The following is a 55053-nucleotide window of genomic DNA, read 5'->3' on the forward strand; positions in this document are numbered from 1 at the left end:
GGGTCGTTAGCTCAGTTGGTAGAGCAGTTGGCTTTTAACCAATTGGTCGTAGGTTCGAATCCTACACGACCCACCATGAATAAAGGGCATCTCGAAAGAGATGCCCTTTTTCTTTTGCTCAGATTTAACCCACCTCTTACCGCAACACGGGCCCTTGTGGGAGCAGCCTTGTGCTGCGAAAGGGCCGGTACGGCAAAAGATTTTCTCTGCGGGTAATGGCCTCTTCGCAGCACAAGGCTGCTCCTACAGGTCAGCGCATGGCCTGCAGGAGCGGGTGCCTGTCAGTGCAGCTTCAGGCGCGGCTCGGTACCCCGGCCAATCTTGCTACCCAGCATCATCAACGCCGTGCGGAAGAACCCGTACAACGCCATCTGGTGCATGCGGTACAGCGACACGTAGAACATCCGCGCCAGCCAGCCTTCCAGCTTTACGCTGCCCATCAGGTTACCCATCAGGTTGCCCACCGCCGAGAAGCGCGACAGCGACACCAGCGAGCCGTAGTCTTTGTACTCGTAAGTCGGCAGCGCCTTGTTCTCCAGCCGCGCCTTCAGGCTCTGCGCGAGCATCGACGCCTGTTGGTGCGCGGCCTGGGCCCGGGGCGGCACGTTGCGGTCGCTGCCCGGTTGCGGGCAGGCGGCGCAGTCGCCGAAGGCGAAGATGTTGTCGTCGCGGGTAGTCTGCAGGGTAGGGCGCACCACCAGTTGGTTGATACGGTTGGTTTCCAGGCCATCGATGTCTTTGAGGAAGCCAGGCGCACGGATACCGGCCGCCCACACTTTCAGGCTGGCCTGGATCACTTCGCCGTCCTTGGTCTTCAGGCCGTCCTCGGTCACTTCACTGACGGCAGCGTTGGTCAACACCTTCACCCCGAGCTTTTCCAGGGTCTTGTGCACCGGCACGCTGATGCGCTCTGGCAGCGCCGGCAGCACGCGCGGGCCTGCCTCGATGAGGGTGATGTGCATGTCCTTTGGCTGGATGCGGTCCAGGCCATAGGCCGCCAGTTCGTGGGCGGCATGGTGCAGTTCGGCCGCCAGCTCCACGCCGGTGGCACCGGCGCCGACGATGGCTACGCTGATCTGCTCGCTGGCCACGTCGCCGGCGTGGGCGCGCAGGTAGTGGTTGAGCAATTGCTGGTGGAAACGCTCGGCCTGCTTGCGCGTGTCGAGGAACAGGCAATGCTGCGCCGCGCCCAAGGTGCCGAAGTCGTTGGTATTGGAACCCACGGCAATGACCAGGGTGTCATAGCCCAGGGTGCGCGCAGGCAGCAGTTCGCGGCCCTCATCATCGAGGGTGGCGGCCAGTTGAATCTGCTTGCCCTCGCGGTCCAGGCCGCTCATACGCCCCAGCTGGAAGTTGAAGTGGTTCCACTTGGCCTGCGCCACGTAGTTGAGTTCGTCTTCCGAGGAGTTCAGCGAGCCGGCGGCCACTTCGTGCAGCAGTGGCTTCCAGATGTGCGTCAGGTTGGTGTCGACCAGGGTGATCTCGGCTTGCTTGCGCTTGCCCAGGCTTTTACCCAGGCGGGTCGCCAGTTCCAGGCCGCCGGCGCCACCGCCGACAATCACGATGCGATGAGTCATGGGGATATCTCATAAGGTTTACGGAATTCGTGGCCCGGGGGGCCGGCCGCAAACTGCACGAGGGGAGGGCGAGCGCGAGGCAGCTCATAGCACCAGTCCACTCAGCAGGCGGCTGATGAGACCCAACCCGATGGTCACGGCTACCACTAGCACAAGGAGCAGCCACGGCCGGAAAGGCCTGCGCTCGACTTGATGCTGGGGGGCTCGCAGATACTCATCGACACGACGCTGATCTTCCGGGTTCAGGCGGCTGGTCATGGTGGGCCTCGTCAGGTAGACGTCTGTGACTGCGCAAACGCTACAGCGTTCGTGCAGGCGCTTGAAACAAATGATAATGCTTTCTATCCCTGGCGCCGAGTGTACGCCATCGCAAACACTCGCTGCACTGGATCAAAGACTGATGCCCACGTCGAAGACAATGCTGCGGCCCAGGTTGCCGCGCAGGAAGTCTGGTGCATCGGGGTGGGCGAACAGCACCCGGGCAAAGGTCGGCCCCACCAGCGACAGCGAGCGCCAGCCCTGGCGCAGGTATTCGGTGGGCGGCGGGAAGTGGGTGTTCAGGTCGAGCACTTCGCGCTTGAGGCTGGCGAAGGCGATGATGTCCAGCTCGTTCAGCTCCAGCCCGCGTTCCCGGTAGTTGTGCGCCTTCTTGCGCAAGGTCGGCGCCAGGCGCCCCAGCAGCTCGGTGGCACTGATGCGCCGCGGGCGCGCTTCACGGCGCACCAGCTGTGCCAGGGAAAACGCACTGCGCCGGCGCTGCAGCTCTTCGCGCCACTCATCGTTCAGCCGACGCCCCTCGTCGAGCACAAAAAACACCTCGAAGGCCGCGTCGCGGAACAGCACATCGGGCGGCTCTTGCCCGGCCGGGGTGAAGTCTTCGCTGCGGTAGGGGATATTCAACCCCTGCAACAGTCGCTGGCACACCCAACGCTCCCGCTCCCACTTGCGGGCGTTGGAGAGAAAGGCGTTAGCTTGTTCGGCCTGGATGGTAAGCAGGCGCAGGTAGTCTGAGTCATCCATGCAGACAAGCTTAGCCGCTAATCGATGACGGTAAGATGCTGTTTAAGCGTGGGAATCAGCTCAATACTGGCCACTGCTGCACGAGCCCGACCAGGTGGACCAGGCCGAAGCCCAGGCAGATCAGCGAACTGACTACGATAAAACGCTGCGAACGCCCGGTGCCCGCCAGCAATCTTGGCCCCAGCACGCCGCGTAGCAGGTACACCAGGGTGATCAGGCAGAGGATTGGCAGCAGCAACGGCAGCCTGCCGATTGCCCCGGCCGCCGACAGCGCATAAGCCGACCAGGCCAGTAACACGCAGGCGATGGCGGCGGTGATCAGCCCCGGGTACCAGCGACCCTTTTCGGCTGCCACCGCCATACGCTCGCCAGCCCCGAACAAACGGTACCAAGGCGGGCCTACGGCGATGATGACGAGATGAAGTACGCCGATGATGGCGTTGAGTGCCGCTGCCAGCAGCAGGGCAGGGTTGAGTCCTTCCGGCATGACCAATGCTTCCTGCATCGAACGAGGCCGCCAGCCTACCGCAGCCGAAGGAAAGGGAGAATGGGTGTAGACTCGGTTTTATCCACATGGCTGCAATGGGTATTGTTCAGGTGATCAGCGCGCAGGTGTTGTCCGGTACCACGTTAAGCCTTGGCTGGCTGGGTTATGTGCCATTGCTGATCTGGGCGGTAAGCCGGGTTCGCTGGGTTGAACTGTTCACCGACCGGCGCCGCCAGCATTTGCTGTTTGGCACGGTGTTCTGCCTGTTTGCGCTGTGGTTGGTGAGGCGCGATTTCGATACCGGGGTGTCGTACCACTTCATTGGCATGACGGCGGTCACCCTGTTGCTGGACTGGCCGCTGGCGGTGCTGGGCGGGTTCATGGCCCAGCTCGGCTTGCTGGCGCTGGGGCGCCAGGACCTGGCGGCGCTGGGGGTGAATGGCTTGTTGCTGGTTGGCTTGCCGGTGCTGATTACCGAGGTGTGCGCGATACTGGTCGAGCGTGCACAGCCGCGAAACCTGTTCGTTTATATCTTCTGTTCGGGGTTCTTCCCGGCAGCACTGACCGTGCTGGTTTGCGTGCCCGCAGCGCTAGGCTTGTTGTGGCTGGACGGGCGTTTTGCCCTGCCGGAGTGGCTCAGCGACTTTGTCGGCTATCTGTGGCTGATGATGTTCCCCGAGGCGTTCATCAACGGCATGGTGATCAGTGCGCTGGTGGTGTTTTGCCCGGAGTGGCTGGAAACCTTCAACCGCACGCGGTACCTGCAGGCGCCCTGGAAGGAAGATGAGCCGTGAATGTATGGTGGCTGTGCCGGCCTCTTCGCGGGTAAACCCGCTCCCACAGGTACTGCACAGCACTCAGAGGTTGCACTCTCACTGTGGGAGCGGGCATGCCCGTGAACACGGGCGAAGCCCGTGCCATCCCCTGCGCCGCCTGCTTCGCGGGCTTGCCCGCTCCCACAGGTACCGCGCGGGTTGTGGGCCCACGTTGTATGTGTGGATCAGCTCAATGCCGCGGCTCCAGGTCTCCCGAATACAGCTCATCCTCGGACTCTTCTGCCCCCGGAATCTTGTGCTCTTCGGCCGCCCAGGCCCCCAGGTCGATCAGCTTGCAACGGTCCGAACAAAACGGCCGGAACGCACTTTTCTCGTTCCATTCCACAGGTGCGCCACAGGTCGGGCAATCGACGGTCAATGGCTGGCTCATGGCTGGCCTCCTTTCAAAGTCAGGTAAAAGTGGTGCAGGCGGTCAATCTGCTCATGCAGCGCGGCCAGGTCGCCGTCGTTGACCACCACATCATCGGCATGGCGCAGGCGTTCCTCACGGGCCAGTTGGGCCTGCAGAATCGCCTGCACCTGTTCGGCACTGGTGTTGTCCCGCGCCAAGGTACGCGCTATTTGCAGTTCCTGCGGCGCATCGATCACCAGCACGCGCTGGGTCTTGTGGTACTGCCCCGATTCGATCAGCAACGGCGACACATACACCGCATACGGCGACTGCGCCTTGGCCAGGTAGCTGAAAATCTCCTGCCCGATCAGCGGGTGCAGCAGTTGCTCCAGCCATTTACGCTGGGCCGGGTCGGCGAAGATCAGCTGGCGCAGGGCGGCGCGATCAAGCTGGCCGTCAGCCTGCAACACACCCGGGCCGAAGCGCTCGACGATGCTGGCCAGGGCCGGGCGGCCAGGTTCGACAACCCAGCGCGCCGCCTGGTCGGCATCGACCAGGTGCACGCCAAGTTCGACAAAACGCTCGGCAGCGGCGCTCTTGCCGCTACCAATGCCGCCGGTCAGGCCGAGAATCCAGGGGGTAAAGGCTGCAGTGGCCATCAGTATCCAAGCAGTTGCATGTAAGAGGCGTATATTTCATCACCCCAGAGCACAGCAATCCACCCCGCAATCGCCAGATAAGGGCCAAAGGGGATCGCCGTACCCAGCGCATGCCGGCGCAAACGCAGCAGGCACACGCCTACCAGCGCCCCCACCATCGACGACAGCAGCAGCGTCAACGGCAGCACCTGCCAGCCGCCCCAGGCCCCGATCAGCGCCATCAGCTTGAAGTCGCCATAGCCCATGCCTTCCTTGCCGGTGACCAGCTTGAACACCCAGTACACCGTCCACAGGCTAAGATACCCGGCCACCGCGCCCCACAACGCGTCAGCCAGTGGCACATACAGGCCGAAGGCGTTCACGATTAGCCCAAGCCACAGCATCGGCAGCACCAGCACATCCGGCAGCAATTGGTGGTCCGCATCGATCAGGCTCAGGGCCAGCAGGCACCAAGTGAGCGGCAGTGCCAGCAACGCCTCGGCCGAAGCGCCAAAGCGCCAAGCCACCACCAGCGACAGCAGCGCGCTGGCTATCTCGACCAGCGGGTAGCGCGGGCTGATACGGGCCTTGCAGGCTGAGCAACGCCCGCGCAAGGCCAGGTAGCTGAGTACCGGAATGTTCTCCCACGCGCGAATCTGATGCGCGCAATGCGGGCAGCGGGATGCCGGCAGGCACAGGTCGAAGCGTTCGTGTCGCGCAAGCGGCAGCCCCAATATTTCTTGCGCCTCACGCTGCCATTGTCGCCCCAGCATGATCGGCAGGCGATACACCAGCACGTTGAGAAAGCTGCCCACCAGCAGGCCGAGCACCGTGGCCAGGGTAAGGAAGTACGCCGGCTGCTCAGCCAGCAAAGTCCATAAAGTCATGTTCAGATCAGGCTACCCAACTGGAAGATTGGCAGGTACATCGCCACCACCAGGCCACCCACCAAAAGGCCCAGGATCAGCACGATGGCCGGCTCCAGCAGGCTGGTCAACTGGTCCAGCGCCTGGCTGACCTGTTCCTCGTAATGGCTGGCGGCTTTTTCCAGCATCTGGTCCAGCGTGCCACTGGACTCACCGATGGCCGTCAGCTGCACCAGCAACGGTGGAAACAGCGTCTCGCCTGCCATCGCCTGGTTCAGCCCTTGCCCATTGGCCATGCCCTGGCGTAGCCGCAACACCGCTTGCTCGTGCAGCTCGCCCCCGGTCACCCTGGCTACCGTGCCCAGCGCATCCAGCAACGGCACCCCGGCGCCGTACGACGTTGCCAGGCTACGCGCAAACCGCGCCAGCGCCGCCTCCCTCAGCAACTTGCCGAACACCGGCAAGCCCAGCACCCGCCCAGATATCCACAGGCGCGCTGGCGCATGCTGGCGGTACAGCTGGCGCACGGCCAAACCCAGCACCACCCCTATCACCAGCAACAGCGGCGCAAACCGGCTCAGCCCTGTGGACAAGTCGATCACCCACTGGGTAAATGCTGGCAACGCCGCGCCCATGCCCGAGAACATGCTTTCAAATTTCGGGATAACCTCCAGCAACAAGATCGCCGACACCCCCAGCCCGGTCAGCAACAGCAGCAGCGGATAGACCATCGCCTTGCGCACCTTCTTGTGCAACGCCCGGCGCTGTTCCAGCATGCCCGCCAGTTGCTCCAGCTGCCGGTCAAGCGTGCCCGACTGCTCACCCACACGCACCAGGTTGCAGTACAGCGGGTCAAACCACGCCGGGTGGCGCTGCAACGCATCTGCCAGCCCAAGGCCCGAGGCCACATCCTGTTTCAATCGATCCAGCAACGCCGCCTGTGCCGCATCGCAACCACTGCGCCCCATCACTTCGAATGCCTGCAGCAGCGGCACCCCGGCCTTGAGCAAGGTCGCCAACTGCCGGCTGAAACCCGCCGGGTCCGCCTTCGCCCGCCGCTTCGGCAAACTGAATGTCAGCCCGCTGGCCGGTCGCAAACTGGCAACCGTGATGCCCTGGCGAATCAGCCCGGCACGCACATAAGCCGGGCTGCGCCCAGGTGTTTGGCCGCTGACCGGTGTGCCGTTGGCGTCGGTGCCATGCCAGCGGTAAAGCAGTGAAGTCGAAGCCATGCAAAGGTCCTTTTTCTGCCCCAGCGACAAGCCTGGAAACAGCTTGCCGCGTCCATGCCAGGGCGCGCGTCCATGATGCTCACTAGAGTAGTTCAGCGAAGATGACGCCCAAGCGGGCAGGGGTGACAAAAGGTGTCTGTTCAGGCCTACTGCGCCGCTGCCGGTTGGGGCGCAACCCACCTCAATGTGTAAGCGAATCAAAAAGGAAAGATGTTCATGAAAGGGCAACGCGGTATCACCCTGATCGAACTGATGATCGTTGTCGCGATCATCGGCATTCTGGCGACCATCGCCTTACCGATGTACACCAACCACCAGGCACGCTCCAAGGCCGCGGCCGGGCTGCTGGAAATCAGCGCGCTAAAGACGGCGATGGACCTGCGGTTGAATGATGGGAAAGACGTAGCGGCCGTGGCCGAACTGGGTGGCCAGCCGGCAACGGCGCATTGTGCGATTACCGCTAGCGGCAAGGCCGCAGATGGCAGCGGCAGCATTGCCTGCACGCTGGTGGATGCGCCGGCAAACGTGCTGGGCAAGGCACTGACCCTGACGCGTTCCGCCAGCGGCTGGGCGTGCACCACCGACATCGAGGAAGACCTGGCGCCCAAGGGGTGCAAGGGGGCTTGAGGGCAGGGCAATAAACTAGCGGAAACAGGGGTTTGCGTTGCGGGTGTGAGCAGTGGTACGTTGCGCTACACGCCGGTGTAGCTCAGTCGGTAGAGCAGCGCACTCGTAACGCGAAGGTCGCAGGTTCGATTCCTGTCTCCGGCACCAGAATCAGTTGGCCTATGGCGACTTTTCGCTACCTGGCACCAATAGAAGCCCGCCTTGTGCGGGCTTTTTTGTTCCCGCTTTTTTCCCCACGGATCTGCGTGTTTTTGACTTTATGGTCCGCAGTTTTCCACTTAGGGTTGCGCGTATTTTTAGATAATGGTTAGCTGTCGATCAGGTTCTTGCCAGTGTTTACGGGGTTAGAGCCGAATTTTTTCTAGATAATGATTTTGCCGTTTAGAGATAATTTTGAGATGCCCTCGTTTTCTCACCACGACCTGCAGCTACTGAACCCATCCTTCGACTCGCCGCTGGTTGACGTTCTGGCCGAGCTCGAATTTCTGCGCAGGCTGAGGCTGGAAGGGGACACCCCACCTCAGGTGTTCTTTCAGTTGAAGGCGCTGTTCCACACGCTGGAGAGCCTGGGCTCTGCTCGAATCGAGGGCAACCACACCACACTGGCCGACTACATCGACAGCAAGGTCGAAGGGAAGGCCGAGAGCACCGATCAGTTGCTGGAAATTGCCAACATCGAGAAGGCGATGGATTACATCGAAGAAGTGATCAAGCCCGGTGCAGACCTGACAGAGCATACGATCCGAGAATTGCACGCGATGACCGTACTGGGGTTACGGCGTGAAGGCGATAGAACGCCAGGCGCCTACCGGGAAGGGGCGGTCAGGATCGCCCAGGCGGAGCATGTGCCTCCGGACGGTGTGCTGGTGGCGCAGTACATGCAGGAGTTGGTCAGTTTCATCAATCGCGACGATTCCCCTAAATACGCGCTGATGAAGGTCGCCCTGGCGCACCACCGTTTCGGTTGGATTCACCCATTCGGCAATGGAAATGGGCGGGTGGTAAGGCTGCTGACCTATGCGCTGTTGATGAAGTACGGCTTCAACGTGAACACGGGTGGTCGGGTACTCAACCCCACAGCGGTGTTCTGCAATGACCGGGACAAGTTCTACACCATGCTGGGGCTTGCCGATACTGGCACCACAGCAGGGCTGGAGGCATGGTGTACCTATGTGCTGCAGGGTATCCGCGACGAATTGGAGAAGGTGGACAAGCTCACCGACTATGGCTACCTCACGAAGTGCATTCTGCTGCCGGCGGTGAGTTTTGCACGCAGTCGGGAGTGGATTACCCCGACCGAGGAACAGATTCTGGTCAGCGTCATAAAGATGAAGGTCGTGAAATCGAGTGACATTGCTCAGGCACTCCCCGCGCTCACGGCTAACCAACGGACTTATCAGATCAAGAACCTGGTAGAGCAAGGCATGCTTCTGCCAATCAACCCAGGTTCGAGGCAATACACCCTTGGCTTTTCCAACAATTATCTGGTGCGTGGGGTCATCAAGGCACTGAGGGAGCAGGGGTTCATTCCAGAGCCACTCGACAGGCCTTGAATAATCGCAAGGTCGGCACTAATTCAGCTTGAATTTGTCTCATTTCGTGAACATTAAGGCCCGAATGTAAGCACGATGCTCGAATATCCCACGTCCTGTGTGTCGCGAAAGAGCCGCAAGGCGGCCCGGCAATTTCTTGTTCCACCGCTGAACTGTGCCCTGCAACACAGTTCCCTCTCTCCACGAAATCCTTTCAAGATACTTCGGAACAGCTTTACAAAGCATGCGCAGCCGGGCAGTCGAACAGGTATCGCTACCCGGAGCATTGCCCCGTACCTGTTTGAGCCAACTGTCTTGCTCAATTTCTAAAAGCTAGCGCGATCCCTGTGGGAGCGGGCAAGCCCGCGAATGGCTGCAAAGCAGCCCCAATTAAGCCAGAAAACGTTAACTGACTGGTGTTAGGGCTTGCCCGCGAACACGGCTGGAGACCGTGCCATGCACCGAGATACTGACCTGCCGTACGCACGTATAAAAACAGTGCCAATACAATTTTCGTCTGCGACCCTGTGGTACGAGCCCTGAAAGCCCCCGGCAATGATTTTTGGTGTACTCCCCAAGCCGTTAGCTGGCACGTTCACTACCCAGGTGATGAACGTACGCATTCAACAGCTATCCTATACCTCCTGCCTCAAGCAACATTTCCTGGCGATATGTTCAAACTCTCTCTATGTCAGCGGGCTCAACACGAACAGGGACGGCTGCTGTCCTCGACGGAGGGCAGCGCTGGGTCGACAGCAGCCGGTCGCGACCGACTGACCGCTTTCGACCCATTGCAGCCGTTTAGACCAAGCAGTGCATGCCACGGCCTACGCTGCTCACTGATCGGCCAAGCATAGATACTGATGCAACTGCTCTCCCAGAACCTCGAACGCCTGAGCGATCCTGTTAATTTTGCGCAGGTCGTTGTGCATTGCGATCCACACGTCTACCTCAAAGCCGAAATCGTGTGGCAGCACGTGTATGAGGTCGTGCGATTTTGCTATTTGCGTCGGGCAAAGTCCGAAGCCTAAGCCCGCTTTCAGAGCGGCCAGCTGAGCGAGGTGATGATCAGAGGCGATGGCGAAATGCTGGTCGGCATCGCACAGACCGGCTTCGACAAAACGACGCAAATCCGCTGAGCGTCTGTCCGGCCCGATCAGGGGCCGCTGGCGCAGCGACAGCAGGGAGGCTGGATTACCGTAGCGCTCCAGGCACCTGGCACTGGCATGGATGCCAATCCGCAAACTGCCGACACGCCGCACCGTGATATCAGCTTCGTTGGGCCGCATCAGCCGCACCGCAATATCCGATTGCAGCCTGGCGATGTCTTCAAGCGCGTCGCTTATGCTCAACTCAAGTTTGAGCCCGGCGTGTTCGTAATGGAAAGGGCGCAGCAGGCTAGGCAATACCTCGACGCCAAGCAACTCGCCACAGGTCAGCCGGACTGTACCGTGATCCATCGACGCTTCAGAGCTGGCCATGCGGTTGAAGGTTTGCGCAGCCAGATCCATGGCCTCCACATGCTCGATCAGGCGCTGCGCTCCGGCAGTAGGCGTCAGCCCTTGAGGTGTGCGGGTGAACAGACTCACACCGAGAGCGTGTTCAAGATGGTCAAGGCGCCGGCGCGCAGTGGCCTGGGCGATACCCAGCAACTTCGCCGCGCCGCTTAGGCTGCCAGAGCGCAACACGGCGAGAAATACACGCTGGCTTTCCCATTCAATACCGCTCATACATTCTTGGCCAACAGTTGCTCCTAAATTGATCTTCTGCTCGAGCCCGTGAATAGCGATCATTCGCCCACATATTTCCGGGCGTCATTGTAAGGAACCAACGCATGAGAATCACCGGTCAGTGCCGATGTGGGCAAGTCACCCTCGAGATCGTGGCGCAGCAATTGCCGCCGCTGTATGCCTGCCACTGTTTGAACTGCCAGCGCTGGAGCGGCAGTGCGTTTGGTCTGCACATGTTGAGCGCGGCTTCGGCTGTTCAGACGGTGGGCGAAACGGCGATCTTTGAGCATGAACACCAAGGTCAAACGTCTACCCAACATGCCTGCGGCACATGTCATACCCGGCTGTTCAACGAGACCACGGCAGCCCCCGGCATGCGTGTGGTACGCGCCGGCATCCTGGATGGCTCTGAACGTTTAAAGCCAGTTGCGCATATCTGGACACGACGCAAGCAGCCATGGCTGGTGCTGCCGGCGACTATCGCGCAATGGCAGGAGAGCCCGACGCCCGAAGCATTCGCCGCCGCACTAGGGTAATAGAGCTTGCTCCTTCATCAGTGAACGCGTGACTCGCCGCTTGGAAAACTCTCGGAGTTGACTACTTCCGCTTCGGGTCGATAGCTGCCATCCGCGAGAGGCGTCTGAGGCGGCTTTTATGCATCGGTGGCAAAGCCCTTTGGCGGCTCTGCATAATTCCACTAGGGCTTTTATCACGACGGTCTGCAACCTAGAGATTGCTTAAGGATAACTCTAGGGATAGAGATCTTAATCTGAGGAATAATAGCTATTAAATTCAAAGACTTCCGTAAAAATACGATTCCTGTCTCCGGCACCAGTAAACCGTTTCCAGCAGTCTATGACTGTCTATGAAACGCACCACAAAGCCCGCCAGGCGCGGGCTTTGTGGTTTCTGTCTGGCGCGTTTTGCCTTTGGTATTCCGGCCTCGACAGCGAAGCCTGAGGCATCCAGGAAGGGACGACTCCCTGTCCCATTCAAGAAAAGGAAATCACCATGTCCACACCTCGCTGGAATGAGTGGGCGATGGAGTGACGGTAGTCATTCAGGCCATTGTTTATATCCCACTGCTTTACATCATCCTGGTGCCATGGCTTTGTCTGGCGCTGGTCAAGTTTGGAAGGAATCTGTTCTTCCCAGGTTTTTTCCCAGCGATGGCCTCGACAGGCTGGCTGGTTGCTTCTGGGCTTATGAGCCTGGTAGTGCTGTTTGTGGTGGTTCGTAGCTTGCTCCGCTGATACGCGCGGATGGCTCGGCAGGCAGTTGCACCACGATGAGCGGGCTTCAGCGCAATCGATCGCTCAGGCTGAGCTTGATCCACCCAGTACCAATACCAGATCAGTATGGAAAGCCTGGTTACGAGCCCATGCTGATCTTGAACAGCTGATTGTCGGCTTCCCTCGAGCAACTGCCTTGCTCAAGATCTAAAAGCTTGCACGACTCATACTGTGTAGCAATTGTATTGCCCAGACTCCAAAGGCCTGCACAATCACTGTGAGAGCGGGCTTGTACCGCGAACAGGGGCGAAGCCCGTGCCATCCACCACCTGACCCAACGCAACTAAACATGGTCCTATAAGCACTTTTCCGCGCGCTGTGAATCCATAATCGGCAGTGTGGTGCCGGTTTTACCCGTTCTGAAGCTGATAATCAGCAAAGTAATGCCGGTTTCTGTATCTTCTAGAACGCTTCACGCCGGCCCCTATTGGGCATCTGCGCATCAAGGAGTCGTTGGCAGGCCTTCAGCCAAGTCGGAACTAGGCTTTCGCGCAAGCTGAGGTCGTGGACAGGACGAACGAACTTCTTGAGTACGCCGTGAATAATCTGGATAAGCGACTCGTGGAGTGGGGACTGCGATGAAAAAACTACAGCCTGAAGAGCGCGCCCAGCTCGTAGAGGATATCGTCAAGCGCAACGCGGCGGGGCTCGATCCCATTGGGGCATCCATCCGCCGTCTGCGGCTCGAAGTCACCGGGCTTGACCAAGAGACCTTCGCGGCCATGTGCAAGATTTCCACGAAAAGCCTGTATGAATTGGAAAGCGGGAAGTCGAATCCGAAGCTCAGCACGTTGGATGCCGTGCTGCGCCTCTTTGGCGTGCGGATGGGTATGGTGATGACTGCCAAAGACAAGCCCACTGCAACGCTCGTTGGCAACAATGTTGGCCAGTTGCAGGCGGGTGGGCCAATCGCTGTGGCCGCGCCGCTGGCTGGTTCCCACGTGGTGGCCGGACCGAAAAGAGGGAAAAGCCCTGCAGCAGTCAAAGCGAAGAAGGCAGTGTCGAGGCCGCCATCGCCACGGGCACGGAAAAGCTGTCAGGAAAAGTGAGATTGATGTGGGATGCAAATAAAGTCTCATCTCATTTTCCTATAAGGATTTGTCACCGACGCGAAGACAGCTGCTTCGGCGCCGTTCGTACATTATTCAGAGACTTTTCCTACAACTTCCATACTTGCCCCGCCAAGCAATGTGAGGCTAAATCTCTGCGTCACGGTAAATCCCGTGACCGGGCGTAGGAACCCGTTGGTAAACTTGGCGCATGCACTAGGCGCCCCTGCACCACAGCTGGCGCTTTTTTGTGTCTGCCGTGCTGTGTCATGGCGGCTGTGTGTGGGCAGGCCTCGGCCTGGCCGGGTTTCCAAGTTTCCCCGGTATTCCTACCCCGCACACAGCTGCCACCCAATCCCGTAGGAAGGATCGTGGCAGCTCCAACTAAAACTTGGAGCCTCATGCATGCTTACCTCAAGTCCAAGCAGGACCCTCGCATTCGTTCTCCTCCGTCGTTCTTCGACGGCCATCAGCTACTTCCCCCCCAGCCAATCCTACTCCGTCCCCGGTCATTCGGAGGTGCGGCCATGACTGACCAAGAACGCCTCTCCACCATCCAAAGCTACGCCTGGACCCTCGAGCTACTAGGCGAGGCCCTGGTCCAGCACGATGAAATGCTGGAATGCGAACACAACCCGCAATTGAGCTTTCGCAACACGGCCGGTATCCATCAGGCGATTCGGATCATCAGCCGGTTGGCCAGTGAGCAGTGTGGGAAGGTGATGGAGGGGAACGGCCATGAGTTGGAGGGTTAGAGGAGGTCGTTGATGAGTGGGGGCCAGATGTGGGGGTTGCAGCTGGCTCCTTCTGTTGAGGCCGATGGTGGGTTATTCCTGCCAGGCCGGGGTATGGGGCTGCTGCGCAGCCCATCGCAGGCAAGCCAGCTCCTACACGGACCGCATATGGCCTGGAGTGTGTGCGTTGCTTGTGGCGAGCAATTTTCTACGAAATACGCAGTTCATTCGTACCCTCGAAAACTTGCGAAAACAGCCACCCAGCAATAAAGACCCTCAGTCGCCGAATCAGCGACGCGACCTTGGCCGGTCGGAATCGAAAGGCGCATCAGCCCCCAGTCTTCATCGCAGGCGCTTTTTTTGTGCGGTCATTAGCGACTTCAATGTCAGCCAATCCCGCTTCGTCTCCGTCCAATCGGAGGCCCGCCATGGAGCAGAGTGGTCAGGCCCCGGCTGGTCAGGGTGGGGCTTTGCTGTTTGGCGCTTCCTGCGCAGTGCGCCGCCGGCTAGCTGTTGAGCAGGGCAGTTGCTCGTACGCCCGGTGTTTGGTGCGCAGGTATAGATCAGTCTGCATTGAGCCAGTCGACTTCCCGCTCCTGAATGACCAACCTCAGGTCACCTTGATGTGCAGCGGGGTAACAAGCCAGGAAGGCGCCGACCGGGTAGAGGTAATGAGATTCGACTGGGTGCCCGTCGGCGCTTGTAAGCTTGATATCACAATCAGGGCCTTCGCACTGCGTCAGGTCGAAAGGTTGACCGGTTTGGGCATCGACAATTTTCCATAGGGAAGGATCGCTGGCTTTTATGGGCTGGACATCTACCACGCCATTGGCATTGGTGAATACGCCTTCGCCCAGATGCTCGCCGCTGCGTAGGTAAAGCCGATAGCCGCCATCAAAATGGCGGAAATACAGCACCAGCGATTGCGCACTGGCACCCCTGTCAAAGGTAATCAGCCCGCTGTCCCTACCTAGGTGCCAGTCTTCGTCTGAGCAATTGAACATGCCAATGGCACGGCCGCCATCCATGACAGGCTTCAAATTGTTGATGGGACTGCTGAGGATAATTGGCCCTGTGCACATGCTGTCCAAGGTATTCAGGGGGCAGCCGGCAATTTGCAGGGTTGCGGTGAAAGAAAGTTTCTTGTGATCGGTCATGGTGCGTTTCCGGTTGGTGAGCAAGACGGACAGGCTAAGCTGACCTGAATGGCACACCCATCCGGAACTGGTTCCGCGCAGCGGCGGGAGCCGGGCTCTACTCGCGCATCGTGTGGGGCGCTGCTTCATGGATTAAGCCAGGCATCACCTTGGGTGGTCTTTTCGCTTCAGCGGTCAATACTTCCCTGTATACGCAGGCGTGTTCCTGGTGGCGCGCGCCGCTGGGAGGTGTCAGGTGAACAAGCTTACAATCGTGGGTGCCGGCCTGGTCGGCGAGGCGGCGGCGCAGATCATCGCCCGGGATGAGTTGTGCCGTGAACTGGTGTTGATGGATGTGCAGGGCGAGCTGGCGCAGGGCAAGGCGCTGGATGTGTGGCAGGCCGCTGTGGAGTCTGGTTCCGATACCCGGGTCTACGGTGGTGCCCAAGCCGAAATGCTCGACGGTTCCGAGCTGGTGGTGATTACCGCAGGCGTGCCGCGCAAGCCCGGGCAGTCGCGCCAGGATGTGCTGAGTATCAACCTGCCCATTCTCGATAGCATCATGGCCGACATCCAACACCATGCGCCGACAGCCACGGTGCTGGTGGTGTCCAACCCGGTCGATGTGCTGACTTATCGCGCCTGGAGCCTCAGCGGCCTTGGGCGCGACAAGGTATTTGGCCAGGCAGGGGTGCTGGATACCGCGCGCATGAAGTGTTTCATTGCCGAGCAGACCGGGTTTTCCGCTCGGGATATTACGGCGCTGGTGCTCGGCGGGCATGGCGACAGCATGGTGCCGCTGATGCGCTACTGCCAGATCGGCTCGGTGCCGCTGTCGCACTTCCTGTCCGATGACCAGATAGAGCGGATCGTGGAGCGCACGCGCAAGGGCGGCGGCGAGATTCTGGGCTTGAAGAAGCTGGGCAGCGCCTGCGATGCGCCGGGCGTGGCCATTGCGCAGATGGTGGATGCCATCGCCAATGGGCGAAACCGTATCTTGCCGGCTGTGGCGATCCTGGAGGGCGAGTACGGGCGCACGGATATTGCCATGGGTGTGCCCTGTGTATTGTCAGACCAAGGGCTGGCGCGGGTGATCGAGTTGCCACTGGATGCGCAGGAACAGGCGATGTTCGACCATTCTGCGGATCAGGTGGCGCGGGATATTGCCGAGATGAAGACGCTTTGAGCGATGGCCGTGAGGGGCTGCCTGGCAGCCCCTGCGCGGCAAATGCTGGCGCTACCGCTGGTAAGCCTTGCCGAAATGCCGCTCCAGCCGTGCCTGCACCAGCTCCAGCAGGATCGACAGCACCCAGTAGATCACCGCCGCCGTGGTCAGCATCTCCAGGTAACGATAGCTCGACCGCCCGTAGGATTGCGCAAGGAACATGACCTCCCACACGCCCATCACCGAAATCAGCGAGGAGTCCTTGAGCATCGAGATGAACTGGTTGGCCGTGGGCGGAATGATCACCCGCATGGCCTGGGGCAGGATGACGTGGCAGAAGATCTGCCGCGTACGCATGCCCAGGGCCAGCGCCGCTTCACGTTGCCCGCGCGCGACGCCGAGGATTCCGGCACGGAAGATCTCGCTCAGGTAGGCCCCATAGTTCAGCGACAACGCGATGATGCCGGCACTGATGGCGCCCGGGACCAGGCCCAGTTGCGGGAGGCCCAGGTAGATCAGCAAGATCTGGATCAGCAGCGGTGTGCCGCGGAAGAACGAGGTGTAGAAGCTGGCAACACCCACCAGCACGGCGCTGTTCGACAACCGCGCCAGCGCGGCGGCAAAGCCCAGCAGCACCGAGACCACCATTGAGCACAGGCACAGGAACAAGGTGAGCGCCGCGCCCTGGAGAAAGCCGTTAGGCCCCAGCTTGAAGCCGGCGAGGTTCGGAAACTTCTCCAGAATGATCGCGAACTTCAGGTCAAAGCTGAGGAAAAACGCCACAAACAGGCCGAACAGCGCCAGCCAGGTCAGCAGTAACCGGGTACGGAAGCTGAACAGGCCGGCGCCCGCCGGCTTGATCACGGGCTTGGGGGAGGGGGGGAAGCTGCTCATTTGCTGATATCGGCGCCAATCCATTTTTGCGACAGCTTGGCCAGGGTGCCATCAGCCTTCAGCTCGGCAAATACCTGGCGCACCTTGGCGTCCCACTCAGGGTCGCCTTTTTCGATGGCTACCGAGTTCGGCTCCTCATACAGCGGTGCGCCGGCCAGCTTGAAGCGCTTGTCCTGGCTCAGGCGCGGCTGCGCGGTCACCAGGTTGGTGAGGATGGCATCCAGGCGCACCCCAGCCCCCAAGCCCAGGTCCTGGAAGGCGACGTTGTCGGTGTCGTAGGGCGCTATCTGCACGAAGTCGAAGGGGTATTCGAGTTTCTTGTCTTCGTCGCCTTCAATGACCAGATTCTTGTTCAGGTAGCTCTCGTAGCTCGATGCACTGGTCAGGCCCACCTTGCGGCCCTCCAGGTCCTTGGCGCCGTGGATGCGCTCATCCTTGGCATTGACCACGATCACCGCCGGTGAGGCGTAGTACTCCACCGGGAAGTCGAACACTTCGGCGCGGGCCTTGCTCGGGGTCATCGAGCAGATGCAGATGTCGTAGCGGCCGCTCCAGCGGCCAGCGGCGATCACGTCCCAGGACGGGGTTTCCAGGCGCAGCTTGACGCCCAGCTTGTCAGCCACGGCCTTGGCCACGTCCACATCGAAACCGTCCAGCTGGTTCTGGTCGTTGAGGAAGGAGAACGGCGGGTAGCTTTCCATCAGCACGTTGACCAGTTCCTTGCGCGATTCAACCCGCTCCAGCGTGGCGCCAGCAAAGGCCTGGGAAGCAGTGGCGAGCAGCACGAGGCCCGCACCGAACACGGTAGAAAATCGCATGTACATACCTGATATGTTGGGCAAAGGAGTGATAGGGTATTTAATAGTTATAAACGTTCATGAACTAATGAATTTCATTCATAAGAACCTGCAGAGAAGTTATATGAAACAGCGAGCGATGGTCATTCTCGACGGCGGCATGGGCCGTGAACTGCAGCGCAGTGGGGCGCCATTCCGCCAGCCCGAATGGTCGGCACTGGCGCTGAGCGAGGCGCCGGAGGCGGTGGTTGGCGTGCACGCAGCGTTTATCGCCGCCGGTGCACAAGTCATCACCAGCAACAGTTATGCGGTAGTGCCCTTCCACATCGGCGAGGAGCGCTTTGCCAAGGAAGGGCAGCAACTGGCCAATATCGCCGGCCAGCTCGCGCGGCATGCGGCCGATACCGGCGCGCACCCGGTAAGGGTGGCAGGTTCCTTGCCACCGCTTTTCGGTTCTTACCGCCCGGACCTGTTCCAGCCTGAGCGCGTGGCCGAGGTATTGCTCCCGCTGCTCCAAGGCCTGGCCCCTCATGTGGACTTGTGGCTGGCAGAAACCCAAAGCTCGATTGCCGAAGTGCGGGCCATTCATCAGCACTTGCCTGAAGACGGCCGGCCGTTCTGGGTGTCGTTCACCTTGCAGGATGAAGAGGTGGACGCTGTGCCTCGGCTGCGCTCCGGCGAGCCGGTAGCCGATGCCATCGAGGCCGTGATCGGCCTGGGTGCTGCGGCGGTGCTGTTCAACTGCAGCCAGCCGGAAGTGATTGGTGCTGCAATCGATGTCGCCCGCGAGCTCACCCAGCAGCACAACGCCGACATCGCAATCGGTGCCTATGCCAACGCCTTCCCGCCACAGCCCAAGGAAGCCACCGCCAACGATGGCCTGGATGAGCTGCGCGAAGACCTCGATCCACCTGGTTACCTGGCCTGGGCCACCGACTGGCGTGAGCGCGGCGCCAGTCTGGTAGGCGGCTGCTGTGGTATCGGCCCGGAGCACATTGCCGAGCTCAAACGTAACCTGGGCTGATGTTTCAGCGCGGGTCTGGCAGGAAAGCGCAGCGGTAATTTTTGGGAAATGCCTGAACTGACGCTAAGGTTTGGGCATCTCTCATTCACCACGCGGCGAGGGTGGTCGAGTCTTGACCGCTCTCACCTGATGCGCAGCGCTGAACACCAGGAGTCATACTGCCTATGAATGCAGAGCAAAAACGCAGGAGCACCATCAACCCTCCCGTTTTCTTTACCAGTGCCATTCTGGTGCTGCTGTTGGTGCTGTACGCCACGGTTTTCCAGGAGCACGCTCAGCGTGTGTTCGAAGACGTGCAGCAATGGATCATCACCAACGCCAGCTGGTTCTACATCCTTACCGTGGCATTGGTACTGATCAGCGTGGTGTTCCTGGCGGTCAGCCGCTACGGCGATATCAAGCTGGGCCCGGACCACAGCGAGCCGGACTACCCCAACAAGAGCTGGTTCGCCATGCTGTTCTCGGCAGGCATGGGTATCGGCCTGATGTTCTTCGGCGTAGCCGAGCCTGTGATGCATTTCATCAACCCCCCGGTCGGTGAGCCAAATACCATCGCGGCAGCACGTGAAGCCATGAACATCACGTTCTTCCACTGGGGCCTGCATGCCTGGGCCATCTACGCCATCGTCGCGCTGATCCTGGCTTACTTCAGTTTCCGCAACGGGCTGCCATTGACGCTGCGTTCGGCGCTGTATCCTTTGATTGGCGAGCGCATCTACGGCCCGATCGGGCATGCTGTGGATATCTTTGCCATTCTGGGGACGGTATTTGGCGTGGACACTTCGCTTGGCTACGGCGTGCTGCAGATCAACAGCGGCCTGCACCAGCTGTTCGGTTTGCCCGTCAGCACCACTGTGCAAGTCGTTCTCATCGCCGCCACCTGTGCCCTTGCCACGCTGTCGGTGGCCAGCGGGCTGGATAAAGGCATTCGCATTCTCTCCGAGCTCAACCTTGGCCTGGCAGTGATATTGATGCTGTTCGTGCTGGTCGTTGGCCCGACCGTGTTCCTGCTGCAGGCCTATGTTCAGAACACCGGCGCGTACCTGTCCGATATCGTCAACAAGACATTCAACCTGTTCGCCTACGAACCCACCGACTGGATCGGTGGCTGGACCCTGCTGTACTGGGGCTGGTGGCTGTCCTGGTCGCCTTTCGTAGGGCTGTTTATCGCGCGTATTTCCCGTGGTCGCACCATTCGCGAATTCGTCTGCGGCGTGTTGTTCGTACCGGCAGGTTTCACCCTGCTGTGGATGACTGTGTTCGGCGACACCGCCATTCACATGATCCTGCACGGGGGGGTGAGGGAGCTGGCGGCGGTTGTCGATCAGGACAGTTCGCTTGCGTTATTCGCGTTTCTCGAACACTTCCCGTGGTCGACAACGGTATCGTTAGTGGCGGTGCTGATGGTGGTGGTGTTCTTTGTCACCTCCGCGGACTCCGGGGCGCTGGTGGTAGACATGCTTGCCTCCTCGGGCAAAGGCCAATCGCCGCTGTGGCAGCGGGTGTTCTGGTCGGTGACCATGGGCGCAGTTGCCATTGCCTTGTTGCTGGCCAACGGCCTGAAAGCGCTGCAGGCAGCCACCATCGCCAGTGCCTTGCCATTCGCGGTCATCCTGCTGGTGGCGATCTGGGGCCTGTTCAAGGCCTTGGGCCTGGATGCCACCCGTCGTGGCCTGCGCACCCAGTCGCTGCCAGGCCAGCGCCAGCACCGGCAGAATCACGGTGGCTGGCAACGGCGCCTGCGCAACATCGCCATGATGCCGCGCAGGGCCCACGTTACCCGCTTTATCAATGATGTGGTCAAGCCCGCCTGCGACGAAGTGGCCCAGGAGCTGCGCAAGCAAGGTTACGAGGTTACGGTTGAGGAACGCGACGATGGCCGGGTCACGCTCGAGCTTTCCCACGCGGGCGAGGGCCGCTTCAAATATGAAGTTCGGCCGCGTGCGTACAATACCCCTAGCTTCGTCCTTCGCGAATCTGACGATAACAACGATGCTCGCAAGTATTTCCGCGCCGAGGTGTATCTGCGTGAGGGCGGGCAGGACTACGACGTGATGGGCTGGAGCCGCGAAGATGTGATTGGCGACATCCTGGACCAGTACGAGCGCCACCTGCACTACCTGCACGTGGTCAGTTGAGCCCCTTACGTGCGGGTCAGGCGAGGTATGGCCCGCACGTAACCCAGCTCGCACACCAGCTCCACCAGCGTCTGCGTGATCACGGCAGCTGCTGCCAGGGTGCGCAAATGCTCGGGTAAGGCCAGTGCCAGCGGCAACACCACCAGCGAATTGCGGGTCGATGCGCTGAACATCACCGAACGCGCCTCGGTGGCTGGCAGGCGCAGCAGACGGGCCGAAACGAACCCGAGCGCTGGCGCCAGCAGCATGAAACCGATGTACACCGGGATCACCGGCAGCAAGCGGTCGAAATCGCGTAGCACCACGGCAATTTGCGAAGCGATCACAACCATCAGTACCAAGGCCATCGCCGGTACGGGTAACCACGCCCAGGCGTCATTCCAGGTTGCGACTTTACGCGAGTGGCGGGCACCGGCGCTGGTCAGCACCGCAAGGGCCATTGGCATCACGATCAGTAGCACGAAGGCTTCCACGAACGGGGTGATGGAGATGGCCACCTGGCTGCTGTCGCCCAGCATCAATGCCAGATACACCGGCAGCAGCACCAGTTGCACCAGCAGCAGCACGGGGGTGGCGGCCAAAGTCAGGCGCGAGTCGCCTTTGCCGATGTGGGTGAACACCACCACGTAGTCGATGCAGGGTGTGAGCAGTACCAGCAGGGCGCCGATGAGCAACGCCGGGTGTTCGACCAGCCCGCGGGTGATGCCCCAGACCAGTAGCGGCACCAGGATGAAGTTGGCGAGCAGCAGGGCAGCGATGAACCGGCGGTTGCCCAGGCCCTGGCGCAGGTCGAGAAAAGGGATCTGCAGGAACATTGCGTACATCAGCACGGCGATGGCGGGGGTGACCAGTGCCTCCAGGTGGCGGGCGCTGTCACTGGCCAGCAAGCCGAAGGCGATGGCGGCAAACACTGCGGCGAAGTAGATCAGGGTCTGATGGGTTTCGAGTTGTTCTCTGGTCAAGAGGAGGCCTGTGCTCAAAAGCTAAAGAGCACAGGGTAATCGTTGGCGGCATTGGGTGCTCGCCTGAATCATTGCTCTTGCGGCCTTGGCCCCCCAGCTACCTATATCTCATCCGGGTCGCTCAACCATGCGGCGTTACGCTCCAGAATGTTGAGGGTCAGGCGCATCCTCTCATCGCGCTTGGCAAATACATAGGTGTGCGCAGCGTCGAAACGCTTGTGGCGATGCAGGCACATACCGGAGGCACGCTCACGTAACACGCAGTGGAAGGCGTTCACAGGAATGTCCGAGAGTATCAGCGCGCCGTTAGGGCCGAGCAGCTCGAAGCAGGCGGGGGCGAGAGTTTGGGTTGGGTAGGCACCGATTTCCCCATGCCTGCCTCGGCTGATGCCTTTGCCGAAATGGTTGCCAGGCGTTCTTACATACAAGTAGTAATCTTCTTCGGAGTGGCGAAAGTACAGCGTCGGAGGGGGCGGCGCGTTTTCAACGGGCAGGTGGCCTAACAGGTGCGAGTCATCCCGCTCGCTGAACCTGCCACTGAAAACACCACCACCGCTACCTGCGAGCAGGATTCTGGCTGGCTGCCCCAGCAGCACATCCAGGAAGTTCAGGTGCGCACCTGGGGCACTGAGCTGGGCGATGAATGATTGTTGCCGGTGGCTATACATGGTGATGACCCTTGCTGTGGAAAGAGGCGATCTTAAGAGTCGCCTCCCACACCGCCGCAGCGGGTGATCGTTCCCTGATGTGAAAGCCCCGGCACTGTTTGCGCATGTGGGGCAAGCGACTCAGCGTCGCGCCCAGTCCACTCCGCGCTCGGTAATGTTCAGCCGTAAGCTGGTGGCAGGCTTGGAACGCAGGGTGATCAGATAGCCCCCTTCGCCATTGGCAATCAAATGGGTGGCCAAGCTTTGCCCGGACGCAGCGCACGCCAGGTTGATGATGGAAAAGTCGACAGCCATGCCTGCAAGGTCGAGGGGGTGCTGGGTGTGGGGATTGCGCATCTGCCACGGGGTCGGGTCGCTGCCCTCAATAGGGCTGACCATGGCAACGCCATATTTGCTTTTGAACACGCCTTGGCCGTCATGCTCGCCGCCCCTGATGTACAGGCGGTAGCCTTCAGGGGTGTGACGGAAGTAGAACAGCACGGGCGCCACGTCGCCTGTGACGTGAAAATCGACATGCCCTGCTTCTCGGGCATCGTCCCAAGCGTCATCGGGTGTGCTTAGCACGCCCAGTGCATGGGTCACGTCCATCAACCCCAGGTTAGTGTCGGGGTGGGCAACCCTGATGGTGCCTTCGGTGGCTTCGCTCAGGATGGTCAGGGGGTGACCGTTGACTAACAAGGTAGCGGTGAAGGACAGCGCTTGATGATCAGCCATTGCGGGCTCCAGGTGGGCGTAGTAAGGAGACCGCAGGCTAGGGCAGCCTCAGCGGGATGCCCATTTGGCCCTGTTTCCGATAGACATGAAAAAGCCCGGCACAGAGGCCGGGCTTTTCACATCAGGCTAATGCCAATCAGTTGCCGTACACCGGCAGCTTCTTGCAGATGGCCTTGACCTTCTCACGTACGGCGTCGATCACCGCTTCGTTGTTCAGGTCAGCCAGGATGTCGCAGATCCAGCCAGCCAGTTCCTTGCACTCGGCTTCCTTGAAACCACGGGTGGTGACGGCTGGGGTGCCGAAACGCAGGCCCGAGGTGACGAACGGCGAACGTGGGTCGTTCGGTACCGAGTTCTTGTTGACGGTGATGAAGGCTTTGCCCAAGGCGGCGTCAGCGTCCTTGCCGGAGATTTCCTGCTTGATCAGCGACAGCAGGAACAGGTGGTTCTGGGTGCCACCGGACACCACGTCGAAACCACGCTCGATGAACACGCTGGCCATGGCCTGGGCGTTTTTCACGACCTGTTGCTGGTAAGCCTTGAACTCAGGCTGCAGGGCTTCCTTGAAGCAGATGGCCTTGGCGGCGATCACGTGCTCCAGCGGGCCGCCTTGGGCGCCCGGGAATACAGCCGAGTTCAGCTTCTTCTCGATGTCGGCGTTGGCACGGGCCAGGATCAGGCCGCCACGTGGACCGCGCAGGGTCTTGTGGGTGGTGGTGGTGACCACGTCGGCGAACGGAACAGGGTTCGGGTACACGCCAGCGGCAACCAGGCCGGCAACGTGGGCCATGTCGACGAACAGGTAGGCACCGACCTTGTCGGCGATGGCGCGGAAGCGGGCGAAGTCCAGAACCTGCGAGTAGGCCGAGAAGCCGGCAACGATCATTTTCGGCTTGTGCTCGACCGCCAGGCGCTCGACTTCGTCGTAGTCGATCAGCCCGTTGCCGTCGATGCCGTACTGGATGGCGTTGTACAGCTTGCCCGACGAGCTTACCGAAGCACCGTGGGTCAGGTGGCCACCGTGGGCCAGGCTCATGCCCAGAATGGTGTCACCGGCCGACAGCAGGGCCAGGTAGACAGCTGCGTTGGCCTGGGAACCAGCGTGCGGCTGGACGTTGGCGTAATCGGCGCCGAACAGTTCCTTGGCACGGTCGATGGCCAGTTGCTCGACGATGTCGACGTACTCGCAACCACCGTAGTAACGCTTGCCTGGGTAGCCTTCGGCGTACTTGTTGGTCAGGACCGAGCCCTGAGCTTCCATGACTGCCGGGCTGGTGTAGTTTTCCGAAGCGATCAGCTCGATATGCTCTTCCTGGCGCAGGGCTTCTTGCTGCATGGCTTCGAAGAGCTCGGCGTCGTACTTGGCAATGGTCAAATCACGGCTGAACATGGCGGTCCTCAAGGATCGGGGTAGTTTGGGGGGGCATTCTAACCGATTGATTCGCGGCTGGCATATGAAGTGGCATCAAGTCGCGGACCAATGGGGCTCATGTTGCATCCCGCGCCGTGTCTGGGCTGGGCGGGCGTCCGAGTTGACTTTCAGGTCCGTTTTTTGGGGCGCATATGGCCCCATCGCCGGCAAGCCGGCCCCCACAGGATTGCGCTGGCCTTGAGGCTGATGCATCACTTGTGGGCGCTGGCTTGCCGGCGATGAGGCCAGTGCAGGTACCGCATCAATGGAACATGAACAGCGTTTCGTTGGAGAACTGCGCCTCGAACTGGTGTGTCGGCATCGGTCGGCCGAACAGGTAGCCCTGCACTTCGTCGCAGCCATGTTCGCGCAGGAACTCCAGCTGCTCGTGGGTTTCCACGCCCTCGGCGATTACCGCCAGGTTGAGGCTGTGGGCCATGGCGATGATCGCCCGGGCAATCTGCGCGTCCTGCTCGCCCTCGGGCAGGCCGTCGACGAAGGTGCGGTCGATCTTGAGCACGTCGATGGGGAACTGCTTGAGGTAGTTGAGCGATGAGTAGCCGGTGCCGAAGTCGTCCACCGCAATGCTCAGGCCCAGGTTTTTCAGGCTGGCAAGAATCTGCAGCGCCTCGCTCACCTCGCGCATCAGAATGCTTTCGGTCAGCTCCAGCTCCAGGCAGGCCGGCGGCAGGCCGCTTTCTTCAAGAATGTTGGCAATCCGCGTGCCCAGCTGGCCGTCGGAGAACTGCCGCGCCGAAATGTTCACCGACACTTTCGGCACCCGCACCTTGGCCTTGTGCCAGGCCTTGAGTTGGCGGCTAGCCTCGCGCAGGACCCAGTCGCCCACGTCCACGACCAGGCCCAGTTCCTCGATCACCGGGATAAAGTCGCCTGGCGGTACCAGGCCACGGGTTGGGTGGCGCCAGCGCAGCAGTGCTTCAGCACCGGTCAGGCGTTTGCCGTCGCCACTGAACTGCGGCTGGTAGTAGAGGATGAATTCGTTCTGCTCCATGGCGTGGCGCAGGTCGCTTTCCAGCTCCAGCCGCTCCAGGGCGCTGGCGTTCATCTCGGCCTGGTAGAACTGGAAGTTGTTCTTGCCGCGTTCCTTGGCGTGGTACATGGCGGTGTCGGCGTTTTTCATCAGCTGGCTCAGCTCGCTGCCATCCTGCGGGCTGAGGGCGATGCCGATACTGGCAGTGACGAAGAACTCGCGGTTTTCCAGCACGAATGGCCGCACCAGGCTGCCGAGGATGTTCTCGGCCACGTGGATGGCGCGGTTCAGTGCCAGCTCGCGGCTGGGGCGCGGTTGCAGTAACAGGGTAAATTCGTCGCCGCCCATGCGCGCCACAGTGTCGTCGTCATCCACGCAGGCCAGCAGGCGCAGGGCCATGTCCTTGAGCATGCGATCGCCCGCGGCATGGCCGAGGGAGTCGTTGATCGGCTTGAAACGGTCCAGGTCGAGGAACATCAGTACCACCCAGGCCTTCTGCCGCTCCGCCTGCTGCAGGGCGTTGTACAGGCGGTCCTGGAACAGCGTGCGGTTGGGCAGGTGGGTGAGGGCGTCGTAGTAGGCCAGGCGGTGAATGCGCTGTTCGCTGGCCTTGCGCTCGCTGATGTCGGTGAAGAAGCACACGTAGCTGGCCAGGTCGCCCTCGTCGTCCAGTACCGCAGTAATGCCGACCCATGCCGGGTAGTGGTCGCCGTCACGGCGCTTGAGCCACACCTCGCCCTCCCAGCTGCCGCGCTGGTGCAGTTGCTTGACCACATAGCGCAGGTGCCCTTCCTGCTGTTCGTCGACGGTGAGCATGCCCGGTAACTGGTCGAGCACTTCACTGACGGCATAACCACTGACGCGGCTGAACGCCTCGTTGGCCTGCACGATATAGCCGGCCGGGTCGGTGATGAGGATGGCCGAAGTGGAATGCTCGAATACCGTTGCGGCCATGCGCAGGTCTTTTTCGGCACGCCGTTGCTGGCTGATGTCACGGCCCACCCCAAGCACGCCTTCGAAGCGCTGGTCATCGTCCCACACCAGCACCAGGCGCAGTTCGATGGGGATCTTGCGACCATCGCCGCGCAGGCAGTCGAACACGAACAGCTGGGTCGGCAGCTGGCTGCGCAGCTGGGCCAGTTGAACCGGGTCGCCCATGGCCTTGCTCACGCGTTCCATCAGGCTGTAGATGCCGGTGAGCTGGGCCGGGTTGGCGACGATCGACTGCCAGCCGTTGGCGAAAATCCAGTCAGCCCGGTAGCCCAGCACGCTCTGCACCGAAGGGCTGACATAGTTGAGCCTGAGCAGGCTGTCGGTGGAGAAGATCACGTCGCTGATGCTTTCGGCGAGCATCCGGTAGCGCTGTTCGCTGTCGCGCAGCGACTGGCTGGCCTCGATCTGCACGGTCACGTCCTTGCCCACGCCGATGATGCGCGTTACCAGGCCTTCGGCATCACGGGTCAGCACCTGCTCGCGGATGTCATAGCAGCGCCAGCCGCCATCATGGTGGCGGAAGCGCAACTGGCAGTGCAGCGGTTGGTCATGGCCGCTGTCACGCTGTTGCTGGCGCAAGGCCTGATAGTGCGCGGCGTCTTCGGGGTGCAGCAGCAACTCCCAGAAGCGGTCGCCCATTTGCGCAAGCTCGGTACGGTCGTAACCCAGGGTCTGGCCAAGGTGGCGATTGCTGAAGATCATCCGCTGGCTGTGCACGTCCTGCACGTACAACTGGTCGGGGACGGTGCGCACCACATCCGACCAGAAGCTTTCACGCTCCAGCAGCGACAGTTCCACCTGCTTGCGGCTGGTGATGTCGCTGATGCTGAGAATGACTGCCTGGTAGTCGCGGCGCTGCTGCGGCAGGCGTGCCATCAGCCACAGATGCAACTCGCCGCCCAGCGGAGCCGGCAGGCGTACTTCCAGCTCCAGCAGCGGGCGTTGTTCGATCAGCGCGTCGATCAGTTGCATGCCGATGCTGTCGCGGCCATCGCCAGTGCCGTCGATCAGCCGCTGCCAGGCTCCTGCGTGGCAGTCGATGTTCAGCAGCTGGCGCGCGACCTGGTTGACCTCGGTGATTTTCAGTTCCAGCAGCAGCGAGCGACGCAGGTTTGGGTCCAGCGCCAGGCTGTGCTTGAGCGCGGCGCGGTTGCGCAGGTGGTAGCGGTCGAGCTGGCCAGGCAGGCTGGACAGATCGAGCACACACAAGGCCACGCCGGTGCCTTCGAAAATTTCCTGGTAACGCCGGCGGTCCTCCTGCAGCGCGCGCTGGCGGCGGCGCATATTGATCAGGGCCAGCACCGGCAGCAGGGCGCAGAACAGCACCAGCAGACACTTGCCGATCAGTGCAGGCAGCAGTTTCTGCTGGGTCAGTTGCGCGTCGAACAGGCCGCGCAGTTGCCAGGTGCTGTTGTCTATAAAGGCCAGCATCACGCTCTGCAGCGGCTCGCTGCCGGTGTCGGTTGGCGCGTGGCGCTGCAGTACCTCGCCGCTGCGGCTGTTTTCCAGCAGCCACAGGGGGTGGCCGGCGCCATCAAGGTGGGTGGTGAGGGTGCTGTAATAGTCTGGCGACAGGCGCAGCAGCCAGTAGCCACGGTCCTGCTCGGGGGACTGGCGCAGCAGCAGATAGAGGGTACGGTTGTCGGCTGAATTGGTGAAGAAGTACGGGCGGCCCAGGTTCAGCGTGAGCAACTCGCCGAGCAACTGGCGGTCGGGGCTGCCGGGCAGGCTGTCGGCGCGCAGTTGCCCTGCGTTGTCCAGCCAGGCCACGCTCTGCAGCGCAGGCAGGCGCTCGCGCAGGGTATGCAGAAGGCTCGGCAGGGCGGCAGGCTGCGGCGCATTTACGTAAGGCTGCAGCACATTCACCGCCTGCTGCGCCTTGAACGCCATGTTCAGGCTCAGGTGGTCGGCCAGTTCTGCAGTGGCATCCAGGCTTTGTTTGCGCAGGTCGGCCTGGGTGTGGTTGAACTGGGCGAAAAGCTGCCACAGCAGCAGGCCCAGCAGGATCAGGGCAAGCATCGCCAGCGCACCCTTGACCGACCCGCGCAGGGTAGCGGCGGGCGCCTGTGGCGCGGTACGCAATGTCGACGGATGAGTAAGGTTGGTCAAGCGTTGATCCTGCGATTGGGCTGGCGATGGCAGGGAAGGATCATGCACGGTGGCGCACTATAAGCCGGACACCCGAAACCGGCTAGCATGCCTAGGATTATGGCAAAGTGCCAGCCATGTTGACCGATGGTGCCTGCCCGGTGGTTCGGCAAGCCCCTGCAACCTGTGCGAGAATAGCCGCCGCTTCACATGACAACGCATCGGAGATGTTCGGTTTTGGTTACTCACTTTTCCTCCAATGGCCTCGATTCCGCCTGCGGGCGCAGCAGTCAGACCCTTGTCAGCACTGCCGTGACCGAGGACGTATCCTGCAAGTCTTGCCAGCGCTCGCTGGTCAAACCTGACGCTGGCGCCAGCGCCAAGAGCAAAGCGCCATCGCTGGCTGAACTGCGCAAGACCGCCAAAGCGGCAGCAGCGCCAGCGCCGGCAGTGGCTACGGCCAAGGCTGCTGCCAAGGTGGTCGGCACTGCGCCTGCGGCTGCCAGGCCGGCTCATGTGGCCGAGCAGCAACCTGCCCGCAGCGGCGGCTTCAGCGTGAAGTCCGCCTGGGCCGCGCGCCTGGCCGAGCAGGGCGACCGTTGCCGGTTGCCGCGGGGCAAGGCCAAACAGCGCCACGTCTGAGCCATCTCGGCTGCTGTGCCGGCCTCTTCGCGGCTAAAGCCGCTCCCACAGGGATATCACTGCCTTCAAGGGCAATGCAGTACCTGTGGGAGCGGCTTTAGCCGCGAAGAGGCCGGCAAAGCCAACAAATGCCCCCCAGGGACAACACCGATCCCACCCCACCCACGGCCCCTCCTATGCAACGCCGCGCGTTGGCGTAGAATGGTCGTCTTTGTCCAATGACACCCGAACACGCATCCCCCTGGCCATGCTGCCTGGGCGATCGTCGATGTCTTTACCTATCTGAATTAGAGGGCTTGGTTTTGGCTCAATACGTCTACACCATGCATCGGCTGAGCAAGGTCGTGCCGCCGAAGCGGGAAATTCTCAAGAACATTTCCCTGTCGTTCTTCCCAGGCGCCAAGATTGGCGTGCTCGGCTTGAACGGCGCCGGTAAATCGACCCTGCTGCGGATCATGGCGGGCGTCGACAAGGAATTCGACGGCGAAGCCCGTCCGATGCCCGACATCAACGTTGGCTACCTGCCGCAGGAGCCACAACTGGACCCGACCAAGACCGTGCGCGAAGTGGTCGAGGAAGCGGTCAGCGTGATCAAGGACGCCCAGGCCCGCCTGGACGAGGTCTACGCCGCTTACGCCGACCCGGATGCCGACTTCGACAAGCTGGCCGCCGAGCAGGCCAAGCTGGAAGCCATCCTGCAGGCCGCTGACGGCCACAACCTGGAGCGCCAGCTGGACGTGGCCGCCGACGCCCTGCGCCTGCCGGCCTGGGACGCAAAAATCGAACACCTGTCCGGTGGTGAAAAGCGCCGTGTGGCCCTGTGCCGCCTGCTGCTGTCGGCCCCCGACATGCTGCTGCTCGACGAACCGACCAACCACCTGGATGCCGATTCGGTGGCGTGGCTTGAGCGCTTCCTGCACGACTTCCCGGGCACCGTGGTAGCCATTACCCACGACCGTTACTTCCTCGACAACGTTGCTGGCTGGATCCTGGAACTGGACCGCGGCGCCGGCATTCCGTACGAAGGCAACTACTCGGGCTGGCTGGAAGCCAAGTCGGACCGCTTGGCGCAGGAATCCAAGCAGCAGAGCGCCCACGAGAAGGCCATGAAAGAGGAACTGGAGTGGGTGCGCAAAGGCGCCAAGGCTCGCCAGTCCAAATCCAAGGCCCGTCTGCAGCGCTTTGAAGAAATGCAGTCGCAGGAATTCCAGAAACGCAGCGAAACCAACGAGATCTACATCCCGGCTGGCCCGCGCCTGGGCGACAAGGTCATCGAGTTCAAGAACGTATCCAAAGGCTACGGCGACCGCGTGCTGATCGACAACCTGTCGTTCTCCATGCCAAAAGGCGCCATCGTCGGCGTGATCGGCGGTAACGGTGCTGGTAAGTCGACCCTGTTCCGCATGCTGATGGGCAAGGAGCAGCCGGACTCGGGCAGCATCGAGATCGGTGAAACCGTGCAACTGGCCTGCGTGGACCAGAGCCGCGAAGACCTGGACGGCGCCAAGACCGTGTTCCAGCAGATTTCCGACGGTTCCGACCAGATCCGCATCGGCAACTACGAGATCCCGTCGCGTACCTACGTTGGCCGCTTCAACTTCAAGGGTGGCGACCAGCAGAAGTTCGTCAAGGACCTGTCCGGTGGTGAGCGCGGTCGCCTGCACCTGGCCCTGACCCTGAAGGAGGGCGGTAACGTCCTGTTGCTCGACGAACCGTCCAACGACCTCGACGTCGAAACCCTGCGTTCGCTGGAAGAAGCCCTGCTGGACTTCCCGGGCGCCGCGATCGTGATTTCCCACGACCGTTGGTTCCTGGACCGTGTGGCTACTCACATCCTGGCGTACGAAGACGACTCGAACGTGGTGTTCTTCGAAGGCAACTACACCGAGTACGAAGCCGACCGCAAGAAGCGCCTGGGTGATGCTGCTGCCCAGCCGCACCGTGTACGGCACAAGAAACTGGCCCAGTAAGCCGGCGTTCTGATGCACAAGAATGGGGCCCTTCGGGGCCCCATTTTTGTGCCTGCCATACGCGGGTAAACAGCTTATGGGGCGCGTTCTTTGTATACACTTATATAAAACGCACCAAATAATTTCAAAAAAACGACATTTCGCCCTATTCCAGTGCGATTGCTTCTTGGTACATTCGAAAAAAAACCAATAAGTCTAATCCTCTTGGTGAGATGTCTACCATGATCGAATCTGTCGACAATTTCCTTGCACGCCTGCAGCAGCGTGACCCTGGCCAACCGGAATTCCACCAGGCGGTGGAAGAGGTGCTGCGCACCCTGTGGCCATTCCTTGAAGCCAACCCTCACTACCTGCAATCGGGCATTCTCGAGCGTATGGTAGAGCCTGAGCGCGCGGTGCTGTTCCGCGTTTCCTGGGTCGATGACCAGGGCAAGGTGCAGGTCAACCGCGGCTACCGCATCCAGATGAGCAGCGCCATCGGTCCTTACAAGGGCGGCCTGCGCTTCCACCCGTCGGTGAATCTCAGCGTGCTGAAGTTCCTGGCCTTCGAGCAAGTGTTCAAGAACTCCCTCACCTCGCTGCCCATGGGCGGCGGCAAGGGTGGCTCGGACTTCGACCCTAAAGGCAAGAGCGACGCCGAAGTGATGCGCTTCTGCCAGGCGTTCATGAGCGAGCTGTACCGCCACATTGGCGCTGACTGCGACGTGCCGGCCGGTGACATTGGCGTGGGTGCCCGCGAAATCGGCTTCATGTTTGGCCAGTACAAACGCTTGGCCAACCAGTTCACCTCGGTGTTGACCGGTAAAGGCATGACGTACGGCGGCAGCCTCATCCGCCCGGAAGCCACCGGCTACGGCTGCGTGTATTTCGCCGAAGAAATGCTCAAGCGCCAAGGCAAGCGTATCGACGGCCGCCGCGTGGCAGTTTCCGGTTCGGGCAACGTGGCCCAGTATGCGGCGCGCAAAGTGATGGACCTGGGCGGCAAGGTGATCTCGCTGTCCGACTCCGAAGGCACGCTGTACGCCGAAGCCGGCCTGACCGATGCCCAGTGGGACGCGTTGATGGAACTGAAGAACGTCAAGCGTGGCCGCATCAGCGAGCTGGCCGGGCAGTTCGGCCTTGAGTTCCGCAAGGGCCAGACCCCGTGGAGCCTGCAGTGCGACATCGCGTTGCCGTGCGCCACGCAGAACGAGCTGGGCGCCGAAGACGCCCGCACCCTGCTGCGCAATGGCTGCATCTGTGTGGCCGAAGGTGCCAACATGCCGACCACCCTCGAAGCTGTGGATATCTTCCTGGACGCCGGCATCCTCTATGCCCCGGGCAAAGCCTCCAACGCCGGCGGCGTGGCCGTGTCGGGCCTGGAGATGTCGCAGAACGCCATGCGCCTGCTGTGGACTGCCGGTGAAGTGGACAGCAAGCTGCACAACATCATGCAGTCGATTCACCATGCTTGCGTGCACTACGGTGAAGAGGCGGATGGCCGTATCAACTACGTCAAAGGTGCGAATATCGCAGGCTTTGTGAAAGTGGCTGATGCGATGCTGGCCCAAGGCGTAGTCTGACCTGAAGTGTTTTGGGGCCGCATAGCGGCCCCTTCAGGGCTCACCTTCGATCTCGACCACTTCAATCACCTGATCCCCCGCCGGCCGCCGCCAAACCACCTCATCCCCAGGCCGCGCGCCCAGCAACGCCCGTCCCAGCGGCGAACCCCAGTTGATCAGCCCCCGCCCAGCATCCGCTTCATCCTCGCCTACCAGCTGCACCACCTGCTCCTGGTCCTGCGCATCGACAAACCGTACGCGGCTACCAATCTGCACCTTGCTGCGTGAAGTGGCTGCCGGCACCACCTGGGCACTCTGCACCCGTGCACTGAAGTAACGCAGGTCCCGCTCGGTATCGGCCAGCCGCTGCTTGTCGCCACGCTCGCCCTGCGCCTGCAGTTCGCTGCGCAAGGCATTCAGCCCGGCCACGCGCGTTTGCAGCAGGTGCAGGCCGTTGGCGGTGACGTAGTTGGGTTGTTCGCTGACGCGTCGCTCCACCGGCTGGTCGGCCTGGGCGGCAGCTTGGTCTTCGTTGACGAATGCTCGGCTCATGCGGGGCCTCCTGTGTGCAGGAGACCATCATGGCAGGCCGTCGGTTTCAAGGGATGTCCGTTTGCGACTCAGTTGTGGCGATAAGCCTTGGCAGCGCCTCGGTCCTTTTCCTGCTCCCACTCGCGGTCGCGCTGGTCCCAGAAGCGTTCGTGGTACGCGCGCTGTTCTTCACTGTTCTGCATGGCATGGCACTGGCGGAAACCGTCGTCCCAACCGGTTTCGTACTGGCGCTCGTGCAGGTAGCGCGGCACGTTTTTGCTGAAGCCGCCCACCATCAGCCCGGCCGCCTGGCGGCCGCTGCTGCAACCGTCCTGAAAGCCATCGGCATAGGCAGGGGGATAACCATGGGTGAGCATCTGCTCGTGGGTGGTTTCGCAACCTGACAGCAACAACGCAATGCACACGCCGAACCAGTACCGCGACATGACCACAAAACCCTCCAGTTGATGGTGGAAAGTCTAGGTGGCCATTTGTCGAGGAGCTGTCAAAACAGTGTCAAAGAGTCGATTGGATCACTCAGTAGTGGTACCACTTCAATTCGAGCATGACTTCGTTCTGCGCAGTAGCGAGGTGGCTGAACTCTCTCGAAGCACTCAACCTCAACCCCAGGTTCTGGCTGATTTCCCACTGCTGGTTCAGGCTCACTTTGCGCCGCACCTCGCCATTGGTGAAGTAATCACCCTTGGCCTCCAGCGTCATGTTGCCCAAGCCGTTGCGCCACAGCAGGCCGCCATTGAACCCTGCCGCCGGGGCGATGAACTGGGCGAAGTCGTTGTGATGCTCGACCCGCACCGTACCCAGAGCAAAACCCAGCAACCCGTCGGCCAATTGCCAGGTGCCGCCGGCGCCGCCGTTCACGTGGCTGACCAAGACCTCGTCATCATGTTTGCCTGGCACCCGCTCCAGGCCGCCGGCCACTTGCCACGACCAGGGTTTGAGCAGTTCGTTGCGGGGCGTCAGCGAGCGAATGGTGGCCAGGTCCAGGCGCTGCACCTGCCAGTCATTACCCTCGTACTGGCGTACCTTCAGCTGCAGGATCTCGATTTGCGCACCCAGCGGGAAGCCATAGGCATTGTCGTTCAGGTCGTGGTAGGCCATGCGCAGGCCGTACTCGGCGTAAGCGCGGTCTTCACGGGTGCCTACGCCCAGCTGCCAGGTGCGAGAGTCATGGCCATCCTCGGGCAGGCCGGGGCGCTCGATCTGCAAGGGCGGCGGCGGGTTGCTGTTGATCGCGCGCAGCAGTTCGAAGCTGCGCTTCGCTTGGCCGGGGTCGCGCTCCTGGCCGTTGGCCCGGTAGCGCTCCAGGCGATATGCGGCGTCCTGCACCAACGCCTGGCGTTCACGGGGCAGGGCCTTGAATTCGGGGCTCTGCAACTGTGCGGTATTGGCACTCACGGCCAGCACCTGATGCTTTTCATTGTGATCAAGCGGCTCCGCCCGGGCGAGCAACTCACGTTCGCGAGAGGGGCGGTAAACCTCGCTGGCGACCAGGCCGGACTGCTTCACGGCCTTCACCGTATCGGTGGGGATGGCGGTCAGCGGGAACTGCGAGGTCAGGTCCAGGCTCGGCCGAGCCACTTGCAGCAGCTCCAGTAACCGATACGAGCAGTTTTCGTCGAAGAAGAAATAGTCGAACTGGATCTGCTTCAACTCCCACACATGCTCGACCATGCGCCCGGTTTCTTCGGGGGTGAGGTCCAGCTGGTATTCCCACAGGTCGCGGTTTTCGAGGCTGCGGTATTCGGACAGTTTTTCCTGGTAGGGCATCAGGGCGAACAGCCCCGGGTAGCCGCCCATCAGGCCCTTCCAGGCGTACAGGATGCTGTTGTCGCTGCCTTCGATGTAGGCGCCGAAGTTGATTGCGTAGCTCAGCAGCGTGGTGTCGTCGTTGCGGGTGCTGGACTGGTCGATGCGCAGCAGGGTGTGGCCGAACATCGACGACGGGCTGTTCAGGTAGGCCGCCGGGAAGATCAGCGCGGCGCTGTGCGGGTCGATCGACTGGTACCAGGTCTTGAATTCCTGGCAGTCCGGCTGCGGCAACCCTGGCAGGTCGAGCTGTTCGCGCAGCCAGCGGGTGCGCGCGGGGAACACGCACTGCGCGTGCTTGTCGCCTAGGCTGGCCGGGGCATACAGCGCATCGACCGTAGCCTTGAGTTCTTGATCCGGGTGGTGCGCACCGTCTGCGGCGAGGAAGAACGCATCGTCGTCCACATAGCTACGCCAGCCGCCGAGCTTGGCGGTTTCGTAGTGACCAATGGCGAGCCAGTAAGGGGTATTGGCCAGTTGCTGGAGACGGCCTTGATCCAGCACGGGCGCGGCATGAACAGGGGCGCAGGCACACAGCGCCAGGGAAGCGAGGCGTTTGAGCATATCGGGCAACTACTTCTTCACGATGCCGAAAAGGCGAAACCCGCCCCCGTGGGGGCGGGAACAGCAGTGCTTAGGCCTCGGTAGCGTATTTGGCCAGGCGTGGGTCGCTCTTCAGAACCGCCAGGGTGTTGCTGTGGACAGTTTCGGCAGTGACATCGGCGCTGCTGAAGATCTGGTTGAAGTGCTGGTGGGTAACCGAGTTGAAGTAGACGCGGTCTTCCGGGGCCACGCCGAGCACTACGGCATAGGTGGTCAGCGCTTCGCCCTGGCCCATGGCCATGTCTTCGGACAGCTCGTTCATCATGCCGTTCATGGCAAACCAGGACTTGCCGCCGTAGGTCAGCGAAGCCTTGGTGGAGCAGCCGTTGGTACCGGAGGTCATGCCGAAGGTGGCGTTACCGGAGGTGCCGTTGGTAGTAGAAGCAAGGAAGTGTGCCGGCGTGCCACGCTGGCCTTCGAACAGCATGTTGCCCCAGCCGCAGTTCGGGCCGCCTGGCGCTTCTGCCATGGCGTTCAGCGAGACCACGGTGAACAGAGTACCCAGAAGAATCCGTTTCATAGCATTTGTTCTCTTTGTCTTAACCAAGGGTCAGGGTTTCTGGCAACTCGGTTGCCAGGTCGGGAAAGCTTTTCACCCACCCGCGCAGCTTGGAGTTTAGGCACGATCTAAAGGTTGCGTTGTTGATTGCGAAAAATTTGCTGCTACATGACCTGCACCGGCTGCGACATAAAGTCCTGTGGAGCCTTGCAAGGCGCGCGCGGGCAGCGCCAGAATGCTGCTCATCTGCCCGCCGAAGTAAGGAAACCCAATGCCCGATCCTGTCGCTGCGCGCCTGCGTCTCGCGCCTGAAGCCCTGACCCGGCGTTTCTCCCCCGAGCAGTTTGCTTTTACCCACACCGACGATCTGGAGCCGTTTCGCGGAGTCCTGGGCCAGGAACGTGCTGTCGAGGCCCTGCAGTTCGGCGTGGCCATGCCGCGCCCCGGTTACAACGTGTATGTGATGGGCGAGCCCGGCACCGGGCGCTTCTCGTTCGTCAAGCGCTACCTCAAGGCTGAGGGCAAGCGCCAGCAGACCCCGGCCGACTGGGTTTACGTCAACCACTTCGACGACACTCGGGAACCACGCGCGCTGGAGTTGCCGTCTGGAAGCGCCGCCGAGTTCATCAGCGATATGGGCGGTTTGATCGACAACCTGCTGTCGACCTTCCCGGCCGTGTTCGAGCACCCGTCGTATCAGCAGAAAAAAGGTGCCATCGACCGTGCCTTCAACCAGCGCTATGACCGCGCCCTGGATGTGATCGAGCGGGCCTCGCTGGAAAAGGACGTGGCTTTGTACCGCGATGCCAGCAACGTCGCCTTTACGCCGATGGCCGATGGCAAGGCGCTGGACGAAGCCGAGTTCGCCCAGTTGCCCGAAGCGGTGCGCGAGCAGTTTCACGAAGACATTGCCTTGCTGGAGGAACAGCTGAACGAAGAGCTGGCCAGCCTGCCGCAATGGAAGCGTGAGTCGAACAACCAGCTGCGCCAGCTCAACGAAGAAACCATCACCCTGGCGTTGCAGCCTTTGCTGGCGCCGCTGTCAGAAAAGTACGCCGAGAACGCAGCGGTGTGCGCCTACCTGCAGTCGGTGCAGCTGAACCTGCTGCGCACCGTGGTCGAGCAACTGGTCGACGACAGCAAGACCGACGCCGCTGCACGCAAGCTGCTTGAAGAGCAGTACGCCCCAAGCCTGGTGGTCGGCCACCATGCCGCCGGCGGCGCGCCGGTCGTGTTCGAGCCGCACCCGACTTACGACAACCTGTTCGGCCGTATCGAATACAGCACCGACCAGGGCGCGCTGTACACTTCGTACCGGCAGCTGCGCCCAGGCGCGTTGCACCGGGCCAACGGCGGTTTCCTGATTCTTGAAGCGGAGAAGATGCTGGGCGAGCCGTTCGTGTGGGATGCGCTCAAGCGTGCCCTGCAGTCGCGCAAGCTGAAGATGGAATCCCCGATCGGCGAGCTGGGCCGTGTTGCCACCGTCAGCCTTCAGCCGCAGATGATTCCGCTCAACGTGAAGCTGGTGATTATCGGCTCCCGCCAGCTGTACTACGCACTGCAGGACCACGACCCGGACTTCCAGGAGATGTTCCGCGTGCTGGTGGACTTCGACGAAGACATGCCCATGGTCGACGAAAACCTGGAGCAGTTCGCCCAGCTGTTGCGCACCCGCACCAACGAGGAGGGCATGGCGCCGCTGACCAGTGACGCGGTCGCACGCCTGGCCACCTACAGCGCCCGCCTGGCAGAGAACCAGTCACGCCTGTCGGCGCGCATCGGCGACTTGTTCCAGCTGGTCAGCGAAGCCGATTTCATCCGTCAGCTGGCCAGTGACGAAATGACCGACGCCGGGCACATCGAACGTGCGCTCAAAGCCAAGGCCACCCGCACCGGGCGCGTTTCGCAACGGGTGCTGGACGACATGCTGGCCGGCATCATCCTGATCGACACCGAGGGTGCGGCCATTGGCAAGTGCAACGGCCTGACCGTGCTGGAAGTGGGCGACTCGGCGTTCGGTATGCCGGCGCGTATTTCTGCCACTGTGTACCCGGGCGGCAGCGGCATCGTCGACATCGAACGTGAGGTCAACCTTGGCCAGCCGATCCACTCCAAGGGTGTGATGATCCTCACCGGTTACCTGGGCAGCCGGTATGCCCAGGAGTTCCCGCTGGCGATTTCCGCGAGCATTGCCCTGGAGCAGTCCTACGGTTATGTAGACGGTGACAGTGCCTCGCTGGGCGAAGCCTGCACGCTGATTTCAGCCTTGTCGCGCACGCCGCTCAAGCAGTGCTTCGCCATCACCGGTTCTATCAACCAGTTTGGTGAAGTGCAGGCGGTGGGTGGGGTCAACGAGAAGATCGAAGGTTTCTTCCGCCTGTGCGAGGCGCGTGGCCTGACCGGCGAGCAGGGGGTGATCATTCCGCGTGCCAACGTGGCCACGCTGATGCTTGACGAGCGCGTGCTGCAGGCCGTGGAGAATGGCATGTTCCACGTCTACGCAGTCAGCCAGGCTGATGAGGCGCTGAGCCTGCTGGTGGGCGAGGAGGCCGGGGTGCTCGATGAGCAAGGCCAGTTTGCCGAGGGCAGCGTCAATGCCCGCGTGGTGGAACGCCTGCGGGAAATTGCCGAAATGATCAGCGAGGAAGACATCGAGAAGGCAGAAAAGGAACGCCTCGAAGAGGTAATTGCACAGGCCAAGCCGGCCTGAGTCAATAAATCGGCGCTGGCGGCGATGTGCTACCGTTCAGCGCCGGTTTTCCATCTTTCGATACGGTTATTCTATGCTGGAACTTAAGGACAGTATCAGCGTTCAGGATGGAAACAGCCTGGTGGTCAGGCTGAACAAGGCTTATTGGAGGGGACGCGGCCATGCGCAACCTCAGCCTCACACGCCAGTGCCTGGGCCTGGTGACCCGCATCGAATGCAGCATCCGCCCACTGGCCGGTGACAACGGCATGTGGACGTTACTGTTCGCCGCCGGCATGGCCGGTGAGCAACCTTCCGCGATCAAGGCTCAAGGGCCGTTTCATGGGCCGTTGGTGGCCGAATCGGTGCTCAACGCCATTGTCGACAGCCTGACCTTGCATGGCTACCAGGTATCCGAAGACCCGCAGATCTGGTGTTTGCACCTGCAGGCCCAGTTGCGGCGGATCAATGGCGAGCGGTGCCGAAATCTGGGGGATTATCAGTTTCATCCTGAGACCTGATTGATGCCGGGGGGCCGCTTTGCGCCCCATTCGCAGCACAAGGCTGCTCCTACAGGAGATCGCGGTCGCTTGTAGGAGCAGCCTTGTGCTGCGAATGGGCGGCAAAGCAGCCCGCATTCACCGGGCTTTTGCTGTAACAGGTGGCTGGCTATACTCGCTGTCGTTTTTTTAGTCACCTGACGAGTCCAAAACCCTCCATGGAACGTATTCTCGAAAACGCGATGTATGCCTCGCGTTGGCTGCTCGCACCGATCTACTTCGGCCTGTCACTGGGCCTGCTGGCCCTGGCGCTGAAATTCTTCCAGGAAGTGGTCCACGTCCTGCCCAACGTATTCGCCCTGAGCGAAGCTGACCTGATCCTGGTGATCCTGTCGCTGATCGATATGTCGCTGGTGGGTGGCCTGCTGGTGATGGTGATGATTTCCGGCTACGAAAACTTCGTCTCCCAACTGGACATCGACGAGAGCAAGGAAAAGCTCAACTGGCTGGGCAAGATGGATTCTTCGTCACTGAAGATGAAGGTTGCTGCGTCGATCGTGGCGATTTCTTCCATTCACCTGCTGCGGGTGTTCATGGATGCGCAGAACATTTCCACCGACTACCTGATGTGGTACGTGATCATCCACATGACCTTTGTGGTTTCGGCATTCTGCATGGGCTACCTGGACAAGCTGACCAAGCACTGAGTCCGGTTGCTGCATGCACCGCCCGTCTGTTGCAAAACGGACGGGCGGTGTCGTTTCTGGCTTGTGCTTTCAGCCCGCCTGTACAAAAAATGAGCGCTCATGCCTGGTTCTCATCGCGAGGTGCTTACATGAACCTGCATCAGCTTAATCTCGAGGCCAGGGCTGGCCATGTCGACGAAGTGAACCTGATCGCCATCGAAGGCGGCGATTATCTCATTGAAGCCCGGCTCAAAGGGCACGCCCATCCCCTGTCTGACACCCGTGGCGAGCGCTTGCGCGTGCACTCGGTGGAAGATGCCCGCAAGCTGCTGCAAACCATTCCCCTGGTCTCGATGAACCTGGTGCACTGGTCGGTGCAGGACGAAATGTGCGGCATGGGTTCACACCCGGAAGAAGACCTCAAGGTGCCGATTTCCCAGCGTTCGGCGTGGTAGCTGCTCGCAGCTGCCCAGTGTGCTAGGCTGCTCGCCCTTTTCATCAAGGGCGCGGCTGCACTGCGCCCTGCAGTGGAGCACGACAATGTCCGAACTCAATCTGTCTACCGACGAAACGCGCGTCAGCTACGGTATCGGCCGTCAGCTGGGCGGCCAGCTGCGCGACAACCCGCCACCAGGTGTAAGCCTGGAAGCCATCTTGGCCGGCCTGACCGACGCCTTCAATGGCGCCGACAGCCGTGTCAGCGAAGCCGACCTGTCGGCCAGCTTCAAAGTGATCCGCGACATCATGCAAGCCGAAGCGGCTGCCAAGGCTGAAGCCGCAGCTGGCGCTGGCAAGGAATTCCTGGCTGAAAACGCCAAGCGTGATGGCATCACCACGCTGGCCTCTGGCCTGCAGTTTGAAGTCCTGACCGCAGGCGAAGGCGCCAAGCCGACCCGCGAAGACAACGTGCGTACGCACTACCACGGCACCCTGATCGACGGTACCGTGTTCGACAGCTCCTACGAGCGTGGCCAGCCGGCTGAATTCCCGGTGGGTGGCGTGATTGCTGGCTGGACCGAAGCCCTGCAGCTGATGAACGCTGGCAGCAAATGGCGCCTGTACGTGCCAAGCGAGCTGGCCTACGGCGCCCAAGGCGTTGGCAGCATCCCGCCGCACAGCGTGCTGGTGTTCGACGTCGAGCTGCTCGACGTTCTGTAACACCGCTGGGGCCGCGTTGCGGCCCATTCGCGGCACAAGGCCGCTCCTACAGGGGTATGCATGTCCATGGGAAAATGCGTACCCCTGTAGGAGCGGCCTTGTGCCGCGAACGAGGGCGAAGCCCTCGCCAGATCTGTCAGTTCCAGTCTGTTCCCATCGGGCGCAATGCCCGCGCATAGCAGAACAGAAACAGGTTGCGCACCAGCTCCTTGAGCACCCCAGGTTCACTCGAATTCAGCCCGCTCATGTCCAGGTCGCCCTGGTCACGCAGTTCGTCGAGTGCTTCTTCTTCAAGCACCGCGCACACTTCGCCGGTTTCGCGGTGAAGAATGCGCAGGTAGGGGTGAGGGCGGTCAAGCCAGGCGTCAATCAGATAAGTCATGGCTATTCTCCTTGGATACCAGTTCCAATGAGAATAATTCTTATTATCAGAATAGCAAGCGCCTATTGGCCTTTTTTTGTGTAATCAGACTTTGCGAACGAACTCGGACTTCAGCTTCATGGCGCCGATGCCGTCGATCTTGCAGTCGATATCGTGGTCGCCGTCGCACAGGCGGATGTTCTTGACCTTTGTGCCAACCTTCACCACCAAAGATGAACCCTTGACCTTGAGGTCCTTGATCACGGTGACGGTGTCGCCGTCCTGCAAGATGTTGCCGACCGAGTCTTTCTTCACTGCCTCGTCGCTGGCCGCTTCGGCGTCGCCACTGGCTGACCACTCGTGAGCGCATTCAGGGCAGATCAGTTGAGTGCCATCCTCATAGGTGTACTCGGAATTGCATTTTGGGCAGGGTGGCAGAGTGCTCACTTCGGTTCCTCAAACAAACAGACGGGCGGTTAAAAACCCACATTGTAAAAGGTATTTTCCCAGAAGTGATTATGTCCGGACAAAAAGCATCGCGGGCAAGCCCGCTCTTAACAGGCGAATCCTGTAGGAGCGGGCTTGCCCGCGAATGAAGACGACTCGGCCTGTCAGTGAGTGCGCGCGACCGCAAACTCGCTCAGCTCAACCAGGGCATCCCGGTATTCACTGGCTGGCAGCACTTCGAGGCAGGCAATGGCGCGCTTCACATAGTCGCGCGCCAGTTCGGCGGTGTACTGCAGTGCGCCCGACGCTTCGACCGCCACGCGAATCTGCTCCAGATCCTCAAGGCCACCTTTCTGGATCGCCTGGCGTACCAGCGCAGCCTGCTCGGCAGTGCCTTCGCGCATGGTGTAGATCAGCGGCAGGGTAGGCTTGCCCTCGGCCAGGTCGTCACCGACGTTCTTGCCCAGGGTTTGCGAGTCGCCCTTGTAGTCCAGCAGGTCGTCGACCAGCTGGAAGGCCACGCCCAGGTGGTCACCGAAGGTGCGCAGGGCTTCGCGCTGCTCGTCGGTGGCTTGGGCCAGCGCGGCGGCGCTGTGGGTCGAGGCTTCGAACAGCATCGCGGTCTTGCCGCGGATGACCTCCATGTAGATTTCCTCGGTGGTGCTGGCATCGCGTACCCGCGACAACTGCAGCACTTCACCTTCGGCGATCACGCGGGTGGCCTTGGACAGGATCTGCATGACCGGCATCGAGCCCAGTTCGACCATCATTTCGAACGAGCGCGAATAAAGGAAGTCGCCCACCAGCACGCTCGGCGCGTTGCCCCACAGGGCGTTGGCGGTGGAGCGGCCACGGCGCATGCCCGACATGTCGACCACGTCGTCGTGCAGCAGGGTGGCGGTGTGCAGGAATTCGATGGTGGCGGCCAGCAGACGCAGGTCGTCGCCTTCTCGGCCCAGGGCCTTGCCACACAGCAGTACCAGGAGGGGACGCAGGCGCTTGCCACCGGCGGACGTGATATAGTCGCCGATCTTCGATACCAGCGGCACGCGCGAGGTCAGCTGCTTCTTGATGATCTCGTCGACGGCGCTGAAATCATCAGCCACCGCACGGTAGAAGGTTTGGGGTTGCATCGGCTGCTCCAGTGAGGTTGCGCGGCATGCTAGGTCGCGGGTACCGGTGTGTCAAGGCGCGGTGCCAGCGGGCCGGGGGCGGCACTTGCAAGCAAAACCAGGGTTGCGTACAATCGCGCACCCTAACTTCCTGGGCAGCACCTGCCTTACGCAATTGCGCCGGGCCGTTCCAGCCTTGTGCAGCCATGCCAGCCAATACTCATCATATAAAGCGCTGGGTGAGCAGGATTATCGGAGAAATACCATGTCTTACGCAGTAATCGTTACCGGCGGCAAGCAGTACAAAGTCGCTGAAGGTGAATTCCTCAAGATCGAAAAACTGGAAGTCGCCACTGGCGAATCCGTGACTTTCGATCGCGTTCTGCTGGTCGCCAACGGTGAAGAAGTCACCATCGGTGCTCCAGTTGTTGCTGGCGCTAAAGTAGTGGCCGAAGTCGTTTCGCAAGGCCGCCACGACAAGGTTCGCATCATCAAGTTCCGTCGTCGTAAGCACCACATGAAGCGTATGGGCCACCGCCAGTGGTTCACCGAGATCAAAATCACCGGCATCCAGGCTTAATCCCCTAGATCCCCTGAATTTATTTGGAGAATTGAACCATGGCTCACAAGAAGGCTGGTGGTAGTACTCGTAACGGTCGCGACTCAGAATCTAAACGCCTTGGCGTGAAGATGTATGGCGGCCAGGTTATCAAGCCAGGCAACATCATCGTCCGTCAGCGCGGCACCGAATTCCACGCTGGCTACGGCGTTGGCATGGGCAAGGACCACACCTTGTTCGCCAAGATCGAAGGCGTGATCAAGTTCGAGAAGAAAGGCGAGTTCATGCGCCGTTACGTGAGCATTGTCGCCGCTTAATCGCGACGTCGCTCCAGAAGCCCCGTCATGCGACGGGGCTTTTTCGTTTGTGGTGAGCCTCTTGCAAAGCTGTTTGTCTGGGTTGCCGGCGTTGGTTTCTACGGTCGTACGGGGCCGCCGCGCTCATTTTTGCAAGAGCCTCATGTTTTTGAGTCATTCAACTCGTCTACCGACGAGAGGCGGTTTTAATGAAGTTTGTTGACGAAGTATCCATTCGGGTCAAGGCCGGTGACGGCGGCAACGGTTGCATGAGCTTCCGTCGCGAAAAATTCATCGAGAACGGTGGCCCTAACGGCGGTGACGGCGGTGACGGCGGCTCGGTGTACATGGTCGCCGACGAAAACCTGAACACCCTGGTCGACTATCGCTACACCCGTCACCACGAAGCCCAGCGCGGCTCCAATGGCGGCAGCACCGACTGCACCGGCAAGAAGGGTGAAGACCTGTTCCTGCGCGTGCCGGTCGGTACTACCGTGATTGATGCTTCCACCCAGGAAGTGATCGGTGACCTGGTCACCCCTGGCCAGAAGCTGATGGTCGCCCAGGGCGGCTGGCACGGCTTGGGCAACACCCGTTTCAAGTCCAGCACCAACCGTGCACCCCGCCAGACCACGCCAGGCAAGCCGGGTGACCAGCGCGACCTGAAGATGGAAATGAAAGTGCTGGCCGACGTTGGTCTGCTGGGCCTGCCGAACGCCGGCAAGAGTACCTTCATCCGCTCGGTATCGGCCGCCAAGCCGAAAGTGGCCGACTACCCGTTCACCACCCTGGTGCCAAACCTGGGCGTGGTCAGCGTCGACCGCTGGAAGAGCTTTGTCATTGCCGACATCCCCGGCCTGATCGAAGGCGCGTCCGAAGGTGCCGGCCTGGGTATCCGCTTCCTCAAGCACCTGGCGCGTACCCGTGTGCTGTTGCACCTGGTGGACATTGCGCCGCTGGACGAAAGCAGCCCGGCCGATGCTGCCGAAGTGATCGTCAACGAGCTGACCCGCTTCAGCCCGTCGCTGGCCGAGCGTGAGCGTTGGCTGGTACTGAACAAGTCGGACATGGTCATGGACGACGAGCGCGATGCGCGTGTTCAGGAGGTGATCGACCGCCTGGAGTGGGAAGGCCCGGTCTACGTGATCTCGGCTATCTCCAAGCAGGGTACCGACAAGCTCAGCCACGACCTGATGCGCTACCTCGAAGACCGCGCCGACCGCCTGGCCAACGACCCGGCTTACGCCGAAGAACTGGCCGACCTCGACCAGCGCATCGAAGACGAAGCCCGCGCCCAGCTGCAGGCCCTGGACGACGCGCGTACCTTGCGCCGTACTGGCGTCAAGAGCGTGCACGACATCGGCGACGATGACGGTTGGGATGATGATTTCGAGGACGACGAAGACGGTCCGGAAATCATTTACGTGCGCGACTGACCGGTTGCAGTACACTAAACGCCGCTCTCTGGAGCGGCGTTTTTGTATCCACGGTATCTACAGATTCGACATAGGTTGGAAGAAGATGCGAAGCAAGGTGACGGGCGCCAAGCGCTGGGTCGTGAAGATTGGCAGTGCTCTACTGACCGCCGATGGCAAAGGCCTCGACCGCGGCGCCATGGCCGTTTGGGTCGAGCAGATGGTCGCGCTGCGTGAGGCAGGTGTGGAGTTGGTACTGGTCTCATCCGGGGCCGTGGCTGCCGGCATGAGCCAGCTGGGCTGGACCACGCGACCGAGCGCGATGAACGAGCTGCAGGCGGCTGCCGCGCTTGGCCAGATGCGTTTGGTGCAGGCCTGGGAGTCGAGCTTCGGCGAGCATGGCAAGCACACCGCGCAAATCCTGCTGACCCATGACGACCTGTCCGACCGCAAGCGTTACCTGAACGCCCGCAGCACCTTGCGCACCCTGGTCGACCTGGGCGTGGTGCCGGTGATCAACGAGAACGACACCGTGGTCACCGACGAAATCCGCTTCGGCGACAACGACACCCTCGCGGCGCTGGTGGCCAACCTGGTCGAGGCCGACCTGCTGGTGATCCTCACCGACCGCGATGGCATGTTTGACGCCGACCCGCGCAACAACCCCGAAGCCCAGCTGATCTACGAAGCCCGTGCCGACGACCCGACGCTGGATGCCGTGGCCGGTGGTACCGGTGGTGCCCTGGGCCGTGGCGGCATGCAGACCAAGCTGCGCGCCGCGCGCCTGGCCGCCCGTTCCGGTGCCCACACCATCATCATCGGTGGCCGCATCGAGCGCGTGCTGGACCGCCTCAAGGCAGGCGAGCGCCTGGGTACCTTGCTGTCGCCCGAGCGTGGCATGCTGGCCGCGCGCAAACAGTGGCTGGCCGGCCACCTGCAGACCCGTGGCACCCTGGTGCTGGATGCCGGTGCCGTGCAGGCACTGCGCCAGGCCAACAAGAGCCTGCTGCCGGTTGGCGTGAAGACCGTGCAGGGCAGCTTCCGCCGTGGCGAGATGGTGGTGTGTGTTGGCCCGGACGGTGTTGAAGTGGCACGCGGGCTGGCCAACTACAGCGCCCTGGAGGCGCAGAAGATCATTGGTCAGTCGTCCGATACCATCGAGTCCATCCTTGGCTATAGTGCGGAGCCCGAGTTGGTGCACCGCGACAATCTGGTGCTGGTATGAGCATGTTCAAGCGGGTGATTGGCGTGGCGGCACTGGTGCTGCCAATGCTGGCAGGGGCCGAAGAAGTCGGCCAGGTGTCCACTGTCTTCAAGTTCCTGGGGCCGAACGACCGCATCGTGGTCGAAGCGTTTGACGACCCCAAGGTCGAGGGCGTGACTTGCTACCTGTCCCGGGCCAAGACTGGCGGCATGAAGGGTGGCTTGGGGCTGGCGGAGGACCGTGCGGAGGCGTCGATTGCCTGCCGTCAGGTCGGGCCGATCAACTTCAAGGGGGAGTTGAAAGATGGCGAGGAAGTGTTCAAGGAACGCACCTCGCTGGTGTTCAAGACCATGCAGGTGGTGCGCTTTCTCGACAAGAAGCGCAACACGCTGGTGTACCTGGTGTACAGCGACCGCATGATCGAAGGCAGCCCGCAGAACGCGGTGACCGCAATTCCGATCCTGCCTTGGGCGCATTGATAGCCTGGTAGATTGCCGGGAGGCCTGCGGCCTCCATTCGCGGGGCAAGCCCGCTCCCACAGGTACTGCACAAGGTTCAAGCTCTGTGCAGTACCTGTGGGAGCGGGCTTGCCCCGCGAATGGGTCGCAAAGCGGCCCCAATACCCCGATGTCAGGCCAGTTCCTCGGCCTGATCCTCACGCACAGCCGCCTTCACCTCATCCCGCCGGCTGATGAACTTCCAGTCCGCCTCGTCGATGTAGATGCCGTTCGGCCCGCTGCCGCCCTCCAGGTCGATCGCCACGTGCGCCGATACCTGTGGCTTCACACTCGCCAGAATCGGTACGAAGCCCAGCTGCAAGCTGGTCTCCAGCAGTGCCGCCTGGTTGCGTTCGTCGATGTCTGCTGCTTCGTCCAGGTAGTAGGGCAGGCGGATGCGCCCGGCCAGGTCGCGGTCCATCAGGTGCAGCAACAAGTACATGTTGGTCAGCGCCTTGATGGTCATGGTGGTGCCGTTGGAGGCAGCGCCGTCGATGTCGGCGTGGATGATCGGCTGGCCGTTGACCTTGGTGATTTCGAACGCCAGCTCGAACAGGTCTTTCAGGCCCAGCTGGTTGTGGTTGGCCGCCACCAGGCGTGCCAGGTACTCCTTGGCCTCTTCGTTCTTGTTGTCCTGATCGGCGCTTTGGGTCAGGTCGAACACCGACAGGGTTTCGCCTTCTTCGTACTGGCCGGCGCTGTGGATGATCTGGTCGATGTGCTTGAGCGCTTCCTTGTTCGGCGCCAGCACCACGCGGAAGCTTTCCAGGTTGGAGACCTGACGCTTGTTGATCTCGCGGTTGAACAGGGCCAGCTGATGCTCGAGGCTGTCATAGTCGCTGCGGATGTTGCGCAGGGTCCGGGCGATGTCGGTGACCGCCGCGCGGCGTGCCTTGGCCAAGGTCAGGGCTTCTTCGGTGCGGTGCGCATAGGCGTTCACCAGCAGTTGCAGGCGGCGCTCCATGTCGTCTTCACTGTCGAACTTGGCCACGCCTTTGAGGCGCACCTGGGCGTAAAGCGCCTCGATCTGGTTGTCTACCCGCTGCAGGCTCTGCCAGCTGTCCTGGTAGTCGTTGAGCAGCGGCAGCAGGTTGTCCATCGAGTCGTCGATGGCTTCCATGAAGGGTGTGCCGTAGGGCAGGTCGGCCGGCAGCAGCTGGCGACGACGCAGGGCGTCTTCCAGGGTGCGCTGCTTGGACTCGAGGTCGCCGATCTGTCGGCCGACCAGCTGCAGCTTGGCCGACAGCTGCTGGACGCGCTCGGTGAAGGCATCACTGGAGCGCTTGAGTTCGTCCTGGGCGGCTTCCAGTTGCGACAGCTGCTCCAGCTTCTCGGGCTCTTCGGCGGCCAGGGTTTCGCTGCGGCGGAAATCTTCCAGCGCCTTCTGCGCGTCCAGCACTTGCTGGTACAGGGTTTCGGTTTGCGCCTTGGAGGCGGAGCGGTCGGCGGTGACCGCCTGCTGGGTCTTGAGCTGTTTCAGCTCTTTTTCCAGGCGCTCTTTCTGGTCGCGCAGGGCGGCGCGGTCGGCCAGGGCCTGCAGCGCCGGTGGATCAATGTGGGTGAGGTCGATGGACAGCCCCGGCGCTTCGAAGCGTTCGCCCTTGAAGCCGTCCAGTACCGCTTCCAACGATTTTACCCACAGGTCGCTGTCGTCCAGTTCGATGCCACGGTCGCCCAGCGGCAGGCTGAACAGCGCACCGTTGAACAGGCGCATCAGGCGGTCGACGTCCTGTTGCGAGAACTCCTCGCGCAGGCGGGCGTAGCTGTTGTTGTCAGCGTGGTCCAGCTGCTGCTTGACCTGCTTCAGGCGTTTTTCCAGGTCGCGTACACGCTCATCCAGGTCTTCGGCGGAGAACTGGCGCGACTGTGCCAGGGCGCCGGCCAGTTCGTCGTGGGCATCCTTGGCCGCCAGCAGTTGCTGTTCCAGCACCTTGACGTCATCGACCAAGGCAAAGCGGTGCTTGAGCACCGACAGCTCGCCCAGCCAGCGCTGGATACCGGTGATTTCGCGCTCCAGGCGCATCAGCTCCTGAGTGCCACCGCGCTGGTCGTTCTGCAGGCGGTCCTGCTCGCCGCGGTAGTGCTCGGACTGGATAACCAGCTCTTCCTTGCGCGCCATGGCGTATTCCTGCCAGGTGCCCAGCAGGGTATCGAGCACCGGCGAAATGCGGTGCAGCTTGCCGCGCAGTATGTCGCGCTGGGCCACACCACCGGCCAGGGCCTCGACCAGGGGGCCGGCAGCCACCAGGGCGTTGTAGTCCTGCTCCATGCGGCGCACGTCGCGGAAGGCTTCCTCACACGCGGCGATATAGTCGACGCTGCCCGAACGCAGGCTGTGCTCGAAGGCGTCAAGGAACAGCTGCTTGAGCTTGGCTGCGGTGATTTCGCGCATGTGCAGCAGGTTGATGAACAGCGCGCGGAAGGTTTTCAGGCTTTGCTCGCTGGTGGAGCGCAGCGGGATCATGGTCAGGTCCAGCGGCACCGAGGTGTGGCCGCCAACCAGCAGGCGGCGCAGTTCGTCCGGCTTCAGCTCGTAGGCCTTGATGCCCAGCCGTTCCAGGTTGGTGAACAGCTCTTTCTGGCGCAGGCAGGTGTCGTTTTTCTGGTAGTGGGCCAGGTCCAGTTCACCTTTGTAGGCAAAGAACTGGTGACCGAAGCCGCCGCCTGGGCCGCGGCCAACCACGCCGATCACGTGCGGGCCGTGGGGCAGGCTCAGCTCGCAGAGAATGTACGAGGTATCGCTGGCGAAGTAGAAGCGGCGTGACTGCTCGAGGCTGTACTTGCCGAAGCTCATGTCCGACATACGCGCCAGGATCGGGAACTGCAGGGCGTTGATCGACGCCGACTTACCCAGGTTGTTGGCACCGTATACCGACAGCGGGTGCTCCAGCGGGAACAGCCCAAGGCTGTAGCCAGCGGTGTTGAGCAGTGCGAAGCGGCGGATGCCGTAGCGTTCCTGGCTCATGCGTCAATCTCCTGTTGCTCTTCGCGGATGGCCCGGGCCAGGGCGTCCTCTTCGCTTTCCTCGCCCTCGAAAGGCGTGAGGTCGAGCGGGTCGTCGGTGCGGTTGAGTTCTTCGGGGCTTTCTTCCTCGACCAGCACCGGGGTCGGCAGCGGCAGGACGCTGTGCAGGGTGGCGGCCAGGTCGCGGTCCTGCTGGACCGAAAGGCACACATCGAGGAAGCGGTGCATCGGCGGCAGGAAGCGGTAGATGCCGCCTTCTTCATGGGCGAAGCCGAGCTGGGTCATGCGGCGCAGGATTTTTTCTTCCAGCTCGTCTACGGTCTGCACTTCGGCCTGCAGGAACAGGTCGCGGTACTTGTCCAGCAGCGAGGGCAGTTCGTCGCGACCGATGCTGCCGCCGTCGAGCACCGCCATCGGGTCACGGCCCTGGTCGGCCAGGTGCTCAACCAGGATGAAGGTGAACAGCGACAGGCGCTGCGCGGTCTTGTTGACCTGCGCGGCGGTCATGTCCGGCACGAAGTAATAAAAGCCGCGGGTGTCGCACACCAGCTCGAAGCCCAGGGCCTTGAACAGGGTGCGGTACTGGTCCTGGAAGTTCGACAGCTGGGCGTACAGCTCGGGGTCGCGGCGGCTGACGTGGAAGCCTTTGAACAGCTCGCGGAAGATCGGCGCGAGCTGGGACAGTTCGGAAAGATCAAGATGCATGGGCTGGGCTCGCGTTGGGTTCGGTAGGCGCGCTGGTGGCGTCTTCGCGGCTGGAGGTCAGGGCGAACGAGCGCAGGCTGACCAAGTGTTCCTGGGTGGTGTACTCGCGGCGTTCCAGGCGTTCGCGCTTGAAGCGCTTTTCCCGCGACAGGCGCGAGAACCAGTACAGCAGTTCGTCGGTGGCGCCTTCGGGTTCCTGTTCCAGCAGCCAGACCATCAGGTCGGGCAGCGGCAGGGCCTGTTCGCAGCGTTCGGCCATTTCCTTGACCGTGCGCGGTGCACGGGGCAAGTCGCCGGACTGGGTCTTGTGGGCCTTGGGGAAGCGCGCCGGCTTGGGCTCGAAGCGCGCCAGGGCGTACACATAGGCTTCGACCTGGCTGGCACTGCCGAGGAAAGTGCTCTGCGGGCGGGTGAACATCGGCATGGCCGCCTGCGGCACGGCGTCGATGCCCTTGCGCCGGATCACCGACAGGGCCAGCGCGGCGCCACGGGTCACGGCGTTGTGACGGCGGGCTTCTTCGCGCAGCGGCAGCAGCAGTTCACGGGCGTGGCGCAGGGTCAGCTGGGCGCTGGTCTGCATTTCCAGGATGCGTGCGTGGGTGCGCAGCAGCATGTCGTCGTCGACCAGGTGGCCCAGGCGCGCCTGTTCGCCCAGCAGCTTCAGCAGCACGGTCTCGACCTTGCGCACGCCTTGTTCGAAGGCGCCGTCAGCGTTCACCAGCTGGATCATCGGCTCGACGTATTCGTCCCAGGTGGCCAGTACTTCGGCGTAACGCTGGCGCAGCGGGATCTGCCGGTTGCTGGTCTTGGCCCGCTCGGCCACGGCTACCAGGGCCTGTTCGTCGTTATCGAGCTTTTTCAGCACATCGCGCACGCGCATGTCGAGCAGGCGCAGCTGGCGCGCCAGGTCGTCGCTGTCGCGGTTGTCGAAGGCGTCCTGGATATGGCCGGCCAGGCGTTCAAGGTGGCGCAGGTAGGCTTCGATCTCCAGGCACAGGCCCAGCCGGTGTTCGCGGCGCAGGTACGCAAGGAAGTCGTGGATCTGCGCGTTGAGCTCGAAGCGGTTCGGGCTTTTGGCCACCGGGACCAGGATATCCAGGCGGATCCACACGTCGAGTAGCTGGGTGATGTCCTGCGGCGTGCTTTCGAGCTGCTGGCGGGCCACATGCTGGCGCAGCTCTACCAGGCTCAGGGTGCCCTGGTCGAAACGCTCGCACAGCGGCTCGATCAGGGCCCAGTGTTCGGCTAGGGCGCGCAGGACGCGCTTGGGTTCGATCATTGGCTTCGACTCGTTGCCAAGAAAAAGGGGGCGATTGTACTGCATACGGGGGGGAGGTTTTCACCCCTTGGTCTGTAATGGGGGATAACCTTTTGGTTTGTGTGTGTATGGCGTTGTTTTTGTGGTGGTGTGGAGATCGAGCGCCGCCCGCGCGGCGCTCGGTCTGATAGGCGCTGCAAAAACCACGGCGTACACGTTAGAATGCCCAACTGCCTTGAGCCCCTCGGATACCCGCCCCTTGCTGACCGAACCCCGTCGCCGCGCCTACCTTTCCGCCATGCAAGTGGTGCATTGGCTGCCGCGCGCCGAACTGCCGTTCGCCGCACCGTCGCGGCCCGAGCTGCTAATGCCGGTGGCGCAGGTCGAGGACATCGATTTCGAGGTCATGCCGGCACCGGCTGCAAACGAAGCGCCCGCGATTCCTCAGGCCCGTTCCGGTGAGCGGCCGAAAATCGAGATCCCGCGCCCAGGCAGCCTGCCCAAGCCTGCCGCCAAGCCCGTGGAGGCCGAAGAGCAGCCCGTACCACCACGCCCGGCCCCTGTGCCGCCACCGCGCTTCTCGTTGCAGTTATTGCGCGCTGGCAGCTGCCTGCTGCTGGTGGAACTGGCCACCGGCCAGCCTTTCCAGAGCCGTGACCCGTCCTACCTGCTGCTCAAGGACATGCTGCGCGCCGCCGGCCTGCCAGACGCCCCGCAGATCATCGGCGAGCCGGTGCGCTGGCCGTTGCTGGTCCGCGGCAACATGGACCAGGGCCCCGAAGCCGCGCGCGATTTCGTTCAGGGCTTTGTCCAGGCGCGCCTGGAAGATGCACCGAGTACCTGCCTGTGGCTGATTGGCATGCCGGCGCTGCGCTTTGCCGGCAACGCCGATGCTGCGGCCTATTACCAAACCCTCAAGCTGGACGGCCTGGGCGACGCCTGGGCGCTGCCGGGCCTTGAACTGTTGATGGACGAGCCGCAGCGCAAGGCGGAGGTCTGGAAAGCCATGCGCCAGCTGATGGCGCGCTGGAAGAGCGTTGAATGAGTGAATCGATCAGTTTCCGCCCGATGACCGAGGCGGATCTGGAAGCCGTACTTAAGATCGAATATGCCGCGTTCAGTCACCCCTGGACCCGCGGGATCTTTCAGGATGCGCTCAAGTCCTACGAAGTCTGGCTGATGTTCGATGGCCAGCAGCAGGTTGGCCATGGGGTGATCAACGTGATCATCGACGAGGCGCACCTGCTCAACATCACCGTCAAACCGGAAAACCAGGGGCGCGGGCTGGGCCTGCGCTTGCTGGAGCACCTGATGGCCAGGGCCTACCAGCTCAATGGCCGCGAGTGTTTCCTTGAGGTGCGCGCCAGCAACCAGTCGGCCTATCGTTTGTACGAGCGCTACGGTTTCAACGAAATCGGCCGCCGCCGCGACTATTATCCGATTGCCGGCGGCCGTGAAGACGCCCTGGTGATGGCTTGCACCCTGCTTGAGGATTGACCTCGCGTAGTCGGTGCCATCCACCCCGTAGCTTTGTTTGTTCTCTATGCAGGGATGGATGAAGAATGAAAAAACTGCTTCTGGCGGCAGGCCTGCTGATAGCGGGTGCTGCCCACGCCGACGAACGCGACCTGTGGATGTTCGCCCAGTGGGCCGGCGACCATCAAACCCGTCCCTTCCGTGAAATGCTGGTGGATGCCCGTCTTTACGGTGTTGTGCCTATCCATCAACTGCTGCGTTCGGCCTCGGACTGGAAGCTGTGTAGAGCGTCTCCTTTTGCCGTACCGCCTACCGGCAACTGGCCGGCTGTGCGCTCCACCCTTTCGCTGATCAAGATGCTAAACGACCAAGGCATCCTGCGCCAGTTCGAGGTGGTTTCGGCCTACCGCGACCCTCGTCTGAATACGTGCGCAGGCGGTGCTGCCAACAGCGCCCATACCCGCGCCTTCGCCGTCGATATCCTGCTGCCGGCCTGGACCGACCCCAATCCGCTCTGCCGTTTCTGGCAGCAGCATGGCCAGGCCTGGAGCATGGGCCTGGGGCGCTACCCGTCCGGGCGGATCCATCTGGATACCGCTGGCTATCGCACCTGGGGCGGCGATGGTAGCGCGGGGTCGTCGTTCTGCCTCAAGCCCAAGTGAGCCAGGCAACGCTGGCATTCGCCCATTACCCACTCTGTGAAGCGTTGGCGCTTGCCGCTGTCGTTCAGAGGCTGTGGGCTGAGCAGGTGGTAGGCCGAGCCATCACGCACAAAACCGAACGGTGCCTGCAACTGCCCGCTGTCGAGTTCGTCGCGCACCATCAGGGCTGAGGCCATGGCCAGGCCCAGGCCAGCGCTGGCGGCCTGGATAGACAGGTAGAAGTGCTCGTAGTCGCTGCGTTCGTTACGCCGCGCCTGTTGGCCGCTGTGTCGCAGCCAGGTGCGCCAGGCGCCAGGGCGGGTGGCGCTGTGCAGCAGGCGTTGGCCGTCGAGCTGAGTGGAGGCGGTGGGGTGGCACACCGGGCCGATCCATTCATCACAGATTTTCTGGTTATACAGTTGGTTGTCCCAGTGGAAATCATCGCGGCGGATGGCCAGGTCGACACCGCTGCGGGCGAAGTCCAGTGGGCCGCCGGCGGCCACCAGGTGCAGCTGCAAGTCGGGGTGGTCGGCATGGAAG

General features: G+C 61.7%; 54 protein-coding genes and 2 tRNA genes (1 of these 56 only partly in view). 28 read left to right on the plus strand and 28 right to left on the minus strand.

Annotated elements, in window-relative coordinates; translation table 11 throughout:
- A tRNA-Lys gene (locus AC07XM_RS21465) sits at positions 1–76 on the plus strand.
- A gap of 205 nt (positions 77–281) precedes the next feature.
- On the opposite strand, the gene AC07XM_RS21470 is transcribed toward AC07XM_RS21465, so the two are convergent.
- The 4 genes from AC07XM_RS21470 to AC07XM_RS21485 all read right to left on the minus strand — a co-directional run bounded on the left by AC07XM_RS21470 (position 282) and on the right by AC07XM_RS21485 (position 3084).
- Positions 282–1577 carry an NAD(P)/FAD-dependent oxidoreductase gene (locus tag AC07XM_RS21470; protein WP_016484794.1) on the minus strand — a complete coding sequence of 432 codons (1296 nt, stop codon included), beginning with the start codon at positions 1575–1577 and terminating at the stop codon, positions 282–284.
- Between the two features lie 84 nt (positions 1578–1661).
- A complete protein-coding gene (locus AC07XM_RS21475) occupies positions 1662–1835 on the minus strand; it encodes a DUF3094 family protein (RefSeq protein ID WP_013970765.1) in 174 nt (57 codons plus the stop codon).
- A 132-nt stretch (positions 1836–1967) separates the two neighbouring features.
- Positions 1968–2597, minus strand: coding sequence for a DUF1780 domain-containing protein (locus AC07XM_RS21480; protein WP_013970766.1), 630 nt, complete (start codon positions 2595–2597; stop codon positions 1968–1970).
- A 55-nt stretch (positions 2598–2652) separates the two neighbouring features.
- The gene (locus AC07XM_RS21485; protein WP_016484795.1) at positions 2653–3084 is read right to left on the minus strand and encodes a hypothetical protein; all 432 of its coding nucleotides are present in this window, start codon (positions 3082–3084) and stop codon (positions 2653–2655) included.
- Between the two features lie 86 nt (positions 3085–3170).
- Here AC07XM_RS21485 and AC07XM_RS21490 point away from each other — a divergent pair, with 86 nt between their 5' ends.
- Positions 3171–3878, plus strand: coding sequence for an energy-coupling factor ABC transporter permease (locus AC07XM_RS21490; RefSeq protein ID WP_016484796.1), 708 nt, complete (start codon positions 3171–3173; stop codon positions 3876–3878).
- Between the two features lie 211 nt (positions 3879–4089).
- Here AC07XM_RS21490 and yacG read toward each other — a convergent pair whose 3' ends face one another.
- Genes yacG through AC07XM_RS21510 form a run of 4 tightly spaced genes read right to left on the minus strand, consistent with a single transcriptional unit; the run spans position 4090 to position 6987 of the window.
- A complete protein-coding gene (yacG, locus tag AC07XM_RS21495; protein ID WP_016484797.1) occupies positions 4090–4290 on the minus strand; it encodes a DNA gyrase inhibitor YacG in 201 nt (66 codons plus the stop codon).
- Entirely contained in the window at positions 4287–4910 is a 624-nt protein-coding gene (coaE, locus tag AC07XM_RS21500) for a dephospho-CoA kinase (protein ID WP_016484798.1), read from the minus strand. The genes yacG and coaE overlap by 4 nt, the downstream gene beginning before the upstream one ends.
- Positions 4910–5776, minus strand: a complete 867-nt coding sequence (locus tag AC07XM_RS21505) for a prepilin peptidase (protein WP_016484799.1) — start codon at positions 5774–5776, stop codon at positions 4910–4912. Before AC07XM_RS21505 ends, coaE begins: the two co-directional genes overlap by 1 nt.
- 2 nt (positions 5777–5778) lie before the next feature.
- A complete protein-coding gene (locus tag AC07XM_RS21510) occupies positions 5779–6987 on the minus strand; it encodes a type II secretion system F family protein (RefSeq protein WP_016484800.1) in 1209 nt (402 codons plus the stop codon).
- Between the two features lie 216 nt (positions 6988–7203).
- Here AC07XM_RS21510 and AC07XM_RS21515 point away from each other — a divergent pair, with 216 nt between their 5' ends.
- The 3 genes from AC07XM_RS21515 to AC07XM_RS21525 all read left to right on the plus strand — a co-directional run bounded on the left by AC07XM_RS21515 (position 7204) and on the right by AC07XM_RS21525 (position 9167).
- The gene (locus tag AC07XM_RS21515) at positions 7204–7614 is read left to right on the plus strand and encodes a pilin (RefSeq protein ID WP_016484801.1); all 411 of its coding nucleotides are present in this window, start codon (positions 7204–7206) and stop codon (positions 7612–7614) included.
- Positions 7615–7685: 71 nt separating this feature from the next.
- A tRNA-Thr gene (locus tag AC07XM_RS21520) sits at positions 7686–7761 on the plus strand.
- Between the two features lie 251 nt (positions 7762–8012).
- On the plus strand, positions 8013–9167 hold the full coding sequence (locus AC07XM_RS21525; RefSeq protein ID WP_016484802.1) for a Fic family protein: 1155 nt from the start codon (positions 8013–8015) through the stop codon (positions 9165–9167).
- An 815-nt stretch (positions 9168–9982) separates the two neighbouring features.
- Here AC07XM_RS21525 and AC07XM_RS21530 read toward each other — a convergent pair.
- Positions 9983–10939 carry a LysR family transcriptional regulator gene (locus AC07XM_RS21530; protein ID WP_023047452.1) on the minus strand — a complete coding sequence of 319 codons (957 nt, stop codon included), beginning with the start codon at positions 10937–10939 and terminating at the stop codon, positions 9983–9985.
- 41 nt (positions 10940–10980) lie between these two features.
- Here AC07XM_RS21530 and AC07XM_RS21535 point away from each other — a divergent pair, with 41 nt between their 5' ends.
- From AC07XM_RS21535 to AC07XM_RS21550, 4 genes are all read left to right on the plus strand, one after another.
- Positions 10981–11412, plus strand: coding sequence for a GFA family protein (locus AC07XM_RS21535; protein WP_016484804.1), 432 nt, complete (start codon positions 10981–10983; stop codon positions 11410–11412).
- A 510-nt stretch (positions 11413–11922) separates the two neighbouring features.
- The gene (locus AC07XM_RS21540) at positions 11923–12129 is read left to right on the plus strand and encodes a hypothetical protein (protein ID WP_016484805.1); all 207 of its coding nucleotides are present in this window, start codon (positions 11923–11925) and stop codon (positions 12127–12129) included.
- A gap of 617 nt (positions 12130–12746) precedes the next feature.
- Positions 12747–13217, plus strand: coding sequence for a helix-turn-helix domain-containing protein (locus AC07XM_RS21545; protein ID WP_016484806.1), 471 nt, complete (start codon positions 12747–12749; stop codon positions 13215–13217).
- 527 nt (positions 13218–13744) lie between these two features.
- The gene (locus tag AC07XM_RS21550) at positions 13745–13972 is read left to right on the plus strand and encodes a hypothetical protein (protein WP_024717660.1); all 228 of its coding nucleotides are present in this window, start codon (positions 13745–13747) and stop codon (positions 13970–13972) included.
- A gap of 542 nt (positions 13973–14514) precedes the next feature.
- On the opposite strand, the gene AC07XM_RS21555 is transcribed toward AC07XM_RS21550, so the two are convergent.
- Complete coding sequence (locus AC07XM_RS21555; protein ID WP_016484808.1) at positions 14515–15108, minus strand: hypothetical protein; 594 nt, start codon at positions 15106–15108, stop codon at positions 14515–14517.
- A gap of 235 nt (positions 15109–15343) precedes the next feature.
- Here AC07XM_RS21555 and AC07XM_RS21560 point away from each other — a divergent pair, with 235 nt between their 5' ends.
- Positions 15344–16273 (plus strand): malate dehydrogenase, encoded by a 930-nt coding sequence (locus AC07XM_RS21560; RefSeq protein WP_016484809.1) that lies wholly within the window; start codon positions 15344–15346, stop codon positions 16271–16273.
- A gap of 51 nt (positions 16274–16324) precedes the next feature.
- On the opposite strand, the gene AC07XM_RS21565 is transcribed toward AC07XM_RS21560, so the two are convergent.
- Both AC07XM_RS21565 and AC07XM_RS21570 read right to left on the minus strand, forming a co-directional pair.
- Complete coding sequence (locus AC07XM_RS21565; protein ID WP_016484810.1) at positions 16325–17146, minus strand: amino acid ABC transporter permease; 822 nt, start codon at positions 17144–17146, stop codon at positions 16325–16327.
- Entirely contained in the window at positions 17143–17964 is an 822-nt protein-coding gene (locus AC07XM_RS21570) for an ABC transporter substrate-binding protein (protein ID WP_016484811.1), read from the minus strand. The genes AC07XM_RS21565 and AC07XM_RS21570 overlap by 4 nt, the downstream gene beginning before the upstream one ends.
- A gap of 118 nt (positions 17965–18082) precedes the next feature.
- Here AC07XM_RS21570 and AC07XM_RS21575 point away from each other — a divergent pair, with 118 nt between their 5' ends.
- Complete coding sequence (locus tag AC07XM_RS21575; protein WP_016484812.1) at positions 18083–18967, plus strand: homocysteine S-methyltransferase family protein; 885 nt, start codon at positions 18083–18085, stop codon at positions 18965–18967.
- A gap of 164 nt (positions 18968–19131) precedes the next feature.
- Positions 19132–21105 carry a BCCT family transporter gene (locus AC07XM_RS21580; protein WP_102689438.1) on the plus strand — a complete coding sequence of 658 codons (1974 nt, stop codon included), beginning with the start codon at positions 19132–19134 and terminating at the stop codon, positions 21103–21105.
- Between the two features lie 5 nt (positions 21106–21110).
- On the opposite strand, the gene AC07XM_RS21585 is transcribed toward AC07XM_RS21580, so the two are convergent.
- The 5 genes from AC07XM_RS21585 to AC07XM_RS21605 all read right to left on the minus strand — a co-directional run bounded on the left by AC07XM_RS21585 (position 21111) and on the right by AC07XM_RS21605 (position 28953).
- Positions 21111–22067 (minus strand): arsenic resistance protein, encoded by a 957-nt coding sequence (locus AC07XM_RS21585; protein WP_016484814.1) that lies wholly within the window; start codon positions 22065–22067, stop codon positions 21111–21113.
- A gap of 101 nt (positions 22068–22168) precedes the next feature.
- Positions 22169–22735 carry a hypothetical protein gene (locus AC07XM_RS21590; protein ID WP_016484815.1) on the minus strand — a complete coding sequence of 189 codons (567 nt, stop codon included), beginning with the start codon at positions 22733–22735 and terminating at the stop codon, positions 22169–22171.
- 120 nt (positions 22736–22855) lie between these two features.
- Positions 22856–23449 carry a hypothetical protein gene (locus AC07XM_RS21595; protein ID WP_016484816.1) on the minus strand — a complete coding sequence of 198 codons (594 nt, stop codon included), beginning with the start codon at positions 23447–23449 and terminating at the stop codon, positions 22856–22858.
- A gap of 136 nt (positions 23450–23585) precedes the next feature.
- Positions 23586–24839: a serine hydroxymethyltransferase gene (gene glyA, locus AC07XM_RS21600; protein WP_012270418.1), complete on the minus strand. Its 1254-nt coding sequence runs from the start codon at positions 24837–24839 to the stop codon at positions 23586–23588.
- Between the two features lie 283 nt (positions 24840–25122).
- The gene (locus AC07XM_RS21605) at positions 25123–28953 is read right to left on the minus strand and encodes a sensor domain-containing protein (RefSeq protein ID WP_102689439.1); all 3831 of its coding nucleotides are present in this window, start codon (positions 28951–28953) and stop codon (positions 25123–25125) included.
- 216 nt (positions 28954–29169) lie between these two features.
- Here AC07XM_RS21605 and AC07XM_RS21610 point away from each other — a divergent pair, with 216 nt between their 5' ends.
- From AC07XM_RS21610 to gdhA, 3 genes are all read left to right on the plus strand, one after another.
- Positions 29170–29574 carry a hypothetical protein gene (locus AC07XM_RS21610; protein WP_016484818.1) on the plus strand — a complete coding sequence of 135 codons (405 nt, stop codon included), beginning with the start codon at positions 29170–29172 and terminating at the stop codon, positions 29572–29574.
- 302 nt (positions 29575–29876) lie between these two features.
- Entirely contained in the window at positions 29877–31544 is a 1668-nt protein-coding gene (gene ettA, locus AC07XM_RS21615; protein ID WP_016484819.1) for an energy-dependent translational throttle protein EttA, read from the plus strand.
- 221 nt (positions 31545–31765) lie between these two features.
- Positions 31766–33106, plus strand: coding sequence for an NADP-specific glutamate dehydrogenase (gdhA, locus tag AC07XM_RS21620; protein ID WP_016484820.1), 1341 nt, complete (start codon positions 31766–31768; stop codon positions 33104–33106).
- Between the two features lie 33 nt (positions 33107–33139).
- On the opposite strand, the gene AC07XM_RS21625 is transcribed toward gdhA, so the two are convergent.
- From AC07XM_RS21625 to AC07XM_RS21640, 4 genes are all read right to left on the minus strand, one after another.
- Positions 33140–33637: a GreA/GreB family elongation factor gene (locus AC07XM_RS21625; RefSeq protein WP_016484821.1), complete on the minus strand. Its 498-nt coding sequence runs from the start codon at positions 33635–33637 to the stop codon at positions 33140–33142.
- 68 nt (positions 33638–33705) lie between these two features.
- Complete coding sequence (locus tag AC07XM_RS21630) at positions 33706–34062, minus strand: hypothetical protein (RefSeq protein WP_016484822.1); 357 nt, start codon at positions 34060–34062, stop codon at positions 33706–33708.
- A gap of 91 nt (positions 34063–34153) precedes the next feature.
- Complete coding sequence (locus AC07XM_RS21635; RefSeq protein WP_016484823.1) at positions 34154–36007, minus strand: Lnb N-terminal periplasmic domain-containing protein; 1854 nt, start codon at positions 36005–36007, stop codon at positions 34154–34156.
- Positions 36008–36077: 70 nt separating this feature from the next.
- The gene (locus AC07XM_RS21640) at positions 36078–36566 is read right to left on the minus strand and encodes a DUF3015 domain-containing protein (RefSeq protein ID WP_016484824.1); all 489 of its coding nucleotides are present in this window, start codon (positions 36564–36566) and stop codon (positions 36078–36080) included.
- Between the two features lie 250 nt (positions 36567–36816).
- Here AC07XM_RS21640 and AC07XM_RS21645 point away from each other — a divergent pair, with 250 nt between their 5' ends.
- The 5 genes from AC07XM_RS21645 to bamJ all read left to right on the plus strand — a co-directional run bounded on the left by AC07XM_RS21645 (position 36817) and on the right by bamJ (position 41578).
- Entirely contained in the window at positions 36817–39255 is a 2439-nt protein-coding gene (locus AC07XM_RS21645) for a Lon protease family protein (protein ID WP_016484825.1), read from the plus strand.
- A 161-nt stretch (positions 39256–39416) separates the two neighbouring features.
- Positions 39417–39755, plus strand: coding sequence for a PA4575 family protein (locus tag AC07XM_RS21650; protein WP_016484826.1), 339 nt, complete (start codon positions 39417–39419; stop codon positions 39753–39755).
- Between the two features lie 197 nt (positions 39756–39952).
- Positions 39953–40441 (plus strand): TIGR00645 family protein, encoded by a 489-nt coding sequence (locus tag AC07XM_RS21655; protein WP_003247486.1) that lies wholly within the window; start codon positions 39953–39955, stop codon positions 40439–40441.
- Between the two features lie 128 nt (positions 40442–40569).
- Positions 40570–40875, plus strand: a complete 306-nt coding sequence (locus tag AC07XM_RS21660) for a DUF6482 family protein (RefSeq protein WP_016484827.1) — start codon at positions 40570–40572, stop codon at positions 40873–40875.
- An 85-nt stretch (positions 40876–40960) separates the two neighbouring features.
- Positions 40961–41578 carry a BamJ family beta-barrel-assembly machinery protein gene (gene bamJ / locus AC07XM_RS21665; protein WP_016484828.1) on the plus strand — a complete coding sequence of 206 codons (618 nt, stop codon included), beginning with the start codon at positions 40961–40963 and terminating at the stop codon, positions 41576–41578.
- Between the two features lie 136 nt (positions 41579–41714).
- On the opposite strand, the gene AC07XM_RS21670 is transcribed toward bamJ, so the two are convergent.
- The 3 genes from AC07XM_RS21670 to AC07XM_RS21680 form a co-directional block, all read right to left on the minus strand.
- Positions 41715–41960, minus strand: coding sequence for a PA4570 family protein (locus AC07XM_RS21670; RefSeq protein ID WP_016484829.1), 246 nt, complete (start codon positions 41958–41960; stop codon positions 41715–41717).
- 84 nt (positions 41961–42044) lie between these two features.
- Complete coding sequence (locus AC07XM_RS21675; protein WP_016484830.1) at positions 42045–42386, minus strand: zinc ribbon domain-containing protein YjdM; 342 nt, start codon at positions 42384–42386, stop codon at positions 42045–42047.
- A gap of 164 nt (positions 42387–42550) precedes the next feature.
- Complete coding sequence (locus AC07XM_RS21680; protein WP_016484831.1) at positions 42551–43519, minus strand: polyprenyl synthetase family protein; 969 nt, start codon at positions 43517–43519, stop codon at positions 42551–42553.
- 244 nt (positions 43520–43763) lie between these two features.
- Between AC07XM_RS21680 and rplU the strand changes: the two genes are divergently transcribed.
- From rplU to AC07XM_RS21705, 5 genes are all read left to right on the plus strand, one after another.
- Entirely contained in the window at positions 43764–44078 is a 315-nt protein-coding gene (rplU, locus tag AC07XM_RS21685) for a 50S ribosomal protein L21 (RefSeq protein ID WP_003247466.1), read from the plus strand.
- 38 nt (positions 44079–44116) lie between these two features.
- Positions 44117–44374, plus strand: coding sequence for a 50S ribosomal protein L27 (gene rpmA, locus AC07XM_RS21690; protein ID WP_003247464.1), 258 nt, complete (start codon positions 44117–44119; stop codon positions 44372–44374).
- A 188-nt stretch (positions 44375–44562) separates the two neighbouring features.
- The gene (gene cgtA / locus AC07XM_RS21695) at positions 44563–45789 is read left to right on the plus strand and encodes an Obg family GTPase CgtA (protein WP_016484832.1); all 1227 of its coding nucleotides are present in this window, start codon (positions 44563–44565) and stop codon (positions 45787–45789) included.
- An 85-nt stretch (positions 45790–45874) separates the two neighbouring features.
- Positions 45875–46993 (plus strand): glutamate 5-kinase, encoded by a 1119-nt coding sequence (gene proB, locus AC07XM_RS21700; protein ID WP_016484833.1) that lies wholly within the window; start codon positions 45875–45877, stop codon positions 46991–46993.
- Positions 46990–47451, plus strand: coding sequence for a CreA family protein (locus AC07XM_RS21705; RefSeq protein WP_016484834.1), 462 nt, complete (start codon positions 46990–46992; stop codon positions 47449–47451). The genes proB and AC07XM_RS21705 overlap by 4 nt, the downstream gene beginning before the upstream one ends.
- A gap of 151 nt (positions 47452–47602) precedes the next feature.
- Here the strand turns inward: AC07XM_RS21705 and mksF are convergent, their stop codons facing one another.
- Genes mksF through mksB form a run of 3 tightly spaced genes read right to left on the minus strand, consistent with a single transcriptional unit; the run spans position 47603 to position 52417 of the window.
- Positions 47603–50434 carry an Mks condensin complex protein MksF gene (mksF, locus tag AC07XM_RS21710; RefSeq protein WP_102689441.1) on the minus strand — a complete coding sequence of 944 codons (2832 nt, stop codon included), beginning with the start codon at positions 50432–50434 and terminating at the stop codon, positions 47603–47605.
- The gene (mksE, locus tag AC07XM_RS21715; protein WP_016484836.1) at positions 50431–51138 is read right to left on the minus strand and encodes an Mks condensin complex protein MksE; all 708 of its coding nucleotides are present in this window, start codon (positions 51136–51138) and stop codon (positions 50431–50433) included. The genes mksF and mksE overlap by 4 nt, the downstream gene beginning before the upstream one ends.
- A complete protein-coding gene (gene mksB / locus AC07XM_RS21720) occupies positions 51128–52417 on the minus strand; it encodes an Mks condensin complex protein MksB (RefSeq protein WP_016484837.1) in 1290 nt (429 codons plus the stop codon). Before mksB ends, mksE begins: the two co-directional genes overlap by 11 nt.
- A 238-nt stretch (positions 52418–52655) precedes the next feature.
- On the opposite strand from mksB, the gene AC07XM_RS21725 reads away from it, so the two are divergent.
- From AC07XM_RS21725 to AC07XM_RS21735, 3 genes are all read left to right on the plus strand, one after another.
- Entirely contained in the window at positions 52656–53441 is a 786-nt protein-coding gene (locus tag AC07XM_RS21725) for an energy transducer TonB (RefSeq protein WP_095115875.1), read from the plus strand.
- On the plus strand, positions 53438–53893 hold the full coding sequence (gene rimI, locus AC07XM_RS21730; protein WP_016484839.1) for a ribosomal protein S18-alanine N-acetyltransferase: 456 nt from the start codon (positions 53438–53440) through the stop codon (positions 53891–53893). Before AC07XM_RS21725 ends, rimI begins: the two co-directional genes overlap by 4 nt.
- A gap of 65 nt (positions 53894–53958) precedes the next feature.
- Positions 53959–54534, plus strand: a complete 576-nt coding sequence (locus tag AC07XM_RS21735) for a D-Ala-D-Ala carboxypeptidase family metallohydrolase (protein WP_016484840.1) — start codon at positions 53959–53961, stop codon at positions 54532–54534.
- Here AC07XM_RS21735 and AC07XM_RS21740 read toward each other — a convergent pair.
- On the minus strand, positions 54474–55053 hold the 3' portion of the coding sequence (locus AC07XM_RS21740; protein WP_016484841.1) for a LysR substrate-binding domain-containing protein. Its footprint extends 338 nt past the window's final position; only the last 580 of its 918 coding nucleotides appear in the window; its start codon lies beyond the right edge, outside the window; its stop codon occupies positions 54474–54476. The two genes, AC07XM_RS21735 and AC07XM_RS21740, sit on opposite strands and share 61 nt — an antisense overlap.

Source organism: Pseudomonas sp. GW460-LB5, assembly GCF_059423245.1.

What these genes read in the sequence shown, in the direction of transcription:
- mksF (WP_102689441.1), bottom strand. Translation starts at nt 50,434, where the DNA reads ATGAGCCAGGAACGCTACGGCATCCGCCGCTTCGCACTGCTCAACACC.
- AC07XM_RS21635 (WP_016484823.1), bottom strand. Translation starts at nt 36,007, where the DNA reads ATGCTCAAACGCCTCGCTTCCCTGGCGCTGTGTGCCTGCGCCCCTGTT.
- AC07XM_RS21735 (WP_016484840.1), top strand. Translation starts at nt 53,959, where the DNA reads ATGAAAAAACTGCTTCTGGCGGCAGGCCTGCTGATAGCGGGTGCTGCC.
- AC07XM_RS21535 (WP_016484804.1), top strand. Translation starts at nt 10,981, where the DNA reads ATGAGAATCACCGGTCAGTGCCGATGTGGGCAAGTCACCCTCGAGATC.
- mksB (WP_016484837.1), bottom strand. Translation starts at nt 52,417, where the DNA reads ATGATCGAACCCAAGCGCGTCCTGCGCGCCCTAGCCGAACACTGGGCC.
- AC07XM_RS21645 (WP_016484825.1), top strand. Translation starts at nt 36,817, where the DNA reads ATGCCCGATCCTGTCGCTGCGCGCCTGCGTCTCGCGCCTGAAGCCCTG.
- AC07XM_RS21650 (WP_016484826.1), top strand. Translation starts at nt 39,417, where the DNA reads ATGCGCAACCTCAGCCTCACACGCCAGTGCCTGGGCCTGGTGACCCGC.
- bamJ (WP_016484828.1), top strand. Translation starts at nt 40,961, where the DNA reads ATGTCCGAACTCAATCTGTCTACCGACGAAACGCGCGTCAGCTACGGT.
- AC07XM_RS21580 (WP_102689438.1), top strand. Translation starts at nt 19,132, where the DNA reads ATGAATGCAGAGCAAAAACGCAGGAGCACCATCAACCCTCCCGTTTTC.
- yacG (WP_016484797.1), bottom strand. Translation starts at nt 4,290, where the DNA reads ATGAGCCAGCCATTGACCGTCGATTGCCCGACCTGTGGCGCACCTGTG.
- AC07XM_RS21590 (WP_016484815.1), bottom strand. Translation starts at nt 22,735, where the DNA reads ATGTATAGCCACCGGCAACAATCATTCATCGCCCAGCTCAGTGCCCCA.
- proB (WP_016484833.1), top strand. Translation starts at nt 45,875, where the DNA reads ATGCGAAGCAAGGTGACGGGCGCCAAGCGCTGGGTCGTGAAGATTGGC.
- AC07XM_RS21595 (WP_016484816.1), bottom strand. Translation starts at nt 23,449, where the DNA reads ATGGCTGATCATCAAGCGCTGTCCTTCACCGCTACCTTGTTAGTCAAC.
- AC07XM_RS21555 (WP_016484808.1), bottom strand. Translation starts at nt 15,108, where the DNA reads ATGACCGATCACAAGAAACTTTCTTTCACCGCAACCCTGCAAATTGCC.
- AC07XM_RS21485 (WP_016484795.1), bottom strand. Translation starts at nt 3,084, where the DNA reads ATGCCGGAAGGACTCAACCCTGCCCTGCTGCTGGCAGCGGCACTCAAC.
- AC07XM_RS21660 (WP_016484827.1), top strand. Translation starts at nt 40,570, where the DNA reads ATGAACCTGCATCAGCTTAATCTCGAGGCCAGGGCTGGCCATGTCGAC.
- glyA (WP_012270418.1), bottom strand. Translation starts at nt 24,839, where the DNA reads ATGTTCAGCCGTGATTTGACCATTGCCAAGTACGACGCCGAGCTCTTC.
- coaE (WP_016484798.1), bottom strand. Translation starts at nt 4,910, where the DNA reads ATGGCCACTGCAGCCTTTACCCCCTGGATTCTCGGCCTGACCGGCGGC.
- AC07XM_RS21470 (WP_016484794.1), bottom strand. Translation starts at nt 1,577, where the DNA reads ATGACTCATCGCATCGTGATTGTCGGCGGTGGCGCCGGCGGCCTGGAA.
- AC07XM_RS21515 (WP_016484801.1), top strand. Translation starts at nt 7,204, where the DNA reads ATGAAAGGGCAACGCGGTATCACCCTGATCGAACTGATGATCGTTGTC.
- AC07XM_RS21680 (WP_016484831.1), bottom strand. Translation starts at nt 43,519, where the DNA reads ATGCAACCCCAAACCTTCTACCGTGCGGTGGCTGATGATTTCAGCGCC.
- AC07XM_RS21530 (WP_023047452.1), bottom strand. Translation starts at nt 10,939, where the DNA reads ATGATCGCTATTCACGGGCTCGAGCAGAAGATCAATTTAGGAGCAACT.
- AC07XM_RS21475 (WP_013970765.1), bottom strand. Translation starts at nt 1,835, where the DNA reads ATGACCAGCCGCCTGAACCCGGAAGATCAGCGTCGTGTCGATGAGTAT.
- AC07XM_RS21640 (WP_016484824.1), bottom strand. Translation starts at nt 36,566, where the DNA reads ATGAAACGGATTCTTCTGGGTACTCTGTTCACCGTGGTCTCGCTGAAC.
- AC07XM_RS21490 (WP_016484796.1), top strand. Translation starts at nt 3,171, where the DNA reads ATGGCTGCAATGGGTATTGTTCAGGTGATCAGCGCGCAGGTGTTGTCC.
- AC07XM_RS21570 (WP_016484811.1), bottom strand. Translation starts at nt 17,964, where the DNA reads ATGCGATTTTCTACCGTGTTCGGTGCGGGCCTCGTGCTGCTCGCCACT.
- mksE (WP_016484836.1), bottom strand. Translation starts at nt 51,138, where the DNA reads ATGCATCTTGATCTTTCCGAACTGTCCCAGCTCGCGCCGATCTTCCGC.
- AC07XM_RS21550 (WP_024717660.1), top strand. Translation starts at nt 13,745, where the DNA reads ATGACTGACCAAGAACGCCTCTCCACCATCCAAAGCTACGCCTGGACC.
- AC07XM_RS21705 (WP_016484834.1), top strand. Translation starts at nt 46,990, where the DNA reads ATGAGCATGTTCAAGCGGGTGATTGGCGTGGCGGCACTGGTGCTGCCA.
- rpmA (WP_003247464.1), top strand. Translation starts at nt 44,117, where the DNA reads ATGGCTCACAAGAAGGCTGGTGGTAGTACTCGTAACGGTCGCGACTCA.
- AC07XM_RS21575 (WP_016484812.1), top strand. Translation starts at nt 18,083, where the DNA reads ATGGTCATTCTCGACGGCGGCATGGGCCGTGAACTGCAGCGCAGTGGG.
- gdhA (WP_016484820.1), top strand. Translation starts at nt 31,766, where the DNA reads ATGATCGAATCTGTCGACAATTTCCTTGCACGCCTGCAGCAGCGTGAC.
- AC07XM_RS21525 (WP_016484802.1), top strand. Translation starts at nt 8,013, where the DNA reads ATGCCCTCGTTTTCTCACCACGACCTGCAGCTACTGAACCCATCCTTC.
- AC07XM_RS21670 (WP_016484829.1), bottom strand. Translation starts at nt 41,960, where the DNA reads ATGACTTATCTGATTGACGCCTGGCTTGACCGCCCTCACCCCTACCTG.
- AC07XM_RS21505 (WP_016484799.1), bottom strand. Translation starts at nt 5,776, where the DNA reads ATGACTTTATGGACTTTGCTGGCTGAGCAGCCGGCGTACTTCCTTACC.
- rplU (WP_003247466.1), top strand. Translation starts at nt 43,764, where the DNA reads ATGTCTTACGCAGTAATCGTTACCGGCGGCAAGCAGTACAAAGTCGCT.
- AC07XM_RS21625 (WP_016484821.1), bottom strand. Translation starts at nt 33,637, where the DNA reads ATGAGCCGAGCATTCGTCAACGAAGACCAAGCTGCCGCCCAGGCCGAC.
- AC07XM_RS21565 (WP_016484810.1), bottom strand. Translation starts at nt 17,146, where the DNA reads ATGAGCAGCTTCCCCCCCTCCCCCAAGCCCGTGATCAAGCCGGCGGGC.
- AC07XM_RS21630 (WP_016484822.1), bottom strand. Translation starts at nt 34,062, where the DNA reads ATGTCGCGGTACTGGTTCGGCGTGTGCATTGCGTTGTTGCTGTCAGGT.
- rimI (WP_016484839.1), top strand. Translation starts at nt 53,438, where the DNA reads ATGAGTGAATCGATCAGTTTCCGCCCGATGACCGAGGCGGATCTGGAA.
- cgtA (WP_016484832.1), top strand. Translation starts at nt 44,563, where the DNA reads ATGAAGTTTGTTGACGAAGTATCCATTCGGGTCAAGGCCGGTGACGGC.
- AC07XM_RS21545 (WP_016484806.1), top strand. Translation starts at nt 12,747, where the DNA reads ATGAAAAAACTACAGCCTGAAGAGCGCGCCCAGCTCGTAGAGGATATC.
- AC07XM_RS21655 (WP_003247486.1), top strand. Translation starts at nt 39,953, where the DNA reads ATGGAACGTATTCTCGAAAACGCGATGTATGCCTCGCGTTGGCTGCTC.
- AC07XM_RS21480 (WP_013970766.1), bottom strand. Translation starts at nt 2,597, where the DNA reads ATGGATGACTCAGACTACCTGCGCCTGCTTACCATCCAGGCCGAACAA.
- AC07XM_RS21510 (WP_016484800.1), bottom strand. Translation starts at nt 6,987, where the DNA reads ATGGCTTCGACTTCACTGCTTTACCGCTGGCATGGCACCGACGCCAAC.